The sequence below is a fragment of the Parapedobacter tibetensis genome, from assembly GCF_024704835.1.
Lineage (GTDB): Bacteria > Bacteroidota > Bacteroidia > Sphingobacteriales > Sphingobacteriaceae > Parapedobacter > Parapedobacter tibetensis.
The window spans coordinates 57,672-115,342 of sequence record NZ_JAMXBE010000009.1 but is presented as its reverse complement, the minus strand read 5'-3'; the positions used below and the strand labels follow the sequence as shown (position 1 = coordinate 115,342).

At 47.8% G+C, this 57,671-nt stretch carries 33 protein-coding genes (1 of these 33 only partly in view); 26 read left to right on the top strand and 7 right to left on the bottom strand.

Annotated features, from left to right (window positions below):
• Positions 1 to 126: 126 nt before the first annotated feature.
• From NF543_RS15445 to NF543_RS15425, 5 genes are all read left to right on the top strand, one after another.
• Positions 127 to 2,337, top strand: coding sequence for a TIM-barrel domain-containing protein (locus NF543_RS15445; RefSeq protein ID WP_257668879.1), 2,211 nt, complete (start codon positions 127 to 129; stop codon positions 2,335 to 2,337).
• Between the two features lie 53 nt (positions 2,338 to 2,390).
• Positions 2,391 to 5,585 carry a SusC/RagA family TonB-linked outer membrane protein gene (locus tag NF543_RS15440; RefSeq protein ID WP_257668880.1) on the top strand — a complete coding sequence of 1,065 codons (3,195 nt, stop codon included), beginning with the start codon at positions 2,391 to 2,393 and terminating at the stop codon, positions 5,583 to 5,585.
• Positions 5,586 to 5,605: 20 nt separating this feature from the next.
• A complete protein-coding gene (locus NF543_RS15435; protein WP_257668881.1) occupies positions 5,606 to 7,201 on the top strand; it encodes a RagB/SusD family nutrient uptake outer membrane protein in 1,596 nt (531 codons plus the stop codon).
• Positions 7,202 to 7,216: 15 nt separating this feature from the next.
• Positions 7,217 to 10,507, top strand: a complete 3,291-nt coding sequence (locus tag NF543_RS15430; RefSeq protein ID WP_257668882.1) for a glycosyl hydrolase — start codon at positions 7,217 to 7,219, stop codon at positions 10,505 to 10,507.
• A gap of 67 nt (positions 10,508 to 10,574) precedes the next feature.
• Positions 10,575 to 13,331 carry a YyaL domain-containing protein gene (locus NF543_RS15425; RefSeq protein ID WP_257668883.1) on the top strand — a complete coding sequence of 919 codons (2,757 nt, stop codon included), beginning with the start codon at positions 10,575 to 10,577 and terminating at the stop codon, positions 13,329 to 13,331.
• A gap of 36 nt (positions 13,332 to 13,367) precedes the next feature.
• Here NF543_RS15425 and NF543_RS15420 read toward each other — a convergent pair whose 3' ends face one another.
• Positions 13,368 to 14,405: a GntR family transcriptional regulator gene (locus NF543_RS15420; RefSeq protein WP_257668884.1), complete on the bottom strand. Its 1,038-nt coding sequence runs from the start codon at positions 14,403 to 14,405 to the stop codon at positions 13,368 to 13,370.
• A 262-nt stretch (positions 14,406 to 14,667) separates the two neighbouring features.
• Between NF543_RS15420 and NF543_RS15415 the strand changes: the two genes are divergently transcribed.
• From NF543_RS15415 to NF543_RS15335, 17 genes are all read left to right on the top strand, one after another.
• Positions 14,668 to 16,998: a glycoside hydrolase family 16 protein gene (locus tag NF543_RS15415; protein ID WP_257668885.1), complete on the top strand. Its 2,331-nt coding sequence runs from the start codon at positions 14,668 to 14,670 to the stop codon at positions 16,996 to 16,998.
• Positions 16,999 to 17,043: 45 nt separating this feature from the next.
• A complete protein-coding gene (locus NF543_RS15410) occupies positions 17,044 to 20,124 on the top strand; it encodes a SusC/RagA family TonB-linked outer membrane protein (RefSeq protein ID WP_257668886.1) in 3,081 nt (1,026 codons plus the stop codon).
• Positions 20,125 to 20,128: 4 nt separating this feature from the next.
• The gene (locus NF543_RS15405) at positions 20,129 to 21,754 is read left to right on the top strand and encodes a RagB/SusD family nutrient uptake outer membrane protein (RefSeq protein WP_257668887.1); all 1,626 of its coding nucleotides are present in this window, start codon (positions 20,129 to 20,131) and stop codon (positions 21,752 to 21,754) included.
• 36 nt (positions 21,755 to 21,790) lie between these two features.
• A complete protein-coding gene (locus tag NF543_RS15400; protein ID WP_257668888.1) occupies positions 21,791 to 21,943 on the top strand; it encodes a hypothetical protein in 153 nt (50 codons plus the stop codon).
• A gap of 26 nt (positions 21,944 to 21,969) precedes the next feature.
• Positions 21,970 to 24,555 carry a glycoside hydrolase family 2 protein gene (locus NF543_RS15395; protein ID WP_257668889.1) on the top strand — a complete coding sequence of 862 codons (2,586 nt, stop codon included), beginning with the start codon at positions 21,970 to 21,972 and terminating at the stop codon, positions 24,553 to 24,555.
• A 25-nt stretch (positions 24,556 to 24,580) separates the two neighbouring features.
• On the top strand, positions 24,581 to 25,240 hold the full coding sequence (locus NF543_RS15390; RefSeq protein WP_257668890.1) for a sulfatase-like hydrolase/transferase: 660 nt from the start codon (positions 24,581 to 24,583) through the stop codon (positions 25,238 to 25,240).
• Positions 25,221 to 25,397 (top strand): hypothetical protein, encoded by a 177-nt coding sequence (locus tag NF543_RS15385; protein WP_257668891.1) that lies wholly within the window; start codon positions 25,221 to 25,223, stop codon positions 25,395 to 25,397. The genes NF543_RS15390 and NF543_RS15385 overlap by 20 nt, the downstream gene beginning before the upstream one ends.
• A gap of 264 nt (positions 25,398 to 25,661) precedes the next feature.
• Positions 25,662 to 28,733 carry a SusC/RagA family TonB-linked outer membrane protein gene (locus tag NF543_RS15380; protein ID WP_257668892.1) on the top strand — a complete coding sequence of 1,024 codons (3,072 nt, stop codon included), beginning with the start codon at positions 25,662 to 25,664 and terminating at the stop codon, positions 28,731 to 28,733.
• Between the two features lie 16 nt (positions 28,734 to 28,749).
• Positions 28,750 to 30,444, top strand: coding sequence for a RagB/SusD family nutrient uptake outer membrane protein (locus NF543_RS15375; RefSeq protein WP_257668893.1), 1,695 nt, complete (start codon positions 28,750 to 28,752; stop codon positions 30,442 to 30,444).
• Between the two features lie 20 nt (positions 30,445 to 30,464).
• On the top strand, positions 30,465 to 31,613 hold the full coding sequence (locus NF543_RS15370) for a hypothetical protein (RefSeq protein WP_257668894.1): 1,149 nt from the start codon (positions 30,465 to 30,467) through the stop codon (positions 31,611 to 31,613).
• Between the two features lie 5 nt (positions 31,614 to 31,618).
• Positions 31,619 to 33,412: an FAD-dependent oxidoreductase gene (locus tag NF543_RS15365; RefSeq protein WP_257668895.1), complete on the top strand. Its 1,794-nt coding sequence runs from the start codon at positions 31,619 to 31,621 to the stop codon at positions 33,410 to 33,412.
• Between the two features lie 6 nt (positions 33,413 to 33,418).
• On the top strand, positions 33,419 to 35,395 hold the full coding sequence (locus NF543_RS15360) for an early set domain-containing protein (RefSeq protein WP_257668896.1): 1,977 nt from the start codon (positions 33,419 to 33,421) through the stop codon (positions 35,393 to 35,395).
• A gap of 174 nt (positions 35,396 to 35,569) precedes the next feature.
• Positions 35,570 to 35,758 (top strand): RagB/SusD family nutrient uptake outer membrane protein, encoded by a 189-nt coding sequence (locus NF543_RS25555; protein WP_373275011.1) that lies wholly within the window; start codon positions 35,570 to 35,572, stop codon positions 35,756 to 35,758.
• Positions 35,739 to 40,124: a glycoside hydrolase family 97 N-terminal domain-containing protein gene (locus tag NF543_RS15350; RefSeq protein WP_257668898.1), complete on the top strand. Its 4,386-nt coding sequence runs from the start codon at positions 35,739 to 35,741 to the stop codon at positions 40,122 to 40,124. Before NF543_RS25555 ends, NF543_RS15350 begins: the two co-directional genes overlap by 20 nt.
• A 171-nt stretch (positions 40,125 to 40,295) precedes the next feature.
• A complete protein-coding gene (locus NF543_RS15345; RefSeq protein WP_257668899.1) occupies positions 40,296 to 41,447 on the top strand; it encodes a hypothetical protein in 1,152 nt (383 codons plus the stop codon).
• 85 nt (positions 41,448 to 41,532) lie between these two features.
• Positions 41,533 to 43,833, top strand: a complete 2,301-nt coding sequence (locus NF543_RS15340; protein WP_257668900.1) for an FAD-dependent oxidoreductase — start codon at positions 41,533 to 41,535, stop codon at positions 43,831 to 43,833.
• 89 nt (positions 43,834 to 43,922) lie between these two features.
• Positions 43,923 to 45,584, top strand: a complete 1,662-nt coding sequence (locus tag NF543_RS15335; protein ID WP_257668901.1) for a sodium:solute symporter family protein — start codon at positions 43,923 to 43,925, stop codon at positions 45,582 to 45,584.
• On the opposite strand, the gene pgi is transcribed toward NF543_RS15335, so the two are convergent.
• Complete coding sequence (gene pgi / locus NF543_RS15330) at positions 45,559 to 47,205, bottom strand: glucose-6-phosphate isomerase (RefSeq protein WP_257668902.1); 1,647 nt, start codon at positions 47,203 to 47,205, stop codon at positions 45,559 to 45,561. The two genes, NF543_RS15335 and pgi, sit on opposite strands and share 26 nt — an antisense overlap.
• Positions 47,206 to 47,332: 127 nt before the next feature.
• Between pgi and prfB the strand changes: the two genes are divergently transcribed.
• Positions 47,333 to 48,416 (top strand): peptide chain release factor 2 gene (gene prfB, locus NF543_RS15325; RefSeq protein ID WP_257668903.1). Its coding sequence is split into 2 segments (ribosomal slippage): positions 47,333 to 47,392 and positions 47,394 to 48,416, totalling 1,083 coding nucleotides; the frame shifts between segments, so codons are not numbered across the junction.
• Here prfB and dcd read toward each other — a convergent pair.
• Positions 48,413 to 48,949, bottom strand: a complete 537-nt coding sequence (gene dcd, locus NF543_RS15320) for a dCTP deaminase (protein ID WP_257668904.1) — start codon at positions 48,947 to 48,949, stop codon at positions 48,413 to 48,415. The two genes, prfB and dcd, sit on opposite strands and share 4 nt — an antisense overlap.
• Before the next feature lie 139 nt (positions 48,950 to 49,088).
• On the opposite strand from dcd, the gene NF543_RS15315 reads away from it, so the two are divergent.
• Complete coding sequence (locus NF543_RS15315; RefSeq protein WP_257668905.1) at positions 49,089 to 49,730, top strand: 4'-phosphopantetheinyl transferase family protein; 642 nt, start codon at positions 49,089 to 49,091, stop codon at positions 49,728 to 49,730.
• An 11-nt stretch (positions 49,731 to 49,741) separates the two neighbouring features.
• Here the strand turns inward: NF543_RS15315 and NF543_RS15310 are convergent, their stop codons facing one another.
• The 4 genes from NF543_RS15310 to NF543_RS15295 are packed head-to-tail and all read right to left on the bottom strand — an operon-like array spanning position 49,742 to position 53,933.
• Positions 49,742 to 51,109: a hypothetical protein gene (locus NF543_RS15310; protein ID WP_257668906.1), complete on the bottom strand. Its 1,368-nt coding sequence runs from the start codon at positions 51,107 to 51,109 to the stop codon at positions 49,742 to 49,744.
• A gap of 6 nt (positions 51,110 to 51,115) precedes the next feature.
• A complete protein-coding gene (gene bcp / locus NF543_RS15305; RefSeq protein ID WP_257668907.1) occupies positions 51,116 to 51,577 on the bottom strand; it encodes a thioredoxin-dependent thiol peroxidase in 462 nt (153 codons plus the stop codon).
• Between the two features lie 18 nt (positions 51,578 to 51,595).
• Positions 51,596 to 53,332, bottom strand: a complete 1,737-nt coding sequence (locus NF543_RS25415) for a M23 family metallopeptidase (RefSeq protein ID WP_308378980.1) — start codon at positions 53,330 to 53,332, stop codon at positions 51,596 to 51,598.
• Complete coding sequence (locus tag NF543_RS15295; RefSeq protein WP_257668908.1) at positions 53,322 to 53,933, bottom strand: fumarylacetoacetate hydrolase family protein; 612 nt, start codon at positions 53,931 to 53,933, stop codon at positions 53,322 to 53,324. The genes NF543_RS25415 and NF543_RS15295 overlap by 11 nt, the downstream gene beginning before the upstream one ends.
• Before the next feature lie 177 nt (positions 53,934 to 54,110).
• On the opposite strand from NF543_RS15295, the gene NF543_RS15290 reads away from it, so the two are divergent.
• Both NF543_RS15290 and NF543_RS15285 read left to right on the top strand, forming a co-directional pair.
• Positions 54,111 to 54,830: a hypothetical protein gene (locus NF543_RS15290; RefSeq protein ID WP_257668909.1), complete on the top strand. Its 720-nt coding sequence runs from the start codon at positions 54,111 to 54,113 to the stop codon at positions 54,828 to 54,830.
• A gap of 443 nt (positions 54,831 to 55,273) precedes the next feature.
• Positions 55,274 to 57,671 carry the 5' portion of a SusC/RagA family TonB-linked outer membrane protein gene (locus NF543_RS15285; protein WP_257668910.1) on the top strand. Its footprint extends 689 nt past the window's final position, so 2,398 of the gene's 3,087 nt are visible here — the first part of the coding sequence; it begins with the start codon at positions 55,274 to 55,276; its stop codon lies beyond the right edge, outside the window.

The following is a 57,671-nucleotide window of genomic DNA, read 5'->3' as shown; positions in this document are numbered from 1 at the left end:
CAGACCAATTTGAACAAAAGTAATAGGAGGATGTGATACCAATTAATAAACCGTCAAAATGGTACAATTTTATGTTATGTCGATTGACGCGTGTGCAAGCGGGGATACGCCTCTAGATAGGTTGATATGAAGTATACAGGAATCAAGGTGCAATTTGCCGCGCTTTTGACTGTTTTAAGCACTTTTGCGTTTGCTGTTGATTTAGAAGTTATCGAAAATGATGACGCCATTGAGCTGCGGACGGATATACATCATATCAAAATCTGGAAGGAAGGATTCCGGTATGCTATCAGTAGGAACGGAAAGCAGCTATTGGGTGCACACGAAGAGGCAGGCCTGGTTTACCTAAGCTCACCGGTAGCCCAAACCCGGCTGTTGAAGATGTATGACGATTCAGTGGCTATGTCAGTGAGTAATCGCTTGGGGATACAAGCTGTCGTCGGCATTAAGTTTTACGGAAATTGCTTTAAGCTTTCTGCGACATTTGTCGATTCGGATATTCAGGGTTCAATCTTTTTCAGGACAAAAGGAACCACACCAGCGTATGGGTTATCGGATCACGCGGCATTCAGGAAGGATCCCTCAACAGAAGTCACTGGTTATTCATCGAATTACTTTGGTGCATTGTCCGATGGAAAGCCGTCGCGTCTGACTAGCAATTTTGTCATTAGTCCGGCAAACCAGATTGCTATTGTCAATATGGAACCTGCGAAGAAAATCATAGCTGTTTCGCACGCTGAGTGGAAGCAGGGTAGCGTTTACGTGAATTCGATTCCGTCGCTATATTATTTCACGGGCAATGCTAAAGAGATTTACAAGGATTACCTCGATGTGAGGAATAGGGAAGGCTATAAGGTTTACAAACCAAAATACGAATGGTTTGGGGTTGGCTGGGAGGCATTCGGTGCACTAGGTTGGATTACGAATCATCAGACTATTCGAGCGAATGTAGATGCGTATTTAAAATTGGGTTACCCGTTGAGCTGGATGGTCGTCGGGTCTGGATTCTGGCCCAATAAGGAAGACCGTCTATTGGCCACAACCAGCTTTGGTGCCTGGGATAACGAAAAATATCCGGATCCGGAAGGATTTATAACCTACTATAAACAGCTCGGATTGAAAGTGATTCTGGGGTTGCGCATCGCATTTATACCCAATGGATTATATACAGACGAAGGATTAGAGAAGGAATATTTCATCCAAAAAGACGGTAAACCGCGGTTATTTAAGGTGAACTTCCCCAAGTCAGATTGCTATCTTCTGGACAGCAATAATCCGAGGGCTGTGGCGTGGTATTTGACATTGTGCGAGAAATGGTTGGCTTATGGGGTAGATGGCTTCAAGGAAGATTTGTTTGGTTACGAAATAGGCGATTTCGATGATGACAAGCTCGATGCCGTAAACCGTGGATTGATGGATAAAGGTGTTTATGTGATGGGGCGGAACGGATACTTGGGCTCTCCCATGGATATACACCGGTATGACGATTTCAACTTTAATCAAAATCAGGATCGCGGCCCAGTAAATGGCTTGGCGTTTTCGTATAGTGGATTTCCATATACGTATCCGGATATCGTAGGCGGTACCGGATTGGCAGGAGATCGTTTCGGGAAAATTGATCGTGACAAGCTGCGGATTTACCTGATGAGAAATGTGCGATACGCTTCGCTAAACCCATCGATGTCATTTGGTTTCGGCGTATGGCAACTGGGCGACAAGCAGGTAGCTGATGTATGTCTGGATGCAGCCAAACGCCACCACGCATTGCAGCCTTACATCTTCGATGCGGCGTTGAAGGCCTATGAAACGGGTTTTCCATACCCACTGACCCCGCTGCCCCTTGCCTTTGAGCAAGATACGTTAACCTATCATCGCGAGAACAATAACCAAAGGGGGTATCAATGGATGATCGGAGAATCGTTGATGGCGTATCCCTTGTATGGAAACGACTATGATACGACCAATCAACGAGATGTTTACCTCCCGCAGGGTACTTGGATCGACTACGACAGCGGCGAAAAATATCAAGGGCCAATGATGCTCGAAGATTTTAATATCCCTGTTGATAAGACTCCGCTGTTCGTTGGAGGCAATGGATTTGTGGTTGAACAAACGGAAGGTAGGTTATACGCCCGGATATATGATGTAGGTTTTGCCGGAAGCGTTGTTTTCAGGCATAAAGACGGGCAAAGCCAATCGCTCGTTGACATCCGAAATACGTCATCAAAAGAACCTATTGTGACGAATTTGACCACCGGAAAAAGGGTGGAAACGGAACGGGAACGGCACGCTTTTCAATTTGAATTGGAAGCGGGACATCACTATGCGATAGAGTGAAACGTTTTGTCAACGAATCAGTGAATAGTAGATCAATTTAACCAAAACAAATTATGAAGAATTATGGAACCGTTTTTAGACGGATGTTAGTAAGCTATCCTTCTGCTTTGGGGGCGCTGGTTTTTAAATGTGTGCCGATTGTCGTCTTATTGGTGAATGTGCAGTACCTTGCCAAAGGGACGCCGTATTCAGCGGAACCTCCGTCGGTCAATATGGCTCAAACGAAGCAAATCGGGGGGCACATAACAGATCAGACCGGAACTCCCCTAGCGGGCGTGACTGTTACCGTAAAGGGTACATCTGCCGTTGCGATAACCGACGAAACAGGAGCTTACCGTATCGTTGTTCCAGAAGGTGGAACCGTATTAGTATTTACCACTGTTGGGTTTGAACCCATTGAACGGGCAATTAACAACGATTCAATCGTCAACGTTTCAATGACTAGTTCAATTAACGATTTGGACGAAGTAGTAGTTGTGGGGTATTCCACCCAGAAAAAAATTAACCTGACTGGAGCCGTTGATAATGTAAATCTGGAAGATGTACAAGACCGGGTGCTGACTGATGCGAGCCAGATACTGCAAGGAAAGTCCTCAGGGGTTTTGATTACGCAGATTTCCGGACAGCCTGGGAGAGATAATGCAGAGATCAGAATCCGTGGCATTTCTTCCATTGATAACAATAATGATCCGTTGGTCATTATCGATGGGGTCGAATCGACTTTGCGGGATGTGAACCCTAATGACATCGCATCTATTTCGGTCTTGAAAGATGCTTCGGCAGCTTCCATTTATGGTAACCGTGCTGCGGGTGGTGTGCTGATCGTTACAACGAAGGAGGGAAAGAGTGGTCTGGATGTTAATTATGTGGGCACCGTGTCTATGCAAGAACCCACACGTATTCCGGAAGCAGCGAGTTCTACCGAGTTTGCCCGGGGTTATAACGAGGGGCGGCTGAATTCGGGGCTACCGGAAGGTTATACGGAGGAGGATATTCAGCTATTTGAAGAAGGGATATTGCCGGAGTATCAGGGAGTGAACCTATATGACGAGTATTTCTCCAATGCGGTAACACAAAATCATTACCTCAGTGCTAGAGGAGGGCAGGCGGGTAGCTATAATTTTTCGGTTTCTGGAGGTTACTTGGATCAGGATGGGATCTTGGTTGGGACGGATCAAAGTAAGGTTAGCTACATGGCCAACGTAAATACGTTTTTTTTGAACGGAAAATTAAAAGTCAGTGGGCGTCTACTCGGCTATGATCGTAAGATGAATGAACTGGTCGGCTCGACTGCGAATGTTTTGCGGACCGTTGGTTCAGCCCGTTCAACGGCTTATTTTAAGTCTTCCAGTGGACTGTATTCTTATCCTGCTCTTGATTACAGTTCTTACGTAAATGGCGGGGGAACGTTTCGAAATAATAGTAATCTGAAATATCAATTTGGTTTGGAATTGAAGCCCGTTAAATCCTTAACGTGGAATACGCTGTATGCCAACCAAAATAATTCAGCGGATTTTACGCGCTTTTCGCCGAACCAATATACTGCTGGAAGTGTGCTCGATGAGGATGGTGTATTCAGACCTTCGTCCATTAATTTACAACGGAGCTATTCGACACAAAGAACATTCAATTCTACGCTGAGGTTTGATCCGACTTTTGATGACCTACATCATTTGTCGGTACTGGCCGGATACGAAGCCATCGAGTTTAAGACTGGTGGATTCGGCGCACAAGGAACCGATCTGTCCGCTAACTTGCCCATTCTTTCCCTTGCGGATCCAGCTTCCATTGCGCCAGTGAACATCGGGAATGCGACAAGAACATCGTTATCTTTCTTTGGCCGCGTTAATTACAATTACGACGAAAGGTATTTATTGGAAGCCAACATCCGCCGCGACGGTTCTTCCAGATTTATGAAAGATAAACGCTGGGGTACTTTTCCATCTGTATCGGCTGGATGGGTACTTTCGAAAGAACCGTTCTTTGGGTCGGTCAACTGGCTGGACTTATTGAAGTTAAGAGGGTCATGGGGGCTATTGGGGAATTCGGGGATTGGTACCAATTATGCAGCTTCGGATGTATTGTCGGCGGGTCTGGATTATAATTTCGGGGGTACCATTGTGCCTGGAACGGCCATCTCTTTGCTGGCCAATCGCAATACCACTTGGGAGACGACTGAGCAGCTCAACATCGGGCTCGACGTGTCGATCTTAAAACGATTGAATATCAATGTCAATTACTTCGATAAGGAAACTACGGATATCTTGGCGCGTATTACGATTCCCGGATCCTTGGGGGTCTCTGGAACACCGTATCAAAATGTCGGGACTATGTCGAACAAAGGCTTTGAGCTCAGTTTGGAGTACAACAGCAACCCAGCAAAAGAATTTCAATACAGTATCAATGGAAACGTGTCCTATCAGAAAAACCGAGTGATTGATATCGGTCCATTACCTTACATTTTCCATAGTGCGGTTTCAGGCTATTCGCCTCCAGCAGGAGTCATTCGGTCGGTTGTTGGAGAGTCATTTGGCTCCTACTTTGGAATGGTCGCCGATGGAATCTATCAGATCGACGACTTTAATTGGCAAAACAATAGCGATCCCAATGTTGATTTTTACGATCGAGAGTTTGTATTAAGGGAAAACTACGCCGATCCGTCAGGTATTATGCAAAATCCAATGCCGGGGGATATTAAGTTTAGGGATCTCAACGATGATGGTATAATCAATGACGCCGATAGGCAGATAATTGGTAAGCCGTTGCCGGATTATATTTATTCGTTAAACCTAAACGGCCGGTATAAGAACTTTGAACTTAATATACTTACACAGGGTGTTTTAGGGGCTGATGCTTACATTATGGGCGCAATGGCTACGCCGTTTTGGAACGGAACGGGCAGTATCTCGAAGGAGATGTATGAAAACCGATGGACGCCCGGAAACCCCAGTACAACCTGGCAGCGGCTTTACGATGATCGTACCCGGGCTAATCTAATCTCGTCTTACTACCTGCAGAATGCTTCCTATTTGAGACTTAAAAACATTACACTGGGGTACTCATTTTCGCCGGCTGTATTACATCGATTAATGGTGAAGTCATTGAAAGTATTCGTCAGTGTGGAAAACGTATTCACCGTTACGAGTTTGAGTAAGGGCTTCGACCCAGAAAAGGGCTTTAACCGGATTACTTCTGATTTCCATCCGCAAATACGGACGACAGCATTTGGATTAAACATTGGTTTATAAACCCGCTTAATTATAAAGAAATGAAAAGCAAGACACTAATTATAGCCTTACTCATTGGATTGTTGCCCTTTGGCGGGTGTACCGATTTTCTGGAGACGGAACCAATGGACTTTGTAAGTCCAGATAATTTTTCAACCGAAAATGATATCATTCTGGCTTTAAACGGCGCTTATCAAGCGTTGATGAAGGATAAGCGAAGCCCTATCAGTCTCGATTTTATCGCGGATAATGGACTGGTTACCTTGTCTTCATCAGGAGAAATTGATTTTTGGGATCAAACGCATACTCCGGTGTCGACGCCTACATTGCGGAAGTGGGAACAGAACTATGCGGGCATACTGCGGGCCAATACCGTATTGAAATACGCGCCTGAAGTATCCATAGAAGAAACGAAACGTCAGCGGTACTTGGGCGAAGCACTTTTTCTACGCGCCTATTTTTACGCAGATCTCATTGATTTTTATGGTGATGTCCCCTATCGTGTGGAACCGGAAGGGTTGGAAAAAAAGGATTCACCTCGAATTGACAGGAACATCATCATTGATGAAATCTTAGCGGATTTAACATTGGCCACCGCTTCTCTTCCCGACCCCGGAACATACAGCGGTAGCGATATTGGACGTGCTACCAAAGGAGCGGCACTGGCGCTGAAAGCCAAGATATTGTTGTACAGCGAGCGATGGGAGGAAGCGGCAGCGGCTTGTCAGGAGGTGGTGAATCTGAATCATTATGAGTTACATCCGGATTTTTATACCATGTTTAGCGGAGAAGGTGCGGAGAACAATAAGGAAGTTATTTTTGACATCCAGTATATGCAGAATCAAGTCAGTAAAGGCATGTCTCACCAATGGAAAACGTTTTTTAGCAGCTGGAGTTCTTATATGGGGCTTCACAATCTGGAAGGAGAATATTACATGACCAATGGAAAATCCATAGCTGACCCATCATCCGGATATGATGCCACTCACCCTTGGTTTGACCGAGATCCGCGTTTGGCGTACACGTTTGTTTTGCCCTATTCGATGGATGGCCATTCCATTGCAGGTGCTGTAAAATACTACTATCCTACCCAAAAGAAATCGGCCAATTTTTCTGGTTTGCGGATTCGGAAATGGGTGGATTATTCCGATGGGAGCGTGAATAGTATCTCGGGCAATAACATCCTATTGCTCCGGTATGCAGACGTGCTGCTCATGCGTGCGGAGGCCCTTCTTGAGTCGAGCAATTGGAGTGTCGATAAGGCGGAGATCATGAGTTTGGTCAATATGGTGAGGCAACGACCTGGCGTAGAAATGCCCAAAATTGAAGATGCGGAAGGAACGGATGTTGGCCAGTCGGAGCTGCGGGACATCATCCGCCATGAACGCCGGGTGGAGTTTGCTTTTGAAGGAACCCGCTTGAGTGATATCCGTAGATGGGAGATTGGACAGGAAGCCTTTGCGGATGCCATAGGCTATCGTCCCGAACTTCTCGGTACCGACGAAAGCCAAGCTGTTTATGAGTTATATACTGTCCGGGATCGCAGCTTCGACACGGCTAAAGGGTATTTATGGCCCATTCCTGAAGAAGAAATGCAAGCTAACTTGGCTATAGAAAGCAATAATCCGGGGTATTAGTCGATGCGTATCGATATGAAAATGTGCTGTTGGGTGTTGTTGGTTTGTGGACTATGCTCCACGGCTTTTCTCGGTTATGCACAGCAGGGGAAAGGAATGGACTCGGAGTCGTTTAAGAACCCAAGCGGACTGAATAAGCCATTGACCTGGTGGCACTGGATAAATGGAAATGTCACGAAAGCGGGTATTAGAAAAGACCTGTACGACATGAAACGTGTGGGGATAGGTGGCGTACAGCTTTTTGACACGCATATGTATTTGCCGAAAGGCCCTGTTCGCTATGGGAGCGATAACTGGCATGAACATGTTCAGTATGCGATTCGGGTCTGTGACACCCTTGGGCTGGAGTTTTATATGGTAAACAGCCCGGGCTGGTCGGGTTCGGGAGGGCCTTGGGTACCAGTTGATAGGTCGATGAAAATGCTGGTATACAGCGAAACGGCGGTTAAGGCCAATACGGGTACCGAAGTAAAACTTCCACAACCCTATCGTCAACATGGCTTTTACGAAGATGTCGCTGTACTGGCCATACAGGAGGGAAGTAATCACAACCAACAGTACCGGCCCTCCACTATTAAGTCCGTGGGGAGCACCGAGAATCTTGATGTGCTGTCCGATCATGATTTATCGACCTATTGGGCGACTTCAAATCCCAGTGACACGTTGGAGGCCGTATTCGGAGAGCCAGTTAGCATCAATCGTGTCCGTGTCGACTTAGCTTTCCCGTCGGGAGAATCTAACTTCCGTGGCTCCATAGACCTATCGGAGGATGGTAAGCAATTTACTTCCGTGGCGACATTTGGATTTTCCAACCATCGCGATACCGTTGGTTCATTTGTTATACCGTTTGAGACCGTAGCTGCGCGTGTTGTTCGCATAAATTTAAAGGGTGCGAAGAGCAGTACAGGCCATGTCAAAGAAATCGAGTTCCGCCATCTCCAAAGCCCGGAACAGTGGTATCAGAAGACCGCAGCCACGAAGTATCCATTAAATGGAGAGTTGTCCAGCAGTGGGAAGAGCGAGCGGTTCTCCGGCGTAGACCATGTACTGGATGTGACCCGTTTTTTTGATCGGAAGCGTGGCGTTTTGTCATGGGCGCCGCCTGAAGGCAGGTGGACTGTGCTCCGCTTTGGCTATACCACCACGGGAAAGAAAATTCATCCGGCCCAAGATGAGGGTACTGGATACGAGGTGGACAAGCTTGACCCCGATGCCGTGCGGTTTCAGTTTGAAAAATCCCAGGGAAGGATCATCCGGGAAGCTGGCGGCTTGGTGGGAAAAACATTCAAGGGAATCGTCTTTGATAGCTTTGAAGGGGGTTACCAGAATTGGACTGATAAGCTCCCTGAAATGTTTGAGGCGAAGAAAGGGTATAGCCTGATTCCATACCTTCCGCTTTTTGCCGGCAGGATAATCGGTAGCGTTGACTTAAGCGAAGCTGTTTTATGGGATTTTAGACAGTGTATCACCGAATTGATTGCAGAAAATTTTCAGGGGACGATGTATGCGCTGGCGAAAGAAAAAGGGCTGAGTGTCTACGCCGAATCTCAGGGTGGGCCAATTTCGCCGGCTTGGGGAAACCGCTATACAGATGTTCCCATGAATGAATTTTGGACTGATGGAATTGAGCGCAGAATACCGCTCATTCGACAAGCGGCATCTGTAGCACACCTATTGGGCAAGCCCATTGTCGGCGCTGAGGCATTTACTTCAAAGCCGGAATTTGGGAAGTGGCAGAATGTACCTTCAAATTTGAAAAGAATAGGTGACGTGGCATTTGCAGCGGGTATTAACCGCTTTATATTCCATACCTACACCCATCAGCCTTATGAGGTTTATCCCGGTTTTACGATGGGGCGTTATGGAACGCATTTCGGCCGCACCAACACGTGGTGGCCATACGCACGACCCTGGATGGATTACATAGGGAGGAGCCAGTATTTGTTGCAGCAGGGGCAGCGGCATGCGGATATCTGTGTGCTTTATCCAGAAGACGCTATTTACGAGCAACCTTCTGGAATACCAGCCATCCCATCTGGTTATACATTTGATATCTGCTATCCCCATCAACTGAAAGACTTCCGTGCGCGAAATGGGGAATTGACATTTCCGTCCGGCGCCAACTACCAAGTTTTGGTGTTAGCACCATATCCTACTATGCATGTACAAACGCTGCAACGACTTGCTGATTTAATTGAAAAGGGGGCGACCATCATAGGGTCTCCGCCGCTTCAGCCCGCAGGAAGAGACGGAGTTTTGAGCCAGCACGAACAGTTTACGCGATTAGTTAGCCAGCTATGGGGTGGGTTAGACGGAAAGGTTAAACGATCAAAGTCGGTCGGTCAGGGAACGGTTTATTGGGATACTGCTGTTTCTGAAATACTGGAAATTAAGGGGCTTTCCCCGGATGTGCAATCGGGTGGCATTGATTCCATGATGTTCGCACATCGGCGTTCAGCAGCTGATGATATTTACTTCGTCGTCAATCGTGCCAATCAGTCGGTCATCGAAAACGTTGATTTTCGAGTCTCCGGCAAGCGACCGGAAATTTGGGATCCACAAACAGGTACTTACCATGATGCACCGGTTTTCGACACCGTAGGTAATCGAACCAGCATCCCACTTCGATTAGCGCCCGGTACTTCCCGATTTGTGGTTTTCAGGAAACCTTTACCGGACGATTGGCTGCAGACAGCCGGCCTCGGGCATACCCTGCCTATGACTACGGTGCTAAAAAATGACTGGAAATTATCGCTGGTCGACGAAAAGCAAGTAATCGGTTTGGATAGCCTAAGGCTGTGGAACACATTCAACGAAGAAGAGATCAAGTACTACTCAGGCGCCGGGATCTATTCAACCACATTTTCATTAAGATCGAGTCCTCGCCAAGATGATCGTTTTTTACTTGATATCGGTGCATACTATGATATTGCAAAGGTCGATATCAACGGGATAACTGTTGGCATTGTATGGGACGGTTCTGGGCAGATTGAACTAACCAACTATGTAAAAAAAGGACTCAACGATCTCCAAATTACCGTTATAAACCGATGGGTGAATAGGCTGATCGGCGACGAGCAGCATCCGACCAGCCTGCGTTATGATCAAAGTAAAAACATATTTTCGACCGGGCGGCTGTTGGAGTTGCCAGACTGGCTCTCAACTCCAGCACAACGGACGAAAACTAAACGTAAAACATTTACAACATGGAAACACTATCAAGCTGATTCCCCGCTCGTTCCTTCGGGACTGGCGGGTCCTGTTCGCCTGCTGCGTTATAAGACGGCGGCAAACGACACCCAGTAGGCCAATTGGCGGATGAGGATTTTTAGGCAATAGTTAGTATACGCTGAGTTGATTAAAATTGATGATTATGACATTGAGGAAGTTAGGGATTTTATGTGCAGTTTATATGCTTTTTTTTCCCGGCCGCGTTTTTGGTCAGGATGTAACGGGTGATTTTCTGCCCCATTTCACCATCTTATTTAGCCCCAATGATCCCAATTTGGCCATGCGGCCCGCGGGTATCGCTGACGTAAGTTATAACGTGGCCACTTGGAAGACGTATCCCGGCAAAGTTTCGGATCTTCCCATAACCAAAAAAAATGTTGCGACAGCCGGAGATGGTTTTGATGACAGCATTTTAAAAGCCAAATCGTCTGGGCGAACCGTAAGCCAGCACCATGCTGCGGCTGAGGTAATCGAAATCAGTGCTATAAGTAGTGAGCAGCGCGGCGATACGCTTTTCTATGCTTTTCCGCATGGGAATCTCTTTTCTTTGAAGGCCTATGTATTAACAGATGAGAAGCCTTACCCGAAATTACGTTTCGATTTTCAAGCTAAAAAGGAGGGGTGGTATTCTGTAGGGTATACCGGTGCACCCGCTAAGGCATTGGAAGAGGTTAAAGAAATATGGCAGCCGCTAATATGGCAGGAAAAACGCTTTCCCGATAAGCCCTATTTGACACTTGCCTTCCGCTGCCCCATACCATCGGCACTTGTTCAGCTAGGCGATCGTACTATTGGTGTATTGGCCTCTCCCGAGGAATTTCCTTTTGATCCACTTCCGGTGATGCAAAACAGCAGATTTGGCGTTGCCGTTAGAAATGATGAGGGAAAAGCCCAACCGCAGCTTTGGGCACCGGTACTTGGCGGCGAAGGGTCTGCAATGAAGTCGGGCGATCGGTTTGAGTTTACCTGCTTGCTGCCCGCTATACAGCAATCGCTGACGTACACCTATGAGCATATTGCTCGCGAGGCTTTCGGGTTTCGTGCATTTCGGAAAAACGAAATCAGCTCCATGAATCAGGTAATCGAGCGGATGACCGACTATGCACTTTCGCACTACGCGTGGTTTATCGATTCGCTCAAGGGATGTGCATATTCAACCGATGTCCCCGGGGCGGTGAAAAACGTTTCCAGCCTTAATCCGCTGAATATAGCAACCGTCACGGACAATCCCCGAATGTTTGAAGAGCGAGCCTATCCCACGATGGAGTACATGCTGTCGAGAGAAAAATTCTTGTTCTCCCTCGATAAAGAGCAGAAGATCCAGAATCCGTCGAGAAAGCTAGCAGGACCGGTAGCCCCCATATCCGAACTAACCGCTTTATATACGGTATTCGGGAAGAGTAATCCATTTTTACTTTTGCTGGCAAAGGAAGAGTTTGGCAACAGCCGCGTCAGGAACCTGGATGTGGTCGAATCCAGCGATAACTGGATAAATGCGATGTATTTATACCGTGCAACGGGAAATGAACGGTACTTAAAGAACGCCATTAACGGTGCCGACCAGTACATAAAAGATCGAGTGGGTAAGAAACAGCGGGGTTTTGATGATCCATTTGCGGGTGGTTATTTCTTTTGGCCTGCTTTCACGAATCGTTGGATTGAATTGCTGGAATTATATGAGATAACCCAGAATCAAGCATACCTCAAGGCAGCACATGATGGAGCCAGGCATTATGCACAATTCTGCTGGATGGCACCTGCTGTACCCGATAATATGGTCACCGTAAATCAAGGCGGGAAAGCGCCAATGTATTGGTATTTGAAATCGAAAGGGCATAAACAGATGTATTTCCCCGAGGAAACGGTACCTGCTTGGCGGGTTTCTGAAATAGGCCTTACAGCAGAATCCTCCGGTACCTCCTCTGGGCACCGTGCCATTTTCATGGCAAACTACGCCCCTTGGATGCTGCGACTGGGGTATTATTCAAATGATACCTTCTTACAAGAAATAGCAAAAAACGCTATCGTAGGGCGTTATCGGAATTTCCCCGGCTATCATATGAATACTGCACGCACAACGGCATATGAAAAAGCTGACTATCCGTTACGGCCACACGAAGAACTAAGTGTCAATTCTTTTCATTACAACCATATTATGCCCATGATTTCCATGCTATTGGATTACCTGGTCACCGATGCCTACGTGAAATCTGACGGTCAAATAGATTTTCCATCTGAGTATATCGAAGGGTATGCTTATTTGCAGAACAAAATGTATGGCCACTACCCGGGTAAGTTTGAAGGCGAATCCGGTGTTCAATTGTGGATGCCGTCCGGGCTGCTTGAAATCGACCAAATGGAACTCAATTACATTTCGGCGAGAAAGGATAATAAATTATACTTGGCATTTATGAATCAATCGGATCAGTCGGTCTCTGCGCAAGTGCGCGTTAACGATAGGCTCGTCCAGTGTACGGATTCTGGCCAACACGCATTTACGATTGAAGTTCCTGCCTCGGGAATCAAAACGGTGATATTGGAAAATGTGGAGATTGATCCTGTAATCCAGGATAGGGTGCTCGCTCCGGCCGGTGACGTGCGCGACAACGATTACCTCGAAATACCGCTAGGGAATACCAAAGCGATGCTGATGAGGCTGGGAGACTTTGCAAATACCGTATACCTATACCTTTCTGATGACGAGAGCAGCGTCCGTTCAGCTCGTATAATGTATACGGACATAGCTGGCAACCAACAAACAATCGTTGATAAAAGCTATCCTTATGAATTTACGATACGGTTGGATAAGCGCCAACATGGCCTACAGTTCCAACTTGAGGTGGAAGACATAAACGGCAATGTCAAGCGATCACAAGACCTACGGTTGGGGTCAATGTAGGTAATGAATAGTCGAGTTTATTTTGATGGAAGTGAGTCACAGTGATTGGCGCACAATGACGCGTGTCGGATTGCGGACCACGACGGTTTCCTTACCGATAATCGCTTTGCTCACCGATTTGGCCATTGCTTCAAAGTCGGTGGAAATGACAGTGATGCCATCTTCTAAAATTTCCTTCACGGCCGTATCATTATAGGAGATAAGGCCAATATCCTTGCCTAATCTGTAGCCTTTCGATCTTGCTAGTTTGATAAGCGCCACGTCATCCGTATCATACCTGCTGAAGGTGATGTAGGTATTGCCCTTTTTAAAATTACCGGCCCCGACCTCATGTTGAATGGCATAGGGGTATTCATGTTCCATGCAAAACCGCAAGAAGCCTTCCACTACATGGCGGGCATGTGTCGCTTCAGTAGGAGCGATGAGGACAAGTTTTTTGTATTTAGATAGCTGGTTTTTTAGCTGGGTTAGGCCATCATAGATGTCGTGTTCGAAATCCTGGTATATACAAGCGTAATCACCATCCAAACCGGTTTGGTTGTAATCAATAATAATGCGCTTTTGCGCGGGGATAAGATTTAAAACTTCCGCAGGGTCTTCCTTGAGGAATGTGGTGATTACGAAATGGGTGTATCCATTGAGATTTTCACGGATGAGGTTTTCGAAGACCTTGAAATTATGATGGTGGAAGTATACGTCCACATCGGCTACATCCTTAAGCTGGTCGAACAATGTATGATATAATTTGTCACGCATCACGTTCAACTTGTCTAGCAGGAGGAATACGCGGTAGGTGTGGCTCACCGACTTCTTTCTTACGTAATAACCCTTGCGGTAGACGGACTCGATGATGCCCTTTTCCGATAAGTAGTTCAATCCTTTGAGTAGGGTTTCCTTACTCATGCCCAACTGTTTTTCCAGTTGCTTGAGCGAAGGGAGTCGGTCTCCGATGTGCAGTTGGTCGGACTCGATAAGTGCATTGATATAATCAACCAATTGCAGGTATTTCATGCGGTTACCTGTATTAGTGTCGTTAATTTTTGCCTTTGGAATCAAATTTTTAAGACTTGTCATGAATTTACGCGCGCTTAGTTGACAAAAGTAATAATTTACTGGATCAAACCAAACCAGCCATTTGTTTTTTAGATATGATTTGTTTTTAACTTAAAATCAATGTGTTGGGTAACTATTTCAAAAATAATTTGGATTGAATGTTTAAAATCATTTATACTTGCACCGTGGTTTACTTACCAGACCAGACCATACCAATAATAAACATATTGAATAGTTTTCTGCTTATCGACGCAAAGGAAATAATCAAATATACTTAATAATTATGAGACCAATTATTTACATTCTTTTAATTTCGTCCTTAGCCCTCGGTTGTAATAAGAAGGTATTGGATCGGTTCGCTGGAACAGATGGATTGATGGCAGCGGTGGCGCCAATTCCGGGGTATGCACACACATGGGCTGATGAGTTTGATTCCTTGTCTCTTGATACGATTCGATGGAAGTATCGGATCGGGGTAAGTCAAGAGAGCTATCAGCGACCTGAAAATGTTTCTTTGGATAGCGGCAAGCTGGTGATTTCGCTGAAATGCGAAGAGTATATGGGGCAAAACCTGACCGGCGGGGGGATAATTACCAATATCCCGAATGGATATGGGTATTATGAAGTGCGTGCTAAAATGGATGGAGGATATGGCTGGCATGAGGCGTTCTGGACGACCGGTAGCAGCGGATTTGGCGACCCTAACCCATTGACCGACGAGGGGGGACGTAGGTTGGAAATTGATTGTTTTGAGCATTATGGTGATTATGATGCGTTTAAATTTACTTACGGCGCTATAGAATGGGGGCCTTACCAAGGGAGTGTAAACAGGGATTACGTGACGACGACACAAGACCTTGCGGCCGACTATCACACCTATGGTTTTGAATATACGCCGGACTACTTAAATTATTATTTTGAGGGCGAACTGCTCAAAACAATCGATATGCGCGATGTGCCCCAGCACGATTTCTATGCTTGGTTGACCTGTATCGCGACAAAACCGGATGCTACAAACTCGGGAACGATGTATTTTGATTACATCAGGGCTTATGAGATTTCATCAGCGGAATATGAAATCCGTAAGGTACCGTTTATCAATTACCTGGATTCGATTCGTGGCCCGCAGCACTCAAATGGAACGGATCTTTGGATAGAAGCTGAGGATTTTATTCATACTAACAATTGGAATATCGAACGGGATCTCGACAATGCTTTGGTGGTCAAAGGGTTCACCAGTTTCGATTCAGGCCGCGACTCTGCTGCGTTGACAGCGCGGACGGGGATTGTCATCAACAGCGCCGGCAATTACCGGCTATGGGTACGGTCACGGGACTTTAACACGGCTCCGGGTACGCGGCAGTTTAAAGTACTGGTGAATGGAGTGGAATCTGCCACGACGTTTGGTACACATGGGACCCATGGATATGACTGGCAAGCTGGAGGGGTGTTTTATCTTAACGAAGGCGTGAATATATTGGATGTGTTCGATAGCTCGCAATACCACGCCCGGTGCGACAAGATTTTGCTCACCACCGATACGGCGTTTACACCCGAACGGATAGGCGGAGTCAGCAATGTAGTGCATGACGACAACTTCCTCGGGCTGCAGCCTTTCGGCGAGGGAAACCTGGTGGTAGTCCGCATAGGTAATGGCGCCGGGCAGTTGGTGCTTGGGGCAGCGCATCCCGTTTTTCTGGAGGAATATACGAACGAGGGTACCTTGGTGCGTTCCATCCCGATGCCGGTTTCGGTATCTGGAGCAAGTAAGCGCCTGACGCTATCGGTATCGGCAACAGACCAAACTGAAGGCTACTTGTCGCGGTCGGCCAACGGAAAATACCTGGCATTGGCGGGTTACGATGCCGCACCGGGTTATAGTAATGTGGTGGCAACTGCAGGCAATGTGGTGAACAGGGTGGTCGCATTGGTCGGTGACCGTGGACAGGTCAATACGACGACGGCATTGCCTGCTTTTGGAAACGTTGCGGTTCGCTCAGCGGTTACAGATGATGGCAGCAAAATTTGGGTAACGGGCGGGGGTAATGGTATCCGGTATGTTGCCACAGGAAACACGGCGTCACACACGCTCGTATCTTCAACGGGAAGGTGTCTAACGATTTTTGGTAATCAGCTGTATGCCTCATCCACGGCCACCGGATTCCGGGTAGCAACAGTAGGAACCGGGCTTCCGACCACCTCGGGACAGGTGATGGCTAACCTGCCGGGGATACCCAATGACCAAGGGAGCCCCTATGGTATTTTTCTAGCGGACCTTTCAGATATGGTACTCGGGGTTGACGTCCTGTATGTGGCAGATGAATGGAGCGGTGCCTTGTCCAAGTATTCGCTAGTGGGTGGTTCATGGACATTAAATGGACAAGTCGGTACGTCAGCCGACCAATATCGGGGCCTTGCCGGAAGGGTTGGAACCGGTGCAGTAGAATTGTTCGCGACACGGAAAAATGCGGGATCGGTAAACGGAGGGGGAGAATTGGTGAAGATAGTTGACGGCGGAGGATACAATACCACATTATCGGCAACGCCAGTGGTAATTGCCTCGGCACCACCGTTTACATTATTCAGAGGAGTGGCATTGGCACCAACTGAGTAATCATTTTGAGCGAACCAATTATAATGACTATTAAATGATGAACAAATGAGATTAACGTTTATTGTACTATTAGCGCTTTGTGTGGTCACAAATTACACTTGGGCGCAATCGCGAAAGCTCACCGGTACTGTACTTGATGAGGCCGGAGAGCCGGTCGCTGGCGTAAATGTAATGCCGGATGACGGTACAGCCGCTACACGCACCAATGAAAAAGGCGAATTTTCGTTGGTCATTTCGGAGAAAACCATGCAAGTGCAGTTTTCGAGCATATCGTATATGTCTCAAACTGTTCCAGTAACCAACGATACACACCTTGATATTATCCTAAAGCAGGATGTAATTGGGCTAGAAGAAGCCATCGTGGTTGGATACGGTACGCAGAAAAAGGCCAACCTAACCGGTGCCGTTGCCTCCGTGGAGGTAGATGAAGTGGAGGGTAGGGCGCTAACGAGCGTCGACCAACTGCTCCAGGGGAAGGCTGCTGGCGTGGGTATTGTACAGAACTCGGGCAGGCCCGGCGACGATATGTCTGAAATCCGAATACGTGGTGTCTCCTCCATAGACAACAATAACGAACCGTTAGTAATTGTAGATGGTGTGCAGGCTAACCTGAATGATGTGAGTCCGAATGACATCGCTTCGGTTTCCGTGTTGAAAGATGCTGCTTCCGCCGCTATTTATGGTTCACGCGCGTCTGCTGGGGTAATTGTAATTGAAACAAAACGCGGTGCTGCTGACGGGGATGGGTTGAAGCTCGACTACAACGGTACGCTCTCCGTAAGCAATGCGACCCGATTGCCTGAAACCGTGGATTCTTATACGTATGCGCGACTGATTAATGAGGCCCGCCAAAATGTGGGTCAGCCTCCAGTTTATAGTGATGCCGTAGTCGAATTGTATCGGAACCAAACCGATTCCAGATATCCCAGCACAGACTGGTATGATACCTATTTCAAGCAGGGGCAGATGCAAAATCACTATATCGCGCTGCGTGGGGGAAATAAGAACTACCGATTCTCAAACTCCGTGGCATATAAAGACCAACAGGGAGTGTTGATCGGAACGGGTGCAAATCGGATTTCATTCAATAGCAATTTGTCAGGTTCGTTTTTTAACAATAAACTTCGATTGGGGTTGGGTGCTGTTGGATACCGGGAACGTGTGGATGAACTTACCTCAGCGACCAACTCCGTCATGTCGGAGATTGCGGGCATGTCACCCGCTGCTTTCATACGGTCTATCGACACACTCACAGGTAATGAGAACCTCTATGGCTATAATGCTCGGTTTCTTGCGGCGAGGGAGCTGGGGGGAGGAATAAATTCAATGGCGAATAACCTCAACACCCGTGCTTCGGTGGAATTGGAGCCGGTGAAAAACCTTGTGGGAAAACTGTTGCTGTCAAACAATAAATATGGAGACGAATACGTGAATTTTTCTCCGGAATTTTATACTGCCGGTGATTTTTTGGAAAGCTCGACCAACAAAAGGCAGTCTTCATTGGAAAAGCGGTTTTTGAAACGGGACCAGAATACGTTTTTGTTATCCCTGGATTACGGGTTGACCGCCGGAAAGCACGACATGCAGTTTTTTGCAGCACATGAAAAACTAGAAACGATCTACAAACGTGACGACGGCTCTGTTTTGGAATTATCCAGCAATGCCCCGATTTTTAACTATGGTGATCCAAATACCCTTTACCTCAATAGTTTGGCTTATGAGTTTGCTACCTCGTCGTATTTCGGCAGATTCAACTATGTGTTCGCTGACAAGTACTTGCTGGAAGTGAATTTTCGGAGGGACGGTTCATCCCGTTTTTCAAAAGCAAACCGTTGGGGTAACTTCCCATCGGTTTCCGCCGGATGGCGAATCAGTGAAGAGCCTTTCCTGAAGCAATGGGATTTCCTGAACCTGAAACTGAGAGCCTCGTGGGGCCGCTTGGGTAACCAGAATATCTGGTCGCAGTATGCATTTGCAGACCAGATGAGTGGTCAGGAGTATTATGCGTTCGGAAACGTCATCGTTCCGGGCCGCGGGACAACGTTGTTGGCCAACCAAGCGACAAGGTGGGAAACGACCGAACAAACCAACGTAGGGCTTGACCTCGTGTTGTGGAACCGGTTCAACTTGGAGGCTGATTTTTTTACCAAAAAAACATTTGATATTTTGGCCCGGGTTACAATCCCGCCCTCATTGGGGGTAAGCTCGTTGCCGTATCAGAATGTGGGTACGATGATCAATAAAGGAATCGAAATCAACTTGGGCTATAGGTCTACGCCACACAAAGATCGGTTGAACTACGCGATTGCAGCGAATTTAACCTACCTCACCAATGAGCTGACCGATCTCGGCGGTCTGCCCTTTATTGACCATACCGCCAACATAAGGAGTGTCGTAGGCCATCCGTTTTCATCGTTCTACGGATACCGCATGGAAGGGGTTTATCAGGTGTCTGACTTTACCTGGCAAGAAAATAGCGATCCTTCTATCCCGCATACCGAACGGACCTATGTGCTGAAAGACGGGTACCCTGACCAATCGAGCTTAATGGATTCACCGGCTCCGGGAGATATCAAACTGGCAGACACCGACGGGAACGGTGCCGTAACACCCGGCGATCGTGTGCTGATCGGAAATCCATTGCCCAAATGGCAATATGGGTTCAGCGCAGATCTTTCCTATAAGCAGTTCAGTTTGAACATCATCGGACATGGTGTGAGTGGGGCGGATGCGTACATGAATGGCAAATTGATTGCTCCGTTTTTTAATACGAACGGCCCGATACGAACGGAAATGGTGGATAAGAGATGGACATTTGAAAACCCGTCCGACCGTTACCAGCGGATATATGTAGACAAGACACGGGATGCCTTGGTAACCAGCTATAATATTTACAATGCTTCATTTTTCCGTTTGAAAAGTGTACAACTGGGTTACGAATTGCCCATTGCTTTTGTGCAACGCTATAAAGTGAACCGCTGCCGGGTGTTCGTGAATGCAGAGAACCTCCTGCTAGTTACGCCTTTTGTAGAGGGATTTGATCCGGAACGGAGCTATAACAGTGTCACAGCAGCATTCCACCCGCAGATTGCCAGTTTTTCTTTTGGTTTCAACCTTAATTTTTAGACTTATGATTACGAAATGTTTTAAATTGTGTGTGTTTGCCAGCTTGCTATTCGTTGGTTCGGCTTGCGATGATGAATTTCTTGATCGTAAACCGATCGATTTTCTGTCGCCGGATAATTTCAATACAGAGCGCGATGTCCGCGAGGCCGTAAATGGCATTTATAAGGCCTTTATTTCGGATCGTAATGAACCGATTTACACGGATTTTATTGTAGACAATGGGTATTACGTTGACTACCAATTGTTATGGACACGGAACTTCAATAATGAGGCGGCCTTAGTAGTCAATAAATGGTCGCGCAATTACAGCGTTATCCTGCGGGCCAATACCGTGCTGCATTATATCGATGAAGTGGAGATGTCGGAGACAAGTTACAACCAGTTTAAGGGTGAAGCATTTTTTTTACGTGCGCTGGCATACTTTGACCTGTCGTTTTTCTTTGGGGATGTTCCGTTGCGGTTAAAGCCGGAGGGCTTGGATGAAGCGGACAAGCCACTATCGCCGAAAGAAGAGGTGGTGGAAATGGTGCTGGCCGATCTGGAAACGGCTGCCGAGCTTTTGCCACCCAAGTATGCAGCTGACAATAGAGGACGGGCAACAAAGGGGGCGGCGCTCGCTATAAAAGCTCGCACGCTGCTATTCAACCACCGCTATGAAGAGGCAGTGGATTACTGCAAGAAAGTAAGGGAGTTGGGAGTATACGAAATCATGCCTGAATACCGACTACTATTCCTGCCTGAAGGCGAGGCTGACAATAAGGAGGTAATCTTTGACATGCAATTCGAACAGCATACGGCGCAATTCGAGTTATCAACCATTTGGTATACACGGTTCCGCTCGTGGAGTGGCTATCAGGTGTCATATGATCTATATGAGCAGTTTTATTCCACCAATGGCTTATCCATCGTTGACCCGGATAATACAATGTATGATCCGACGATTAGGCCGACCGGCATTGCTGCACCCTCCAATTATATCAAAGAGGGAGGTTATGACAACCGTTTCCAGAACCGGGATCCGCGCTTGCATTATTCAATCGTCGTGCCTTATTCCATCCGTGATTATAACCTAACGAACGGAGACCCCATCGTGTATTACCCTTCGCAACAAGCTTCGGCAAATTTCACGAGTTTCCGTGTGCGTAAATACGTGGACTATACGGACAATGGGGTCAATAATGTCTCGGGGGTCAATCCTATCGTTATCCGTTATGCGGATGTATTGCTGATGGAAGCGGAAGCTTTAGTAGAACAAGGTGGATATAACGAAGCAGAGGTATATGACCTCATCAACCAAGTACGCCAGCGTGAAAGTGTTGCGATGCCCAAAGTAGAAGATGTGGAAGGCGTTGGACTTTCTCCGGAAGCACTAATCGACGTAATCCGGCATGAAAGGCGGGTGGAGTTTGCATTCGAAGGCTTACGGATATTTGATGTGATGCGCTGGGAAGTCGGCGAGGAAGCTTACCAGGACTTGCGTGGATTTAGGCCAGGTAAGCTTTCACCGTATGTGAGCAACATGGAATATGAGGTTTATGCTGTGCTTTCTCGCTCGTTTGATGCATCTAAGCCTTACCAATGGCCAATCCCTAAGGTGGAGTTGGACGCTAATAGGGGGATTTCCGAATGATAAAATACGCGTCACTAATTACACGGTTTCTTTTTATTGGCAGTATTAATACCCTCGCTCAAATTTACCATACCGGTTGATGGGGACAGAAAGGAGCTGCGATTCGAATTGGAAGTAGAAGATTTGGAGGGCAACAAAACGGCATCCGGACCGCTTTGGCTGGGTATGCAGACCAGTCAGGCAAAATAGAAGTGCAAAAATCAAAAGATAATAATATGAGGAGTGCTATATGCAAACAGATTTTTATAGCGTGGTCTTTTGTAGCAACCATAACCGCTGTTTATGCAGAAAATGAAGGAGCCGGGGCGGAACACCTATCACTAAATGGCCGTTGGGCGTTTCGGACTATCGAAACGTTGGCGGAGGCCGCTCCGCTCGCGCATCCCGATACAGTATGGTACACGAGCGGCTCTTTGACGGTTCCCGGTAATTGGGATACGGAAATGGAATATGCACAATACAAAGGATTAGGAATGTACCGCAGGGAAATCGCCGTGCCAGCATCTTGGAAGGGGGCGGTGGTGCGAGTACATTTCGAAGCGGTATACGAAACGGCATACATTTATATAAACGGCCATTATGTGGGTAGCCACAAAGGGGGATATACCCCCTTTGAATTTCGGGTTGAAGATTTGCTGAAAGCGGGCGAAAGCAATACGATCGCGGTGGTGGTCGACAATCGGTACAACAGGGGAGCTTGGTGGGCGTGGGGGGGGATTAGTCGAAACGTCGCTTTGGTCAAGTATGAAGACGTTCGAGTCAACCGATTACTGATAACCCCTCATGTGGACCTACAAACCAAAATGGCTGAGGTATATATGACGTATAGCGTTGAAAATATTGCGCGTAATGCCCGTGAGCTAACGGTGGAGATCAGCGTGTATGGGGATTCGGATTACCGCACTGCCGTTGCCGACACCGCCTACACGATATTCGTTGATACGGAGAAATCGGAAAAACAGGAGATATCCCTGAAATTGCCGGATACCATAAAGCTGTGGCATTTCGATCACCCGCATCTTTATGCGTGCGAGGTGGTCATCCACGAAAACGGTAGGACCTTGCATCGTAGACGTTCGACGTTGGGTTTCCGAACCATCGAAGTAAAAAACCAACAATTGCTCCTAAATGGCGAATCGGTTCGATTAGCTGGCTTTAATCGTGTCCATGATCATCGAGCCGTTGGAAATACCGAGCCCTTCTGGCTGATCAAACAGGATTTGGACCACATGAAGCGCCTCGGCTGTAACATGACACGCATGATGCATGCCCCCTTGTCCCCTGAATTGTTGGCTTATGCTGATAAAATAGGGATGCTCATCATTCAGGAAATACCGGTTTGGGGACGGGAGGACCCCCAGGCTTTTGAAAACAATCCATTAACAAAGCAATGGCTCAAGGAGATGATTGAACGGGACTATAACCACCCTTCGGTTATGGCCTGGAGCGTTTCCAACGAACTGGTATTAGATCTCAATGATTGGCAAAACATGCGGATGAGCAGGGAGCAATACAACTACATCAAATCGATGATGCGGTATGTAAGAGAACAACTCGATACGAGCCGGTTGGTGACCTATGTGAGCCTAACGGCGTTTAGGGAGGGCATCACACCGGATATGGAGCCTGCGGATGCCGCCGATATCGTATGCTTCAACAACTACGGCGATTTTGTACAGGCCGCCAAGCGCATTCACGACCGTTGGCCTGAGAAGGTGATCTTGTTGACGGAATTCGGACAGGGCCAAATCGGCCCTCAAGTTGACGATACATTACGCACGATCGTTTTGGATCGGTTTAATAAAATTGCTGAATTGCCATATGTTGCGGGCGCTTCGTTGTGGACTTACAACGATTACCGAAGTAACTATCACGGGACGCCGCTTGGAGGCGACCGCACGTGGGGGGTCGTTGACGTATGGCGAAGGCCCAAAAAAGCCGCCGATCAGATACAAGCGGCATTTGCCCCGATTGCGGGGTGGGATGTAGGATTGGAAGGAAAGAAGCGAACGCTGCCAGTCAGGATCCGTCCGAAGGGAGAAAACGCCATTCCTAATTACGTCATAAGGGGGTATCGACTTCATATCGCTTTACACGATAAGAACAATCAGATCCGTCACAAAGACTCGATTGGATTGCCTGATATTGCTCCGGGTGATGCGGTTGTGTCGCATGTATTTTCCTATCCGAAGAACGTGGAAGGTAAGTTCGCTTACGCATCGGTAAGACTGGTTAATCCAACGGGCCATACGGTGTACGAGCAAATCTTGTATGCTAAAAAACCTGAAAAACCGGAGGTCGTGTCTTCCTTGATGAGCGATACGGCTGTGAGGCTATTCGTCAATCCCCCCTTGCCCAAGACAACTATGTTTGTCGAACTCCATTCAGGGGATGCACTCAACACCCAAGCACATTGGATCGATATCCCCAGAAATGGGCTCGATTCCCAAAGCCAGGTGAATGTATACACGGTAAATGACGTAGGGAAAAGCAGTCCGTTAACGCTCGATATCACCTTTTCTGGTGCATTTTTGCCGCCGTTGATTAGGGCTGCAATGCAAGTAGACGACGGCATCGCAGTAGGGTATAGTGTACAATCAAAAGATAGTCATTACCGGATACAGTACCGGCCTATCGGGAGTACACGAGGTATCCGTGAAGTTGTTACGGAGCTCGAAGGTTCCGCTAAAATCAGGATAGGGAATCCAACCGGCTATGAGGTTAGGATCAGGGAAGAACTGAATGGCATGGAAAGCCAATGGTCGCCCTGGGAAAAGGTGAAAAGCAACAAGGTAGAATAAATACGATGGAAGCTTGGTGGCCACCATGATGATGGTATGGAGAGGGTATGGACAGCAGGTAACAAGGAAGGGTTTTCCCAATATTGTTATCATCAACATGGACGATCTGGGCTATGGAGATGTAGGCGCTTACGGTGCACAAGCTATTCCTACCCCCCACATGGATCGGCTTGCCCATGAAGGCATCCGTTTCACCAATGGATACGTCACCTCTTCGACCTGTACACCGAGCCGGTTTGCCCTGATGACAGGTATTTATCCCTGGCGCAATAAGGATGCAAAAATCCTTCCTGGTACGGCACCATTGCTGATCGATACGGCACAGCAGACCTTTCCCAAAGTATTGAAGCAGGCGGGCTACCATACCGGTATCGTTGGCAAAGGGCATTTGGGGTTGGGCACGGGGTATATCGACTGGAAGGGACGAATCCGGCCCAACGTGTCGGATGCGGTCGTATGCCAGATCGATTTGCTGGCTTCTTTGGCAAAACTGACCGGACAGCAGGTTGAAGGAACGGACAGTGAGGACTTTCTGGACACGTTTCTGGGAGAAAGTGAACAAGGCCGGGAGGCATTGGTGCTGGAGGGTGCCTCACGGACGATCTTAAGACAGGGGGGATTGGGTGATGATACCTCCCTATCCAGGTCCGGCTGTCGCCAAACAGGTGAACATCGAACTGGGTAACGCCCGAACTCATCAGCTGTATCACCTGGCTGAAGACCTTGGCGAACAAAACAACCCTGCGGAGGTGATGCCCGAGAAGTTGCAGGAAATGAAACGCAGATATGAGGAAATAAGAGGTGACGATGTGCGGGAAGTGGAGGGGTTGGAATTGCATTGACGCCAGTGTTTGAAGTGAAGTGTTAAGATGGGGTTTGCATGGATCGAGGCAAATGGAAAATTTATAGAACTCGTAGAGAAGAATACGATCAAACCAAACCAGCTTTGTTTTTGACCCGATAACATTTATGGGGTTAAAAATTAGCTAATTGCCTTTATTTTTTAATTTTTATTTGGTGCAAATGTAAGAATGAGCTATACTTGCATTGTGGTTTTAATACCAGACCAGACCATACCAATTGTTAGACTGTATAGAAATATGACCATGAGTAAACCATTCTTAATGTTATTATTATTCGGGACCATCTGGATGGGATCGGTGATTGCGCAGGAAAAGCGGGTCGTAAACGGTGTTGTTACAGATGCTTTTACAAGCCAGCCATTACCGGGGGTTACCATTTCCGCCTCAGATGGGAAACGGTTGGCGAAAACAGACGGAAGTGGCAAGTACCAGCTAGAAGTAGTAGGCGATACGCTAACTTTACACTTTTCTTTGGTTGGATATGAGCCGATTGACGCCGTGTTGAAAGCCGGGGAAACGAAGCTTTCCATTACCATGTCGGAAAAAGATGAGCTGTTGGACGAGGTGGTGGTAGTCGGGTACGGCACTCAGCGAGAGGTAAATGTAACCGGCTCGGTGGAGACCGTAAAGGGAGAAGACATAGCCCGGCAGCCAGTACTCAGGGCTTCTGCCGCACTCACGGGGGTAGTACCGGGTCTAACTGCCGTCCAGAGCTCGGGTCAGCCGGGAGCGGATGATTCCGATCTCACGATCCGGGGTATTGGCACAGTTGGTAAAGATAATACAAGCACCAGAAATAAAACCAATCCCTTGGTGTTGATCGACGGTATTCAGGGATCCATGGACGGAGTAAACCCTAGGGATATCGAAAGTATTAGCGTATTGAAAGATGCCTCTGCCGCGGCCATTTACGGTTCGCGCGCGGCAAACGGAGTGATTCTTGTGACCACCAAACGGGGAACTGCTGGGGGATTCAAGGTCAATTACAATGCGTACGGGGGTTGGCAAAAACCTACGGATCTTCCTGATTACCTCGATGGCTATGGTTACATGGTCAATTATAACCTAGCTCGGCAGAACATGGGGCAGGACCCATTGTATTCCCAGGAATACCTCGATGAATACCGTGCCGGGAAGGATACCGATCCCGATCATTATCCGGATACCGACTGGCTGGATGAAGTTTTCAGCGAAAGCGGTTTTCAGCAAAGTCATTATCTGAGCCTTACCGGAGGGACTGAAAAGATCAGGGTCTTGGGTTCCCTAGGCTATATGGATCAGAACGGAAATGTAAAAGCGTATGGAGCCAAACGTTACGAAACAAGGATCAATACTGATATCACTGTTTCAGAAAAAGTTGGCTTCAACCTCGACTTCAGCGCTCGCCGTTCCATTCAGGATCAGCCTTCTGCCGAACTGGCAAACGTTTTAAGGGCGGCTTATCGGACACCTTCCATTTTTGCCGCCCGTTATTCCGATGGATCCTGGGGGCCGGGTATGAGCGGAGGGAACGCGGTAGCCACGATCAATGATGGCGGATTTAACCAGACCCTACGGAATACTGCCAGAGGAGTGCTGAGGGCTTACTACAAACCTCTTGAGGGCCTGAAGCTGTCAGTAATGTACGCACCCGAGTACAGTGATAGCTATAGAAAGCATTTTACTCGACAGTACCAGGTTTTTAATTTTGACACCAAAGAGCTTGAGTACACGATACCTTCCATTAATTCCCTGCTGGAAAAAAACGATCGTGTTTTCTCTAATAATGTGAACGTCCTGGCAGAGTATGAAAGGAATTCCGGCGATCATTACGTAAAGGGTTTGATGGGCTATGAACTGATCACGAACCATACCAATTGGTTCGAGGCTTTTAGGGACAATTTCCCCCTCCAGGATTACCCGCAGTTGGAGGTTGGCTCAAAGGAAAATATGCAGAATGATGGGTCGGCCAGCGAATGGGGCCTACAGTCTTATTTCGCACGTCTCAATTATAATTACAAGGGTAGGTATTTGTTTGAAGCCAATGTGCGAAGGGACGGATCATCTAGGTTTGATGAGGGGAGAAAATACGGAACATTTCCTTCGTTTTCAGTGGGATGGAGGGTGTCCGAAGAGCCTTTTTTTGCTTCAGTAAGCTTTATTGACGATCTGAAGCTGCGGGGTTCCTGGGGAAGAATGGGTAACCAGAATATTGGAAACTATCCTTTTGCCTCTACAGTAGACCTAGGTAATGATTTTATCTTTGGCGGAAAGCCGGCAAGCGGAGCTGCCCAGACCCAGCTGGCTAACCGGGAGGTCAGCTGGGAAACTACCGAAACCAGCAATATAGGCATAGATATGTCCATGCTGTCTGGCAGGCTGAACATGAGCGCTGAATATTACGTCCGCAATACTTTTGACATTTTGCTGGAGCTTCCCATTCCATCTACCATTGGCCTGAATCCGCCTTTCCAGAATGCTGGCAAGGTACGAAATACGGGCTGGGACCTTTCGCTAGGATGGAAGGATAAGATCGGAGAATTCACCTACTCGGCCGATTTTAATGTCTCTGACGTGCGCAACAAAGTGATTGACTTAGTGGGAACGGGCCCTTATATTGATGGATTTAGTATTAATCGCGAAGGAGACCCGATCAATTCAATATATGGCTATCGGTCTGTGGGCTTTTTTCAGGATCAAGGAGAAGTTGAGCGCGCCCCCGTTCAGATCGGAGTCCTTGCGCCCGGAGATATCAGGTATGAAAACCAATTGACCATTGATGCCGATGGCGACGGAGTAGCAGATGCAGCCGATGAGCTCATCAATTCGGAAGACAGGGTGCTTATCGGTAATCCCTTTCCCCGATTTAGCTACGGATTCAGGCTATTTGCCGGGTTTAAAGGCTTTGATGTTTCGGCTTTCCTGCAGGGAGTAGGCAAAAGGGATGTGTTTCTGAGGGGAGATGCCGTGTGGGCCTTTCAGAATTTTGGAAATGTCCAGCAATGGCACCTCGATTACTGGACACCCGACAACCCCGACGCCGCGTATCCGAGGTTAGTGGCGACTACCAGCCATAATAATTTTGAGACCTCCGACTTCTGGGTCTGGGATGCCTCTTATCTGAGGCTGCGCAATCTTACGGTGGGCTATACGCTTCCCGGAAAGGTGCTGGACAATATATTCGCTGACCGGGTAAGGCTGTATTTTTCTGGCCAGAATTTGTTCACGTTCGACGACATGCCCACCGGCATAGACCCTGATGCTCCCAACGGAACTACCGGCGCAATGTACCCGGTCACTTCCACCTATACTTTTGGAATTGACTTTACTTTTTGACTCTAAAACTGAAAACATGAAAACGATATATAAGACATTAACCGCATTGATTGTTGCCGGGGTCTTTACTTCCTGTGAAAATGCGCTGGACAAACTTCCTCTTAACGCTCCTTCGGACCAGAATTTCTTTTCAAATCAGGCCGAGCTGGAGCTGGCTATCAACGGCGCCTATAGGGATCTGTATTGGATGACAGCAGGCTCTCCCTACCCTATGGTACTTGATAATACGACGGATCTAGGTTATTTGCGGACTGATTTCAGCGGTATGCAGGTTTTTTCCCAAGGAGCCCATACTCCTGAAACCAGCGGCTTTACCGAAACATGGGATAGAATGTACAGCGGGATTGGTAGATGCAATAACCTCCTAGTCAACATGGAACGGGCCAAAGAGGTCGTTGGCGAAGATTTTTACCGAAGGATACAAGCGGAAGCCAGCTTTTTAAGGGCGTGGTACTACTTCTGGTTAATCAGCCTTTATGGCGATGTTCCCTATACGACGGTTATCCCGGAGACCATTGAAGCGGGAAAGATCCCCCGGACGCCCAAGCAGCAGGTGGTGGATTCCCTGTTTAGTGATCTTGATTTCGCTGCTGGGATACTTCCAGAAAAATGGGGACAAGATGACGATGGCAGGGCAACCAAGGGGGCTGCGCTGGCGCTGAAGGCTAGGATAGCCCTGATAAGCCAGCGATACGAGGTGGCCGCGCAGACAGCAAAAGAAGTTATGGAATCAGGCGCCTATGAATTGTATCCCGATTACGGAGCGCTTTTTACTTATGCGGGCAAGCGTTCGGTAGAAGTGATTTTTGATATGCCTTTTTTGATCGGTGTTCAAACTTCTTTTGCACCCAGGGAGCAAGGGCCTCGGAATGGCCAGGGCTGGTGCAGGCTGGTGCCCTCCCAGTTCATTATCGATTCCTACGAGTGTGTGGATGGGTTACCCATCGACGAATCTCCGCTTTATGATCCGGCACGTCCGTTTGAGAATCGCGATCCGCGGCTGGATGCTTCCCTGATAAGACCCCAGAGTGTTTTTGCAGGCTACGTATATGAAACCCATCCCGACAGCTTAGTAACTACTCGCTACGTGGACGGGGTAGCTACTAGGGCAGCCAACCAAGATGTGACGAACCCTTTTGCATCATTTACCGGCTATCTCTGGAGAAAATACACCAGCGAGGCGGATATCCCGGTCAACATTACCAATTCAGAGCTTAATTTTATCTTTATGCGATACGCCGAGGTATTGCTGACCTACGCTGAAGCAAAAATTGAGCTCGGTGAGATCGATGCCTCCGTACTGGAGGCCATTAACCGGGTCAGGGCCAGGGCTTATGGAGTAGATGTAAGCGCTGTTTCGGACTACCCGGCTATTACGAGCACCGACCCGGCTGCGTTGAGGGAAGTGATCAGGCGTGAAAGAAAAATAGAACTGGCCGATGAAGGGTTCCGCCTGCTGGATATCAGGCGGTGGAAGATAGCGGAGCATGTAATGCCCGGAACATTCAGGGGAAGGCCCAGGGGCGACTGGTCTACTATTCCCGCTGCTCCGGAGATCAATGAGCATGGCCATCCTGTGTACGGAACTGCCGGCGACCTGTACCGCTCGGTTGACCAGCGTATCTTCAAACCAGCAAGGGATTATTTATGGCCTATCCCTCAGAAAGACATGGATGTGAACGATCAGTTGGAGCAGAACAGCGGTTACTAAGCGATAAAGGAATAAACACGATGCGGATTGTTAATTTGATGTTGGTCTGTGTATGGGGGGTCGTAGGTGTTTGCCGCGGCCAGGACAACGGATCCGTTCGGACAGCAGCGCTCCAACAACATGACCGCGCGCCGCACGGTCCGGTTGTATCTGATAGCATACGCAGTTTCGTCATCCGCGAAAACGATACCGTTGCTTATACACTGAAACTGGCGTATGATCAATCAGGGACGCCGCAATATTTTTTCCGCAACGTATATACCCCTGTCTGTTACACCAATGAATGCAAGCCGGTCTTTATCAATTTTTACTGGGATCTGCTAGGGAATTACATCCGGTACGATTTGCCGTCAGGGGAGGTATTGACCAAAGCCGACCACGAAGCATTTGAAGAAGATGATTACGATCAGTTGCAGGAGATATTGGCCAATCCGCATTCCCTCTTAAAGGATTTCGCGATGGAGGAGCTGGTCGATTCCAGTCAGCACAGGCTGTCAGATTCGGTAGATGCCGTTACAGGCGCAACGCTTAAGACCGTCAAAGCAGAAGTGATCGAAGGCGCAGTTTATACGTGCTATACACTTTGGCATATTGTGTATGGTGAAGTTAGGAATAAGATGGGGGAAATAACCGCTTCTTATGCGGATAACAAACTCCTCCACCGCTTTCTCGAAAGCAAGAACCACCATTATCAATACTGGGCAATGGAGCGGGTAATGGACACCGAGGGAAACCCAAGTGAACAATTCCATCCGGCCATTCTGCGGATGATCAGGGGGGATAATATTTTCAGTGCCAGGTACGCGCTGCAACACCTGTCGCCCGCCTTCTTTTACCCGGATAAGATGCAGGACTGGCTATGGGAGACCTACGGGTCTGCCAGCTACCCGTTGCAGATCGCTATTCTGGATAGGCTCGAAAGCCACCCCCTGAGTAAAAACCTCCAGGAACAGTTGTCAAAGCAATTGAGCGCATCCAACGAGGAGCAATTTGAGCGGATACTTGGACTGCTGGAGGCACAGCCAACGCTTCATGAACCGGCGCTTCAGGCGCTTGTGGCGGGTCTGAAAAGCCATGACCGGGAGCGCACCCGCGAAATATACCGTGTTTTGCAGGCTTTTGGGCCCGGAAACAAGGAGATGAGGAGAACGTTGAAACAAATAAAATAATCGAAATGAACCCAATTGTGAAAACCCTTCTGGTATTGTTTACCGTCTTTGTGGCAAGCCTCAATGCGCTGGCTCAACATGAACTATTGGTTGAAGCTGAATCTTTTGGTGAAAAGGGGGGCTGGGTAATCGACCAGCAGTCATTTGACGTGATGGGTTCGTCTTACCTGCTGGCGCATGGGATGGGCAGGCCGGTAAAAGACGCAGTCACCACCGTCCGGTTTGATAAAAAGGGGGAATATCATGTCTGGGTAAGGACCAAAGACTGGGCGCCCTTTCCCACAGGTCCTGGAAAATTCAAGTTAAGCCTCGATGGAGTCCCGCTGGAACCGGTGTTCGGGGAGAGTGGTTCGGATCAGTGGAAATGGTATTACGGAGGGGAAGTAGATGTAAAAAATAATCAGGCGAGCTTAATGTTAAAGGATCTGACAGGCTTTGACGGGCGCTGCGACGCCATCTTATTCAGCAGGTCTGCCACATTTACTCCTCCTGATGACCCGGAAGCGCTCGCTGCCCTACGCAGGAAACTGCTTTTCCTGACCGAGGGCCCCGCGGATGCCGGTCATTTCGATTTGGTGGTTGTGGGCGGGGGGATGGCAGGCACCTGCGCGGCTATTTCGGCTTCGCGGATGGGGCTAAAGGTAGCGCTGGTCCAGAACCGTCCGGTACTGGGCGGGAATAATAGTTCTGAGGTAAGGGTGCATCTGATGGGCGATACCGATAAGAACCACTATACCAAACTCGGTAGAATCGTCCGTGAGCTGGATAGTGGTGATCCGGGGAACGGAAACCCCGACGGCAGGGAATACGGTGACGAAAGGAAGCTCGCGATCGTGCACGATGAAAAAAACATATCCCTATTCTTGAATACGCACGTACACAAGGTGGAAAAGGAGGGGGATCGAATTGTTGCTGTAATCGGAAGGGATATCGGAACCAACCAAGAACTGCGTTTCCGGGGTAGTTTGTTCTCCGATTGCACGGGCGACGGGACCGTGGGTTTTCTAGCCGGAGCCGATTACCGCGAAGGAAGGGAAAGCAAGGCAGAAACTGGAGAGTCCTTCGCTCCTGAAAAGGCAGATGATTTTACCCTGGGAACCTCCAATCTATGGGCAGCACTGGAGCGCGATACAGCGTCTTCTTTTCCCGAGACGCCCTGGACCATCCAGTTTTCGGATGAATACCATATTGATGATCATAAAGCCGATTGGCAATGGGAAACAGGCTTTGGAAATATGAATACGATCACGGATGCTGAAAAGATCCGGGATCATAACCTACGGGCCATTTATGGCAATTGGTCCTACCTGAAGAACCGGAAACCTGAAAAATACAGGAACTGGGAGCTGGCTTGGGTTGCCTATATTGGCGGGAAAAGAGAATCAAGAAGGCTGATGGGCGATCATATCCTCACCCAGATGGACATCCAAGAAGGGAAGATGTATCCCGATGCGAGTGTCACCGCCACCTGGACCATTGATCTCCATTTTCCTGACGCTGAAAACACGAAATATTTTCCCGGCGAGGAATTTTTTGCTGCTACAAAACATATCCGCGTGAAGCCATACACGATTCCCTACCGCTGCTTGTATTCGCGCAACATATCCAATCTGTTCATGGCAGGAAGGAACATCAGCACCACACATGTGGCTTTTGGAAGTACCCGGGTGATGCGTACCTGTGGGATGATGGGTGAGGTCGTTGGTTTCGCTGCCTATTTATGTAAAAAGCACGGGACTGAGCCCCGGGGGATTTACCACGATCACCTGGACGAGTTCGTTGCTATTTTGAAAAACTGATTCGTAATGGACGCAAGCGAAAAATACAGAAACAGGACGACAAGAGTAGCCTCCAATGCAAGGGTTGTTTTAACACTGATCGGTTTATTCGTTAGTTGCAGTGCTGAAGCGCAGGAGAAAGCCGGAGGCGTAAAAAGTCGGCCGATCGTTAACCAGGCAGGCTATAATCTGCATGAGGCCAAACGTTTTATCTGCTACGGAGCGCCAGAGGGCGCCGCTTTCACCGTTATTGACGCCGAAGACTCTCTGAAAGCGGGCGTCCAGGCGCTTTACAAGGGAGTGATCAGGGATTTCGCGGGTGATTTTTCAGATTTCAACCCTTCGGGGTCCGGAAAGGAATACATGATCAGCGTAAAGGGACATGGACAGTCCTATCCTTTTGGCATATCGGAGCATCTGATGGAGAAACGATCGTCAAGGCTCGCCTATCAGTTTTTTATCGATGTGCGGGGAAGCGAGGATCCTGTTTTTCCTGACGAAAGCAAGATAGCCGGAGGAGGGCCTTCCCGCGACGGCGGGGCCTATACGCTGGAAACCGTATTCGAAGTGCTTTTGTATGCTTCCAATCCTTCGCTGTTCCAGCGCTGGCATGATGATTTCGGGAATAAAGAGGTGCCCGACCTGATCAGCCTGATGCTCTGGCATGCAGAATTCGCTTATCATCATAGAGACTACAACGGGCCAAGGGGGCATGGGTCTTACTTGATCGGTTATCCCGACTGGGACAAGCTGCAGACCTATGATTACCAGAATACGCTCGATCACCTGGCCGCGGCCTGCGCGGCCTACCATTCTTTCCTGAGGCCCTACCTCGACGAGGCAAAATATCGGCATTACCGGCAGGCCTGCCTCCAGAACTGGGAAGCCTACGACCGCGACAGGGTAGTACGCTACTACGTCAAAAGCGAAAAATGGGTCGACAAGGGCTGGCAGGAATTCAATGAAATGGGTAATGTGTTTGGGCAGGCTGTGTTTCGGAACTTGTTCATGTACCTTTGCGAAAAAGAAGAAGAGGACGGCCAGCCGGAGAAGTTTCTCGGCTATGCACAACAGGCGGCAGCGGATATTATTCAGAACTGGGATTTTGAGAATCCCCGGCATATGTGGTGGATCCGCAATGGGGAGCACATCACCCCGCAAGCGTTGGCCTTCTTCCTGATGGTGGCGCCCGAAGCTGCGCCCAAAGGCACGCTGGAAAAGCTCAAGGCCTGGGCGGCTCACATGAAAGCGCGTACCGGCAATTTCTGGCACTATCGCAAGCATTCAGCTGTAGAGTGGGCGCATCCCCAAACCAAAGAACTTGGTAATGCCGGGCTGGGCGGTTCGATGTTTGCCGCGGCCTATTTATTGGACGATCCTGAACTGCGGGCCATTGGATGGTCGCAGGTAAACCAGGTCTTCGGACTGAATCCGGCGGAGGCGCATTACAGCAACAAGAGCGAGGAGCGGGTAGCCATGAACGGTTACTGGGAGGGTATTGAAAGGGGCTGGCCATATGCTCACCCTAATGGAGCTGGGGAGCTGGGAAAGGTGCGGGGTACCTTGGACGGCACCCCGCTGGACAATATGTTTCCCTATCATCCGGAAGCAGGAATAGAGGGGGTGAGCAGTTTCTACGCTACCGAAGGCTGGGCAGTTAGCAACCGGGCTTGGATGAGTACGGTTATCTTCGCTACGCTTGACTCCCACGAGATCCGCTTCACGGATCAAAACGGGCAGCAGATCAAAACGGCCAATGGAAAGGAGAAGATAAGGGTGGAGTTAAAAGCAGCGCTGAACCTTGATCCCGATGAGCGAGAAACGGCTACAGTTGATCTTTACCTTGATGACGCTTTCAAAGGCTCTCTAGCACTACAGGAAACGGGCCCTGATACCGGCTTGTTTGAAGGTTTTGCGGAGGGAGATTTCCCGGAGGGCTCCAAGCTAGGGGTTTCCTACGGGTATCTGGGATTTGATAAAATAGCGGAATTAATCCTTAAATAGTAAAAGAAGATCAACTATGAATAAATTGCACCTTATTTTACTTTGTTTTTGCTGTTGGGCACCGATGGCGTACGGACAGCAGACCATCGGGGGGACAGTTACCGACCGTGATGGCGGGGCGCCGTTGCCGAACGTGACGGTGATCATCCCCGAAACCTCAAGAGGCATACCCAACTGGGCGGGCGAAACGGATTTTGGTGTCATCAGGTATGCCGATATCGTATTGATGTATGCGGAGCGAACATACAGAACGTACCCGAACTCAGGGCGAATTTCCAAGACTATAAAATATGGTATCCGATCCCAAGCCGGGAGATCGAACTCAATCCAAATTTAACGCAGAATGATGGGTATACAAACTAGGGTGTCACTGCTTGTTGCGTTACTTGCCTTTCAATTTGTAATGGCGCAAAATACGGTGGAAATATCCAGCCCTGATGGAAATCTGGGTGCCAATATCTTCATTTCGGATGATGGCCAACTTCAGTATACGTTGACTGCAGGAGCTACATCCGTCATTGAACCTGCCGCATTGGGTATCGCTTTCAATAAGATGACGGTGGGCACGCATGTCACCCGTATTGGTGAGGCGAACTACCAGCGAGCAACAGCTACCCTTTTTCATGAGAAAGTGATACAGGTTGTCGATAGCAGCACTACTTTTCAGTTGGTAGTACGAATGTTTAATGATGGTTTGGCATACCGGTATGTTTTGCCGGAAGACGACATGTGGCATATTGAGCGGGAACTATCCTCGTTTTGCCTGCCGGAAGGATCGAGGATATGGTTCTTTGAACGGGGAAACAACTATAAGCTGAAGAGTTATGCCGGTGAGTGGGTAAGCGCGGATATCGGGGAGATGCCCGGTATTTCGCCGGGCGGACCGGTGCAAGGCAAGCCGTTGGTAGCCCAGTTGCCGGACGGCAACTATGCGCTCATTACGGAAGCGGCCTTATACGATTACAGCGGTATGCGCCTGAACGCGCAGGCCAACCGTACATTTACTGTCGATTTTACAGAAGGGGCGGCGGGCTTTTCAACGGATCAACCAACAACGCCCTGGCGGGTGGTGCTGTGGGCCAATTCCTTGCAAACACTCGTCAATACCCAAACTATAAACCACCTCAATCCCCCTCCTGATGAATCCCTATTCGCGGATGTCTCCTATATCAAGCCTGGCCGTTCGGTATGGAGCTGGCTTACGAGAGATTCCGCTTATATGGAGCCGGAGAAGGAGCGCGAATTTATTGATCATGCTGCATTGCTGGACTTTGAATACACGTTGATTGATGAAGGCTGGGAGCGACTTTGGCCGGATAAATGGCGGCAGTTGCGGGAGCTGTGTGCCTATGCAAGGCAAAAGGAAGTGGGGGTCTGGATATGGAAGCACTCGGGGCAGCTGCGGGATCCGTTGGTCAGGGATCATTTTCTGGACAGCGTGGTACAGGCGGGTGCAGTTGGAGTGAAGACGGATTTTATGGATAGCGAAGCAAAGGAACTGGTGGATTTTGAGATTGATTTTCTGCGCGCCTGTGCAAAGCGGAAACTGATGGTCAATTTCCACGGCTGCCATGCGCCAACGGGAGAAAGCAAAACGTTTCCGAATGAGTTAACCAGAGAAGGCGTGAGGGGACTTGAACTGAATATCCATCCCGAAGGACCGATCACGGCGGCGCACAACGCAGCACTACCTTTTACCCGGTTTGTGATTGGCCATGGCGATTATACGCCGGGCCTTTTTAGTAAACCCGGCAATACCACCTGGGGGCATCAATTGGCAGACATGTACGTGTTTCATTCTCCGCTTTTTTGTTTGGCAGACAATCCCGCTTTCATTATCAATGATAAAAATCTTTCACAGGTTGTTCCGTGGCTCAAAGAATTACCGGTGGTATGGGACGAAACGCGGGTACTAGCCGGGAGTGAAATCGGGAAGCTCGCCATCATTGCCCGCAGGAAAGAAGAAACCTGGTATATCGCTGCCATTAACGGCGAAAACCAAGCTAAGCGCATCGATGTTGATCTGGGTTTTTTGGATAATGATGATGGGTATGCCGTCGAAATGTTTACTGACGAGAAGGGATTCGATAGAAGGTTAAAAAAGGAAGTGTTCCGGTCGGCCGACGCGCTGCCGGAAACGTTGGATTTGGCGCCCAATGGAGGAGTTGTATTGAGAATTGCGAAGCAGGTGCAGCCCACTGCTGACGATCAGGTTATTATCGAGAATGGATCAATCAAAGCGGTATGGAACAAGCAGGTTGATGGGTGGCATATCGAAGAGTTTTTGGTAAAATCAGATCAGGGGTGGGTGGCAGTAAATGGTGTAAACGGGGAGTATACCTTACTTTATTCCGAGCTGGCGCCCGATACTTCTGCTACCGAATTGTATCAGGACGGAAAAAGGATCGATTTTCCGGAATCCATCTATAAATATAATATACCGGTCTGGGAAGAGATAACGCGCCCCGTACAACTAAACACGGCTGGTGTACCCACCAATTTTTATCCCAGTAACGTGGAAGAAAAAGCGGGTGCACTTATTTTTAACTGGCAATCGGAAATTGCCACAATGCATACCTCATGGTCACTGGATCCAACCTTCCCTACCGATGTGATCGTAGAAATGACACTGGAAGCAAAGCAGTCCGGATACTTTTCCATGGCTTCCCCTACACTAAGTGAGGTTGACGAAAAGGAATTGTCGTGGGGCACCATTCCCGGTTTTTACCAAGGCGATGCATTGGAAAATGATTTTGTTAAAGCGTACGCCTATGGCCATGGGATTCCAGATAAGCCGGTGCTGGTGAGGGAGCGTACAGCCACCACATTGGCACCCATCATCAGTATGGAAAGTGGAATAAGTGTTGCCGCCGTGGCGGAACCGGGAACGGGCCGGGACCCCTGGAAATCGGATAAAAATACGCATGACGAATGGTTGCTTGGCCTGTCGCTAATGAACAGGAAAGGGCAGCTTTCGCCCACGCTTTACCATCCGGTATTGGGCGAGGAAAAATCCTGGCTTGAGGCTGGTGAACGTATTTCATGGAAGTTTCGCTTCTCGGTTCAACATGCGGATTGGTTTCAGGTTTACAAGCATGTTGTCAATGATGTTTACGGGTTTGATCATTTTTTATCACTGAAAGACCCCAAGGAATCGTTGACAGACCGGATCTTACATATGCGTAATTATTCTGTGGACGATGAAACTTCAAAATGGATGCTCAAGGAATATCAGGGTGATACATTAGGTGCTCAGGCTTATTTAGGTGGGGTTCTTGACTCCGATAAAGATGCGATGAAAAACTCGGACTACGGGGCTATGTGGATGTTGGCACAGATCATGGACGACCGGGTATTGAAACAAACACGACTGCCTTACGCACGGAATTTCAAACTTTTGCAGCAGCAAAATACAGATGGATTCTTTAAAGGGGCGGCCATTGGCCAATATTATTTGTATAAGTCGGGAAAGTTTACGGAAGAATGGGGCAACTATGTGGAGCCAATAGGGCTTACCTATTATGTGATGATGGATGCCGGTAACATGCTGTTGTTCGATCCGGATGACGAAGAGCTGAAGGCTGTTTTGCGAAATGGGGCAGAAAAGTTATTAGACTGGATGAGTGATGATGGACAGTGGCAGATTGCTTATGACCACGCCACGGAGGAGCCGTTGTTTACGGAATTGACCGACTTAAGGCCAACTTTTTATGGATTATTGGTGGCTTATCGAATGCTCGGCGACGAAAAATACCTGGATGCGGCCCGCAAAGGTGCGGATTGGTATATCCAACACGCTGTGGATAAAGGTCATTTTTTAGGCGTATGCGGAGACAACCGGTTTGTTCCTGATTTTGCTACCGTGCAAAGCGCCCAGGCCCTGCTTGATCTATACGAACTAACAGACGATGAGCGGTACCGTGATGCAGCGATTCGTGCAGCCAAGTTTTATACGCAGTCAATCTATACCCACCCGATACCGTCCGATAGCCTGAAAAATGTGGGTGGCAAAAAGCGGTACGATTGGCAGATTGCGCAAGCCGGCTTGAGTTTCGAGCATGGCGGGAGCATAGGGTCTGCCAATCGAAGTGGTCCGATTTTGCTGGCGAGCCACGCGGGGTTGTTTGTGAGAATGTACCAACTGACCAACGAGCCGATGTTCTTATCCATGGCAAGGGCTGCCGTATGGGGGCGGGATGCGTTTGTGGACGAAGAAACGCATGTGGCTTCTTACTATTGGCGGGCGATGGATAACGGACCGGGTTCCTTCCCACACCACGCCTGGTGGCAAATCGGATTGCTCACCGATTACCTGTTGTCAGAGATTGATTTGCGCTCAAATGGAGCTATTCATTTTCCTTCGGGATTCATCACGCCCAAAGTGGGGCCGCACAAAACTTACGGGTTTGCCCCGGGAACCGTGTTTGGCCAAGAAGCGGATCTGTATCTAAGAGACGGGGTGGTTAAGGGGAATAATCCAAGGATTGATTATATGTGCGCTTTGGCTGAAGGTAGCTTCTATGTGCTATTGCTGAACAATAGCACCGCTGAGCAAACGGTAACTATTGCTATTGATTCAGGACATTTTTTTGGACAGAACAGGCTACGGGAACCAACAATCGAGCTTTTGGATAATCAGGGGGTTATCGAAAAGCGATTTGCGGAGCAAAATGCGCTTGATATAGAAATCGCCGGATTCGGGCTGAAGATCATCAAGATAAACTTGTGAAACCATCATGATTTGCCAATCACACAGTGAAATGAATAAATCATGATAGCTTCATCACCTTTAAAAAACAAACCCCGCCAGCTGGCGGGCTCATGAGTACCACTGAAAATGAACACCAACGAATAATTATATACAGATGAAAAATCAATTGTATTAACTAATCAGATAACCATGAAAAGACGAACTTTTAGCGATTTAAAATGCAGAACAGCGCTTCGATTTTTTGTTATTGGAACACTATGGTCTTCGACGTTGGTGTCTTGCCAGGTTACTAATGAGAAACCTTTCGGCAATGAAGTGGAAGCCCATGCAGCAAACCAGGTGGAACATCAACCATTACTGGATAGTGGCTCGTGGTCCTTTGCTATTGGCTCGCGTATGACGATAGATCCGTCGGTGTTTCCCGCTGCCGACTCGGGGTTTTTCCCTGATGGCCATATTTCGGTGATGGATATCGATGGCGACTATTATGGGTTCTGGGGCAGACACCGTTCATTTAGAAGCATATCAGATACCCCGTTGCTGCAAAACCACGCAGGGTCGTTCAATCCACCGAACCATGTATTGGGAGGAGGCGCGCCAAATGAAGGGCCTTCAAACGGTTTCAATGATGGCGGAATGTGGCTGATCGGGATTAGGGAGTTGACAGACGGTCGGTTGGCGGGATTTTTCCACGCGGAATCGCATTGGTACCCGCGCTCTGAAATGGGCTGGCAAGCGTATAAATCTATAGGGGTTACCTATTCCAGCAATAACGGATTATCTTGGGGGACCCCTCAATTATTACTAAGCCATAATCAACCGAAAGGAACGGAACCGAAGTGGTCTGGTCTTGGAGATGGATGTGTCATTTATAATCATCTCAATGACAAGTATTACTGTTTTTACACACCGGCCACCGGGGTTACCGCTATCTGTATGGCGTCTTCATCCGATCCGAACGGCAACGTGGGTTCGTGGCAAAAATGGTATAACGGCGCTTTTTCCGAACCCGGAATTGGAGGTCTGCAAACCGCTATCTCCCCACTATCGGCAAATCCGGGGGCCAACCCTTCCGTGCACTGGAATGACTACCTCGAAAAATTTGTCATGGTATGGCACGGATGGGATGGAAAGCTCTATATCGCTGCCAGCGATGATTGTGAAATTTGGGAGCAACCGAGATTATTGCTGGAAGATGGGGTAAAGGCATGGTATCCCAATACTGTGGGGTATACAAGCACGACGGGAGGACAGTCCGTTACACTGTATTACGGGTATGATTTTCAGGAAGACGGGCGGCGAACGATGGCCTACCGAACACTTTCATTTCAAAAGGATTAACAGGCAAATGATTAAAGAACGGTACGGATGAGGCCAGATGAAACCTGCCATTGAATACACATACACTCATAATAATTAGTTACGAATGAAACACAAAGAAGGATTTGTTGACGAAGGACGAAAAAAAAAGACAGTTACTTACTATGCCGACCTCATCATCACCGGCGGTGGCCTCTCCGGCGTATGCGCCGCCATTACGGCGGCACGACAAGGACTGAAAGTGATTTTAGTACAGGATCGCCCAGTGCTGGGCGGCAATGCCTCCAGCGAAGTGCGGCTGTGGGTGTTGGGGGCTACTTCGCACATGGGCAACAACAACCGGTGGAGTCGGGAAGGGGGCGTGATCGATGAATTGCTTGTAGAGAATACATACCAAAACCCAGAAGGTAACCCCATTATCTTTGACATGATTTTACTGGATTGGGTGAACCGCGAGCCGAATATTATCCTGCTGCTCAATACAGCCGTATATGAAGTGGAAAAAGATGGAGCCGACAGCATCAGCGGATTGAAGGCCTTCTGCAGCCAGAACTCAACGGAATATCATTTGGGGGCGCCTTTGTTCTGCGACGCCTCCGGTGATGGCATCGTAGGCTTCCTCGCAGGCGCGGCCTTCCGCATGGGGGCAGAAAGCAGCGAAGAGTTAGATGAAGCCATGGCGCCGGATGCCGACTATGGCGAACTGCTGGGGCATTCGTTATATTTCTACAGCAAGGACACCGGAAAACCTGTGCAGTTTACAGCTCCATCGTTTGCCTTGGATGTGAGCAAGGAAATTCCCCGCTTTCGCAATTTCAAAGCCAACGAATATGGTTGCCAGCTGTGGTGGGTGGAGCATGGGGGGCGCCTGGATACGGTGCATGATACCGAGCAAATCAAATGGGAGCTCTGGCGCGTGGTATACGGCATTTGGGACTACATCAAAAATTCCGGTAAATTCCCGGAAGCGGAGACGATGACACTAGAATGGGTGGGCATGATTCCCGGCAAGCGGGAAAGTCGACGTTTTGAAGGCGATTTTATGCTTTCCCAGCGTGACCTCATCGAACAACGGACATACCCTGATGCAGTAGCTTATGGCGGATGGTCTATTGACCTGCACCCGGCCGATGGGGTGTTCAGCGAGCGGCAACCCTGCAATCAATGGCACAGCAAGGGAGTGTTCCATATCCCGTACCGTTGCCTTTACAGCCGCAACATCAGTAACCTGTTTCTCGCCGGGCGCATCATCAGCGTGAGTCATGTGGCGTTCGGTGCCACGCGTGTGATGGCAACCAGCGCGTATACCGGACAGGCCGTGGCCATGGCGGCGAAGGTTTGCAAGGATAAGGCGTTGCTGCCTCGCGATATTTTCGAGAGGGGTCATATTGACTTGCTACAACGCGAACTGATGAAAAATGGACAGCATATCCCCGGTGTGGTACTGCATGATGCAGACGACCTTGTACAACAGGCGCAATTAACGGCGTCAAGCCAATTGGCCTTTTCGGCTTTCGATAGCGCGAACCTGATTTGGAAGCCGCTCGAAATTGCTGCCGCGCAGTTGATTCCGCTGGACCAAGGGCGGGCGCCTGTTTTTTCACTGCCCATACGCACGGCCGAAGATACGGAAGTGGAAGTGCAATTGCGTACGAGCAGCAGACGGGGTGGGTTTACACCGGATACTACCCTTGGGACCAATCGCCTTTCCCTCACCGCGGGTATACATGAAATTGCATTGGATTTCGGGGCCGAGCTTACGGAAGCCCAATATGTGTTTCTGACATTCCTGAAAAACCCGCTTATACAGCTTCCCTACACCGGGCAACGCATCACCGGCTTGCTTTCCGTGTATAACGGGGTCAATAAAAAAGTATCCAACAATGGCCAGCAACGGCCACCGGCAGACGCTGGTGTGGATGAATTTGAATTCTGGTGCCCGCAGCGGCGGCCGGAAGGTCATAATATTGCGGTTAAGCTTTCAGAACCCATCCGGTTGTTTGGGGCAGAAAATCTACGCAATGGGGTTGATAGGCCAGTTTCACAACCAAATGCTTGGGTGGCCGACTCAAGGGATGCCAACCCATCCTTATGTTTGGAATGGAATAAAGCCCAAACCATTGGCTGTATCGATCTCTGTTTTGATACTGATTTTGACCATGCCATGGAATCGGTGCTAATGACCCATCCGGAGCGGGTGATGCCTTTCTGTGTCCGAAGCTATCGGATTGAAGACGCAGCAGGTCGGGTGGTTTACCAGAAAAAAAACAACTACCAAACCCGTAATTCCGTTACGTTTGAGCAACCGTTGGTAACGGATAAGTTGATCGTTTATGTGGAGCACCCATCGGAAAATATACCTGCGGCCGTGTTTGCAATGAGATGCTACGCGTTACGCCGTAGGTAAATTCGCTGATGCGCAGATTCGCAAATAAACGAATGGCGAATAGGCAAATAAATGAATAAGCAAATAAACAAATAAGCAAATTCACAAAAATGACCACACTCGACTATTGGATGATTATTGGCTTTTCGGTGCTTGTTGTGGGGGCAGGCTTGGCACTGAGTGAGAAGAAAGGGACTATGAAATCCTTTTTTGCGGCGGGAGGTGCCGTTCCTTGGTGGCTAAGCGGGTTATCGCTGTTTATGAGTTTTTTTTCCGCAGGCACCTTTGTGGTATGGGGGTCAATAGCTTATGAATATGGTTTTGTATCCATTATGATCCAATGGGGTATGTGCCTTGCCGGTTTCCTTATTGGGTTTTTCATTGCTCCTAAGTGGCGAAAAACCGGAGTGCTGACCGCCGGTGAGTACATTCGGAAGCGATTTGGGAAAAGGGTGCAGGCGCTATATGTTTATCTATTCCTGTTGCTGGCGATTGCTTACACAGGCGCTTTCCTATATCCCGTTGCTCGGCTGGTAAATGTATCCACTGGTTTTTCTTTGGAATACGCTATCATCATCATTGGGTTGATGATAATCTTGTATACCGCAGCTGGCGGGCTCTGGGCGGTCATTGTCACGGATGTGCTGCAATTTGTTATCCTCACAGCGGCGGTCATCATCGTTGTTCCTTTAGCCTTGGATTTGGTGGGTGGGGTTTCCGGTTTGCTGGATCAGGCACCGGACAATTATTTCGAACCGTTCGCTGGCGAGTATACCCCTTGGTTTTTGTTGGCTTTTGCATTTTATAACATGGTCTTCATTGGCGGCAATTGGTCCTATGTTCAACGCTACACCAGCGTTGATTCCCCAAAAAGTGCAAGAAAAGTAGGGTATCTTTTCGGTATACTCTATTTATTCAGTCCGGTCTTTTGGATGATCCCTCCCATGGTACTGCGCATAATGGGCGGCACCCTCTCTGGCTTGGAAAACGAGGGAGCTTATTTCCTGATGTGTCAGAAAGTATTACCCGCGGGTATGTTGGGTTTAATGCTGGCGGGTATGATATTCGCTACAGCAAGTGCGGTAAATACCACCTTAAATATGTCGGCTGCGGTGTTTACAAATGATATTTTCAGAAAAATCTACCCTCACGCTACAGACCGAATATTGATGCGCGTTGCTCGGGCGTCCACGGTTGTGCTGGGTCTCATTACCATAGTCACGGCATTGCTTGTTCCCGGTGCGGGGGGGATTGTTGAAGTGGTTTTAAGTGTAGGGGCGCTTACGGGAGTTCCCTTATACGGCCCCCCCATATGGGCCTTGTTTTCCAAACGGCAGACCGCGTTTTCCATTTATTTTGTCACACTGGCTAGCTTGGCAGTCAACCTGTTTTTCAAGTTTTTGTCGCCATCGGTATTGAGGTTTGGTCTTGATCGGACACAGGAAATGGTGCTGGGCGTGTTGTTACCCGTTGGTCTTCTGGCTTTATTTGAGGTGATCTATGCTTGGAAGAAGCCTCAATCCATGGTTGTTCAAGCTCTTCCCGTTGATTCACCAGCCACTGAAAGCGCAGCTGTGGAGAATAGGCAGTCTGCCTTACAGAATAAGCGGGCATTGCGAGTAATCGCTTATGCCTTGCTCCTTACAGGAGTGACCATGCTGGGTCTGGGTGTGATGGCCACAACTGGCCGTACGATAATGATTAGTATTGCGTTACTGCTTTTAGCTTTTGTGGGGTATCTTTTCGTTATCGCCAAGCCTTATACCGATTGATGAGCCCATTCGTAGAAGAATCATGTGATGAAACCTCATTAACTTCCCGCAGTTCGGGCAGGATTTTTCCCGCGAGTTGCTTGCCTAACTCCACACCCCATTGGTCGAAGCTAAAGATATTCCAGATGATGCCCTGCACGAAAATCTTGTGTTCATAAAGCGCGATAAGCGACCCCAAGGTGAATGGCGTGATTTTCTTCACTAAGAACGAATTGCTTGGGCGGTTACCTTCAAATACTTTAAAGGGTTTGAGTTTTTCGATTTCCGTTTGCGCTTTCCCGTTTGCTTCCAATTCATTGGCCACTTCCGTTTCACTTTTGCCATTCATTAATGCTTCAGTCTGGGCAAAGAAATTGGAGAGTAACAACGTATGGTGTTCGTCGATGGGATTGTGGCTTTGCACTGGAGCGATGAAATCGGTAGGGATCAATTTGGTCCCCTGATGGATCAATTGATAAAATGCATGCTGCCCGTTGGTGCCCGGCTCACCCCAGATAATAGGACCGGTCTGATACGTTGTACGGTTGCCATTGCGATCGACGTATTTGCCGTTGCTTTCCATGTCACCTTGTTGAAAATAGGCTGCGAAACGATGCATATACTGATCGTACGGTAAGATGGCATGGGTTTCGGCATCGAAGAAATTATTATACCAGATGCCTAATAGGGCCATAATCACGGGAATATTCTCTTCAAACGGTGTAGTGCTGAAATGGTCGTCGGTAACATAAGCGCCTTTGAGTAATTCTTCAAAATTATCATAGCCGATACTCAGTACGATGGATAATCCGATGGCACTCCATAACGAATAGCGGCCCCCAACCCAATCCCAAAATTCGAACATGTTTTGCGTATCGATGCCAAACGCTGCCACGGCTTTGCTATTGGTAGATAAGGCTACAAAATGCTTAGCAACAGCTATTTGGGGTGCACCACTATCCAATAGCCATTGTCTTGCTGTATGTGCATTGGCCATGGTCTCCTGGGTGGTGAACGTTTTTGAGGCTATAAGGAAGAGGGTGGTTTCAGGGTTAATGCCGTTGAGCGTTTCGGCAATATGTGTACCATCTACATTCGATACAAAGTGTGAATTGAGATGGGTTTTGTAAGGTTTGAGTGCCTCGGTCACCATCACCGGCCCAAGATCGGAACCACCGATGCCGATATTTACCACATCGGTAATGGGCTTGCCCGTATAACCCTTCCATTCCCCACTGATTATTTTTTCCGAAAATGCCTGCATTTTGGCCAACACCGCTTTCACCTCGGGCATCACATCTTTCCCATCAACGAGCATGGGATCGCCACTTGAGTTGCGGAGAGCGGTATGTAACACAGCGCGGTTTTCGGTTTCATTAATAGCGTCGCCGGCAAACATGGCTTTGATGGCTTCATCAAGCTTGCATTCGCGAGCCAATTGTAGGAGCAAAGCCTTGGTGGTATCGTCAATACGATTTTTGGAATAATCGAAAAGGATATCCCCAAAACTAATGGAAAATTTATCGAACCGTGCAGCATCTGCCTTAAACAAATCCTTAAGATGTTTAGGAGCGATGTCTACATAATGGTTGCTGAGGTACTTGTACGCTTGGGTTTCTGTGAAGTTAATCCGGGGTAGCATAATTGTTTTTTTTGCGAATTTAAGCTTTTTAAGGCTAAGTGGCAATTGCCTAATTTTTTTCCTTTCTCCTTCTTTGCGTTCAAAGAAAATACGCATAGCAAAAATATAATTCCTTACCTTTGCATCCATGACCAAAGAACAGATTCAAGATTTGAGGGATAGATCAGCTTCCCTGAGGAGGCATCTTTGACATCGATGTCCGTAAAGATGAAATAGAGGAAGAACAAGCCATCACCCTTCAGTCCGATTTTTGGGATAATTCCAAAGCAGCCGAAAAAGTGCTGCAATCCATCAAAAATAAAAAGATATGGACCGACCACTTCGATGAAGTCGTTGCGGCGGTGGAAGACACGACAGTGATGTTTGAGTTTTTCCAGGCGGGGGATGCTTCCGAGGCCGATTTGAAAGAGCAGTACGATATCGCCCTTGGCAAGATCGAAGAGCTGGAATTCAAAAATATGTTGAGTGCCGATGAAGACCAATTGGATGCGGTGCTACAAATCACCGCAGGGGCAGGTGGCACCGAAAGCTGCGATTGGGCGGGTATGCTAATGCGCATGTACCTCATGTGGGGCGAAAGCAATGGCTATAAAGCGACGGAGCAGGACTACCAAGAAGGCGATGTGGCTGGTATCAAAACAGTGACCTTACAGTTTTCAGGTGCTTTTGCTTACGGCTACCTCAAAGGAGAGAATGGCGTACATCGCTTGGTGCGGATTTCACCTTTTGATTCCAATGCCAAACGCCATACGTCGTTTGCTTCCGTATATGTCTATCCCTTGGTGGATGATACCATCGAAATTGACGTAAAGGACGCCGATCTAGATTGGGATACGTTCCGTTCAGGAGGTGCCGGCGGACAAAATGTGAATAAAGTCGAAACAGCCGTGCGCCTACACCATAAGCCCACGGGGATCATCATCAAAAACCAAGAATCACGTTCACAGTTGCAAAACAAGGAAAATGCCTTGCGCTTACTTAAATCACAACTGTACGAAATAGAGATGCGTAAACGGGAGGAAGCTTCTGCGGCGATAGAGGGCAGCAAGAAAAAAATCGAGTGGGGCTCCCAGATCAGAAATTACGTACTACACCCTTATAAGTTGGTGAAAGACCTGCGCACCAATACCGAGACTTCCAATACACAGGCCGTTCTTGATGGGGAAATCGACGAGTTTTTGAAGGCTTACCTTATGGAGTTCGGGGGTTAGAACTCATTTTTCCACATCATGCTTTCCACAGGACGGGTCGTTTTGTTGTTGTACTTGGCGTTGCCCTTCGTGTTGTAAAACGTTTCGATATCTCCCTCTACAGTAAAATAAATCAATTGACCAATAGGCATGCCTGCATAGATCCGCACAGGCTGGGCCACGGATATTTCCAGTGTCCAGGTGTTGCAAAAACCTACATCTCCCTTGCCTGCCGTGGCATGGATATCGATACCTAGCCGACCAGTACTAGATTTGCCTTCAAGGAATGGCACATGGCTATGGGTCTCGGTATATTCAAGCGTGACACCGAGGTATAAAGCATTCGGCTCTAAAACATAGCCGGCTTGGGGAATTTCAAAGTGCTCAATTTCATTGTGTTTTTTGGCATCCAGCACACGGTCTTTATAGGTGGCGAGATACTTACCCAAATGGACATCATATGAATTCGTGCCTAGGCAATCCCGCTGGAAAGGTTCGATGACAATGGTGCCGCGTTCAATTTCTTCCAGTATGCGTTTGTCGGATAGAATCATTTTTTGTTAGATATAAGACATGAGACGTGAGATATGAGACGAACATATACCATAATCTCGCAGTCATGAAAGGGCCAAAAATACATTAATGAATCAGAATTTTTAGGACTATTTTACAATAAATGCTATTTTTGGATGCATGGCATTAGCATACTTGCGTGAATTAGACAATAATGTACGGTTTGCCATTTGGCGAATCGAGGAACCTGCGGAAGACCTTCTCAGTCGGTTGCGGCTAAATGACCGTGAGATGGCTGTATTAAGTCGCCTGAACAAAGGTAAACGGACCCTGCATTGGTTGGCCACACGTGTATTGCTACGGGAAATGCTAGACACCCTTGGCTTTATCGATTGCCCTTCGGATAAAAACGGGAAACCCTATCTGGCAAACTTCCCCCAACGGATATCACTTACACATTCCTTTGATTATGCAGCGGTGATGATGAGCGACAATGGTGAGGTGGGTATTGATTTGGAATTGGTGAAGCCAAAAATCCTCCGCATTGCCGATAAATTTATGAAAGACGAGGAGTTGAAATCCATCGGTGACCCAAATAAAATCGAGCAACTTTATGCCTGCTGGTGCGCCAAGGAGGCCGTGTATAAGTTGCAGGGAAATAAAGGGGTGTCATTCAAAGACAATATGACGATACTTCCGTTTGATTTTCAGGATCAAGGCGTATTGTTTTTAGATTTGGATGCCCCCCACCGAAAGGAACAGTTTAAGGTGTATTATGAAAAGTTCCAGGAATATATGCTGGGATATGTGATGGAAGGATAAGGCATATTAAGCTATGGTCGAAAGGCATCAACCAGTTGCACCAAGCTATTGATCCGTGGATTTACCAGGGATAATTCCCCCGTTACTTCAACCCGGTCAGAGTCCAATGTTCGACCAGTGGCTTCGATGTGGTCAAAAGATTGGATATACCGTGTCAATACGGGGCTTATTTCCAATTTTGTTACTTTCTCAAAATCCATGCTCATATAGAATATTTCGCTGTTGTCTCGACCATTTGGAGGCAATTCAACGGGGGAAGAGGCCGTATGGAGCTGGAAATAATGATGCCCTATGCAACTTGCGCCCACTTGGTACAGCGGGAACGCATCACGACTTAATTTGGTATGTGAAGAATCTAAAAATCCTTGTTTGCGTAAGTAAGTTGTCAATGCGTCAGTATCCGCATGGATGGAAAGGTATAGTTCGGGCACCTGCTTTTCGACAAGCTCTACCTGTTCTTCCAATTCAAAATCATCATTATAGTCATAGGTGATGGTGGTATCTTGTTGTGTGATGATGCCCCGCCACTCCAATGACAAGTTGCCTCGGTAATAGTTGAGCAAGCTATCGCCATGCAGGCTGTATGCTCCGATACGATAAATCTGTTTCCCAAGTATACCACCCAAACCTGTATTTAGCCAAAGACTTGCCGCATTATCGACAGGAAAGTCCGGTCGGCGCAATACGGTATCCGGCAAAGTGGCTCGAATCTGCATCGAAAGGAGGATACGGCCATCCCGGAACTGGATGCTTCCTGAATGTTCATTGTTTGTAAAAGCAACATGCCCTTTAATGGTGCGTAATGTCTTGAAATCGCTTTCTTTCACAGGCACCATATCCGTAGCATCCAATAGTCGGTCGAGTGTGGCCAGCACCTGTGCGGTGTCTACCTGATTGTTATTTGCCATCGCTGGCAGGGCAAAAGCGACACGACTGGCGGTATGATTTACAATGAGGTGCTTTGAATGCAAGAAGCTATCTTGTCCGCTCCATTGACTTTCCATACCTAACTCATGCACTAAAAAGTGACGCAGCGCCACCGAATCTCTTACCGCTAAGGTGCCAAAATAATAAGACGCAGCGCTGTCTGCGCTGTACAAGAAGATATTGGCCGGGACATGTATCCCAAGCTGTTTTAGTGTTTTTTGGTCAAATTGAGGTTTCTCCTCATCGCGATCCCCAGAATAGTAGCTCCGATTCCATAATGCATTCCAAGCGATATCCCTGATCAAGGCATCCCCATTGACCTTGATTAATAGGGCGGCATTTTTTGGGATGAGCGTGTGATAAGAAATGTATTGGCGGTAGGCCAGATAACCCCATCCAACGGCAATAACCAATAACACAAAGCTTAAGACAAAGATGAATGCACGCTTCATGAATGTCTATTTCAGCAAATCCCTGATTTGTTGCGATGCATGCTCATTATCTACTTTCTTGATGATGTGCGCAATGATGCCATTTTCATCAATAAGGAACGTGGTACGGGCTGTACCCATGTATTTCTTGCCGTACATATTCTTTTCTACCCATACACCATAATCCTGTACAATTTTTTGATCCTCATCGGCCAATAACGTAAATGGGAGGCTATGTTTGCTAATGAATTTTTGGTGTGACTGCTCGTTATCCACACTTACGCCAATGACCTCAAAGCCATCGGTCAGCAAGGATTGGTAGTTATCCCGAAAGTTACACGCTTCCGTAGTGCAGCCCGGAGTATCATCTTTTGGATAGAAATAAAGGATTACTTTCTTCCCTTTGAAATCACTGAGTGATACGGTTTTACCATGCTGGTTTTTCGCGGTGATTGCTGGGGCCTTGTCGCCCGGTTTCAATGTTGCCATTTCTTTTGTCGTTTAAAATTATCTCACAAAATTTACTTCGTAAGCCTGCTTGTTATCTTTCCAATCCACAACTTCCAATCGGAAATATTGCTTTCCTTTTGGCATACTCTTTTCAAACACATGCCAGAGTACACGTGTTTTTGGGTCATATTCCATCAATACCCACTGTTCATTGAGGTAGCCATTGAATGATTGGATACCAGATAAGTCATCTGATCCGAGGAAATTCATCCGAGATAAAGTTGCCATGTTTTTACCTTCGCTGATATTTTGTGGGCGGATGGTAGGCGCAATGGTATCTACACCTACATAAAAACTCCCAAAACTTCGAGCAGTTGTTTGCACCCAACCGTTCTCGTACCGGCCTCCATTTGAGTTGCCTTGTATATCTACAATGAGGGCTTTGCTGTATAAATGCTCGGGTAATGTTTCGTCCGGTTTGATGGCCAGTTGATATCCCAGATGAAGCGGGATCATCCGATTGTGTACATGCTGCATGAGCGAATATCCTTTAGCCGGTTTGGATGCTTGCGCATAACTAAAGTGCAAGTGGTCATACAATGCATTTTCCGGAATGGTGATTTCGATGTGCTCCGCTGAATATCGGTTTTCTTTGTCGTATTTGAATATAGCAGTCCCCGGGATGTTCTTGTGTTCGGGTTTGTATGTTGGGTTGTGTTGGACACGGAAAGACAATGTGCTCGTATTACCCTGCACATCGCGTACCCGATAGGTGATTTGGTGCACTTGATTGCCTGTGATGGCTATAATGCCGTTTTTCACTAGATTTTGATAAATGGTCAGGGGGTTGTTGGGATCCACAAAACTTTTCTGCACACGGGTTTTTTTGAGGATATAATACGGGTAGTCGATATGCGAGTTCATGGCACGGGAATGATCAAAACGGAAGCGCTCAAATACCGCCGTATAGATGGGTGCACCATCCATTAGCAACTCGATGGAATATACACCATTCCGGAAGGAAGATCCAGATTGCTGGTCAACGGTGTTGATGCCGAAACCTGTACGGCCGTTAACGGGGATGATGGTGTTCTGAGCCAGTGTATAGTTGCCGCCTGCACCGGCGTTGACGAGCAGGTGCCTTCGTCCCGTATGTTCGCTGAAGGCGTCATCTCCAAGGTCGTATACCGTAATACCGTTTATCGTGGGGGGTATATTATCCGGAAATTGGAGCCCAAACAATTGGCTGTTGATAGGTTCCTCGGATTTTGTGTCACGTAATTCGAAATGCAAGTGGGGGCCTTGGGAACTTCCTGAATTGCCTGCCTGTCCGATAATTTCACCTTTCTTCACAGGGATTACATTTGATTCCAAGGGAACGTCTACATCAAACTTTTGCTCCTTGTATTGCTGGGCCCTTACCACGGACGTGATGTTATCACTGAACTGATGCATGTGCATATATACGCTGGTGTAACCATTGGGGTGGTCGATGTATAGCGCGTTTCCGCCGCCGCCCAGTTGCACACGGATACGGGAGATATATCCATCAGCCACTGCATAAAGGGTATGGCCCACGCGTTGCTGCGTACGGTAATCCGACCCTGAATGGAAATGGTTGGTTCGCAATTCGGCGAAGGTGCCCGATGCTTGCGGAGGTATATCAAGCGGTGGACGGAAATAACCTTTAGGGTACGATTGGCTTTGGATGATGGGCCCCTGGGCATGTGCGGTACAGACGGCAAATAAAAGTAAGAAGTGAGTCAGGTAGATAAACTGCATCTTATTTGACATAAAAATGAAACATACGTTGGTCTCCGATGAACCCTTCGAGGTAATCACCGATAGCAACGGGTGCAACCCCCGCAGGGGTACCGGTAAAAATAAGATCCCCTTTGCGTAACGTGATGTATTGTGATACAAAGACAAGAATATCCTCAAATGTAAAAATCAGATCTTTTGTATAGCCTTTTTGCACCGTCTTTTCATTTATGTCTAACCGAAATTGCAGGTTATACACATCGCCGAACGTCTCTTTTGGAAGCAGGTCGCTCACGGGTGCCGAACCGTCAAATGCCTTAGCCAGTTCCCATGGCAGAGATTTTTCTTTATGCTGTTGTTGGATATCCCTGGCGGTAAAATCTATCCCTAAGCCAATGGCATCGTAATAGGTGTGTGCAAATTTCGCGCCGATATGCTTTCCCTCCTTGCAGACCCTAAGCACCACTTCCACCTCATGGTGGATGTTTTGAGAAAAACCGGGATAGTAAAAATCGCGGTTGTCTTTCAATATGGCGGTATCGGGTTTGAGAAAAATCACAGGTTTCTCGGGAACAGGGTTATTGAGCTCCTTGGCATGTTCGGTGTAATTGCGGCCGATGGCGATAATCTTCATAGACAATAGCTAATGAGTTATTGGCGGTAAAAATATAAGAAAACTCCCGAAAAAAGATGATATTAATAGGATTATTGCAGATAGTTGATTAGCCAAGATAATCCGTGAGCGATACATAATTTTGTAAATAAACGTGAAATTCCGTATATTGACCTTTATCTAAACAAGGAGGTCGTTATGCAAACGTTAAATGTCAACTGGTTTGTTGAGGTACCCATCGATTTTGAACATAAACAGTACCAATTGCTGGCGTATTTGCAGCAAATCAACGCCCATTTCAACCACACCCAACTCTACCCCAATCTGAATGATCTGGTTTTCCACTACAATAACCTGAAAAAATTCAAGAAGGATAAAACCATGCTGGAGACATCCTTCCCTGTTCGTCTGAGCAACATCGATGTAGCAGCGGTGACACTTACCTATGAAAAGATCATAAATGATGATGCCATGATGCAGGAAATTGAGCAAATCATCAATTATGCAACATTCAAGATCAAGCCTGCCATAAAAGAAGGTCAGGAAATCCATGACTTTGTAGAAAGCCACCTCGCCATTTCCGAAGTCGGCGTGCGGCCACTTTATCCCTATCATGGCTATTTATTATTACGTAATGGTGGAGAGCGAGGCGTTCGCGTGTATGAATACCAAGTGACCCTTTTCGAAAACCAGCACGAAAAGTACCGTGGTATCCATACCACTTTTATTACCAAGTACGAGTGGAGTTTTATCTATAGCTCAGCGGCGTCCATCCGCAAGGATCTCATCCAAACTCGTCGCGAACTCCCTAACCCAGCGGTATACCAAGTGGAAAGTGATATCACATTTCCCTTGGAAAACACCTTGCTACCCTTAGCCAAAAAAACGTTGGTCAAAACCATATCTACATTGAGCTGATAATGATAGCATACATTATCCCGTTACTTGCAATGGGGTCTGAAGTGATTTTGTTCTTAAATTTGCAAGTCATTCAATATTTATATACCTTAGCTTCGTTGTAAGCCATAAATGGAATGGAATACTAACGTACCACAAATAACACACTATTTTTTTAACCTGTTAAAACACACAATTATGCCACTGAAAAACAAAGGTTCTACCAATTAGCTAAAATGTTTTAGTTTATTTTTTAAGCCGTAATCTCTAAAGATTTAGGTGCACTCCGGCATTACATTGTAATGCCAGAGGTCGTTATTGTTTTTTTTCCAACCTACACGCGAAAATACGAAAGAGGTGTTGTGGATGGCTAGTCGTGCCTTGCCATAGCGTTTCACACTGCTATTGCATTGGTTAGAAAGACAATGAGCTACATAGTTAATGAAAAACCAAAAATTAGAACAATGAACCACAAAAGAGCAAAAACTAGAAGAGGGAAAATGCGGCTAACGTCATTTGCCTTGGCGGTAGTGTTGATTATCAGCGCTGCGCACGCAAAAATTCATGCTCCGAACACGTTCGGGGAAAAAGGCTACATCAACATTTCATCTGAAAAACCTGCCTTTCAGCAGACCATCGTAGGGACTATTACGAGAGCAGCGGACAATACACCCATGGAGGGTGTTTCTATTGCCGTGAAAGGGACCTCACGGGGGGTAGCCACAGATGCCTCCGGGAGATACACCATTTCAGCTGCAAGCGGTGAAATTTTGGTGTTTTCTTACTTGGGTTATGTGAGCCAGGAGATTACGGTGGAACAAAGCGCGACCATCAATGTACAGTTGAAAGACGATGCCGAGAGTTTGGAAGAAGTAGTCGTAGTGGGGTACGGCACGCAACGGAGGAAAGAGGTAACTTCGGCTGTTGCTACGGTAAGGGCAGAAGATTTCAATGCAGGCGGCGCTCGTTCGCCCATGGACCTTATCCAAGGAAAAGTGGCAGGCCTAAACATAACGCGTACGCAGGGCAATAACCCCAATTCAAGTGCAGCTATCCAGTTGAGGGGGGTTACGTCACTCACAGGTACACGAACGCCGTTGATTGTGATTGACGGTATCCCCGGGGGCAGCCTGGACTTGCTCCAACAGGATGATATCGAGTCGTTTGATGTGTTGAAGGACGGCTCAGCTGCCGCTATCTACGGTACACGGGGCAACGCAGGGGTAATTCTCATTACAACTAAGAAAGGAAAGGAAGGTCCTCCCCAGTTTGACTACGCTACGTATGTGCAACGCGAAGTGGTAGACCGCAAGCCGGATTTCCTCAGTGCCTCAGATTTTAGGAATCTCATTGCTCAGGGGGTCATTAGTGGTGACGAAGATTTTGGCGCTTCCACTGATTTATATGATGAACTGATAGATAGGCAAAATACAAGTCAATACCATAATTTCGCCGCTTCAGGAGGATCTGCCAATACCAATTATCGGGCTTCGATTTTCTTCAATGACGCTAATGGCATCGCCAAACAAAGTAGTCGGGAGCAATGGGGAGGAAGGGTGAATATCAATCAAAAGGGATTGCAAGATCGACTGGCACTGCAAGTAAACCTTGCTGCGAATTTCAATAAATCAAACTTGTTGGGAGGAGGATTCAATAATTCAGACGATCCCAATGCCCGTATAACCAGCACAGGGAGCGATTTTGAACAAGCTGTCCAACGCAACCCAACGGCTCCGATTTATAATGAAGACGGTTCGTTTTTGGAAACACAAGCCTATAACAATTACAATCCACTTTCGCGATTGGCAAACCGCATCGCTGAGCGCAATGAGCAAACGCTTTCTGGAGACGCAAGGCTGACACTTGACATTATCGATGGGTTATCTGCCTCTGCGTTTGGCTCCTATGTGCGCGAAAATTTCAATGACCGTTTTTACCGCTCCACAAACGATTGGGAACAACGGCCCTCCTCTGACTGGCTAGGGATGGCTTATGCAGCGAAATGGAATGATGTGTCTTGGATACAAACATTTGAATCTACCATCGACTATAACACCACCTTTGCTGAAGATCATTCATTGACCGCGCTTCTTGGGTATAGTTACCAATATGGTACAGTCGAACGGTTCAATGTGAATAACAACGGCTTTACCTCCGATGGATTTCTGGACTGGAATTTAGGTGCTGGTAGTGCAATTAATAATACTGCATTACCTCGGCCTGGAATGGGTAGTTTCAAGGATGACAATACGCTCATCGCTTTCTTTGGTCGGGTGAATTACACGTATAAAGGAAAGTACATGGCTCAAGCCATCCTGCGCAGGGAAGGGTCATCGCGTTTTGGAGCCAACCACAAATGGGGGAATTTTCCATCTGTTTCAGTAGGGTGGAGCCTAAGTGAAGAGGAATTCCTCCAAGCGGTACCGGAGATCAATGACTTGAAATTGCGTATAGGTTATGGGGTCACCGGCAACCAAGGTATCCCGAATTACCAATCGCTACTCACATTAAGTACAGGGGGTGTTTACCCGCAAGGAGGCGTGTATTATCAAACGTATGGGCCTTCACGTAATCCGAACCCTAACCTGAGGTGGGAACAAAAAGCCGAATGGAATTTCGGTTTGGATTTTGCCTTGTTCAATAATCGGATCAGCGGGGCGTTAGATGTGTATGACCGGGAGACGAAGGACTTGTTATACGAGTATAATGCCCAACAACCGGCATTTGCACGTGATCTCATCTATACCAATGTGGGCTCTATCCGGAATAGGGGCGTTGAACTGCAACTTTCGGCTATTGCTATGCAGCGCGATGATTTCCGTTGGAATATCGATTTCGCAGGCAACACCAATTCCAATAAAT

Coding starts and splice junctions, on each gene's coding strand:
- NF543_RS15420 (WP_257668884.1), bottom strand. CDS start 14,405: ATGACAAGTCTTAAAAATTTGATTCCAAAGGCAAAAATTAACGACACT.
- NF543_RS15375 (WP_257668893.1), top strand. CDS start 28,750: ATGAAAACGATATATAAGACATTAACCGCATTGATTGTTGCCGGGGTC.
- NF543_RS15360 (WP_257668896.1), top strand. CDS start 33,419: ATGGACGCAAGCGAAAAATACAGAAACAGGACGACAAGAGTAGCCTCC.
- NF543_RS15380 (WP_257668892.1), top strand. CDS start 25,662: ATGAGTAAACCATTCTTAATGTTATTATTATTCGGGACCATCTGGATG.
- NF543_RS15340 (WP_257668900.1), top strand. CDS start 41,533: ATGAAACACAAAGAAGGATTTGTTGACGAAGGACGAAAAAAAAAGACA.
- NF543_RS15415 (WP_257668885.1), top strand. CDS start 14,668: ATGAGACCAATTATTTACATTCTTTTAATTTCGTCCTTAGCCCTCGGT.
- NF543_RS15445 (WP_257668879.1), top strand. CDS start 127: ATGAAGTATACAGGAATCAAGGTGCAATTTGCCGCGCTTTTGACTGTT.
- NF543_RS15290 (WP_257668909.1), top strand. CDS start 54,111: ATGCAAACGTTAAATGTCAACTGGTTTGTTGAGGTACCCATCGATTTT.
- NF543_RS15405 (WP_257668887.1), top strand. CDS start 20,129: ATGATTACGAAATGTTTTAAATTGTGTGTGTTTGCCAGCTTGCTATTC.
- NF543_RS15345 (WP_257668899.1), top strand. CDS start 40,296: ATGAAAAGACGAACTTTTAGCGATTTAAAATGCAGAACAGCGCTTCGA.
- pgi (WP_257668902.1), bottom strand. CDS start 47,205: ATGCTACCCCGGATTAACTTCACAGAAACCCAAGCGTACAAGTACCTC.
- NF543_RS15440 (WP_257668880.1), top strand. CDS start 2,391: ATGAAGAATTATGGAACCGTTTTTAGACGGATGTTAGTAAGCTATCCT.
- NF543_RS15370 (WP_257668894.1), top strand. CDS start 30,465: ATGCGGATTGTTAATTTGATGTTGGTCTGTGTATGGGGGGTCGTAGGT.
- NF543_RS15395 (WP_257668889.1), top strand. CDS start 21,970: ATGAGGAGTGCTATATGCAAACAGATTTTTATAGCGTGGTCTTTTGTA.
- NF543_RS15335 (WP_257668901.1), top strand. CDS start 43,923: ATGACCACACTCGACTATTGGATGATTATTGGCTTTTCGGTGCTTGTT.
- NF543_RS15430 (WP_257668882.1), top strand. CDS start 7,217: ATGAAAATGTGCTGTTGGGTGTTGTTGGTTTGTGGACTATGCTCCACG.
- NF543_RS15315 (WP_257668905.1), top strand. CDS start 49,089: ATGGCATTAGCATACTTGCGTGAATTAGACAATAATGTACGGTTTGCC.
- bcp (WP_257668907.1), bottom strand. CDS start 51,577: ATGGCAACATTGAAACCGGGCGACAAGGCCCCAGCAATCACCGCGAAA.
- NF543_RS15390 (WP_257668890.1), top strand. CDS start 24,581: ATGATGATGGTATGGAGAGGGTATGGACAGCAGGTAACAAGGAAGGGT.
- NF543_RS15310 (WP_257668906.1), bottom strand. CDS start 51,109: ATGAAGCGTGCATTCATCTTTGTCTTAAGCTTTGTGTTATTGGTTATT.
- NF543_RS15350 (WP_257668898.1), top strand. CDS start 35,739: ATGATGGGTATACAAACTAGGGTGTCACTGCTTGTTGCGTTACTTGCC.
- NF543_RS15425 (WP_257668883.1), top strand. CDS start 10,575: ATGACATTGAGGAAGTTAGGGATTTTATGTGCAGTTTATATGCTTTTT.
- NF543_RS25415 (WP_308378980.1), bottom strand. CDS start 53,332: ATGTCAAATAAGATGCAGTTTATCTACCTGACTCACTTCTTACTTTTA.
- NF543_RS15295 (WP_257668908.1), bottom strand. CDS start 53,933: ATGAAGATTATCGCCATCGGCCGCAATTACACCGAACATGCCAAGGAG.
- NF543_RS15365 (WP_257668895.1), top strand. CDS start 31,619: ATGAACCCAATTGTGAAAACCCTTCTGGTATTGTTTACCGTCTTTGTG.
- NF543_RS15410 (WP_257668886.1), top strand. CDS start 17,044: ATGAGATTAACGTTTATTGTACTATTAGCGCTTTGTGTGGTCACAAAT.
- dcd (WP_257668904.1), bottom strand. CDS start 48,949: ATGATTCTATCCGACAAACGCATACTGGAAGAAATTGAACGCGGCACC.
- NF543_RS15435 (WP_257668881.1), top strand. CDS start 5,606: ATGAAAAGCAAGACACTAATTATAGCCTTACTCATTGGATTGTTGCCC.